The organism is Streptomyces sp. NPDC036984 (genome assembly GCF_055607665.1).
Genome location: NZ_JBVJRL010000030.1, coordinates 50,469 through 93,456, shown reverse-complemented (window position 1 = coordinate 93,456; position 42,988 = coordinate 50,469). Strand labels below are relative to the sequence as shown.

Annotated in this window: 65 protein-coding genes (1 of these 65 running past the window's edge); 24 read left to right on the top strand and 41 right to left on the bottom strand. The window is 68.6% G+C overall.

Features of this window, described 5'->3' with window-relative positions; genetic code table 11:
- Positions 1-76 precede the first annotated feature (76 nt).
- The 9 genes from ACZ7DL_RS35400 to ACZ7DL_RS35360 form a co-directional block, all read right to left on the bottom strand.
- On the bottom strand, positions 77-391 hold the full coding sequence (locus tag ACZ7DL_RS35400) for a hypothetical protein (RefSeq protein WP_470780651.1): 315 nt from the start codon (positions 389-391) through the stop codon (positions 77-79).
- A gap of 5 nt (positions 392-396) precedes the next feature.
- A complete protein-coding gene (locus ACZ7DL_RS35395; RefSeq protein ID WP_470780649.1) occupies positions 397-1,446 on the bottom strand; it encodes a major capsid protein in 1,050 nt (349 codons plus the stop codon).
- Positions 1,447-1,461: 15 nt separating this feature from the next.
- Entirely contained in the window at positions 1,462-2,211 is a 750-nt protein-coding gene (locus tag ACZ7DL_RS35390) for a hypothetical protein (RefSeq protein WP_470780647.1), read from the bottom strand.
- 110 nt (positions 2,212-2,321) lie between these two features.
- Positions 2,322-3,086, bottom strand: a complete 765-nt coding sequence (locus ACZ7DL_RS35385) for a hypothetical protein (RefSeq protein ID WP_470780645.1) — start codon at positions 3,084-3,086, stop codon at positions 2,322-2,324.
- A 62-nt stretch (positions 3,087-3,148) separates the two neighbouring features.
- On the bottom strand, positions 3,149-5,056 hold the full coding sequence (locus ACZ7DL_RS35380) for a hypothetical protein (protein WP_470780643.1): 1,908 nt from the start codon (positions 5,054-5,056) through the stop codon (positions 3,149-3,151).
- 37 nt (positions 5,057-5,093) lie between these two features.
- On the bottom strand, positions 5,094-5,474 hold the full coding sequence (locus tag ACZ7DL_RS35375; protein WP_470780642.1) for a thermonuclease family protein: 381 nt from the start codon (positions 5,472-5,474) through the stop codon (positions 5,094-5,096).
- A 10-nt stretch (positions 5,475-5,484) separates the two neighbouring features.
- On the bottom strand, positions 5,485-7,047 hold the full coding sequence (locus ACZ7DL_RS35370) for a terminase large subunit domain-containing protein (RefSeq protein ID WP_470780641.1): 1,563 nt from the start codon (positions 7,045-7,047) through the stop codon (positions 5,485-5,487).
- Positions 7,031-7,510: a hypothetical protein gene (locus ACZ7DL_RS35365; RefSeq protein WP_470780639.1), complete on the bottom strand. Its 480-nt coding sequence runs from the start codon at positions 7,508-7,510 to the stop codon at positions 7,031-7,033. The genes ACZ7DL_RS35370 and ACZ7DL_RS35365 overlap by 17 nt, the downstream gene beginning before the upstream one ends.
- Positions 7,511-7,554: 44 nt before the next feature.
- Complete coding sequence (locus ACZ7DL_RS35360) at positions 7,555-8,841, bottom strand: DNA methyltransferase (protein WP_470780638.1); 1,287 nt, start codon at positions 8,839-8,841, stop codon at positions 7,555-7,557.
- 113 nt (positions 8,842-8,954) lie between these two features.
- On the opposite strand from ACZ7DL_RS35360, the gene ACZ7DL_RS35355 reads away from it, so the two are divergent.
- The gene (locus tag ACZ7DL_RS35355; protein ID WP_470780636.1) at positions 8,955-9,659 is read left to right on the top strand and encodes a hypothetical protein; all 705 of its coding nucleotides are present in this window, start codon (positions 8,955-8,957) and stop codon (positions 9,657-9,659) included.
- Between the two features lie 230 nt (positions 9,660-9,889).
- Here the strand turns inward: ACZ7DL_RS35355 and ACZ7DL_RS35350 are convergent, their stop codons facing one another.
- The 14 genes from ACZ7DL_RS35350 to ACZ7DL_RS35285 all read right to left on the bottom strand — a co-directional run bounded on the left by ACZ7DL_RS35350 (position 9,890) and on the right by ACZ7DL_RS35285 (position 20,140).
- Complete coding sequence (locus ACZ7DL_RS35350) at positions 9,890-12,163, bottom strand: type IV secretory system conjugative DNA transfer family protein (RefSeq protein ID WP_470780634.1); 2,274 nt, start codon at positions 12,161-12,163, stop codon at positions 9,890-9,892.
- Positions 12,164-12,238: 75 nt separating this feature from the next.
- Positions 12,239-12,622 carry a hypothetical protein gene (locus tag ACZ7DL_RS35345; RefSeq protein WP_470780632.1) on the bottom strand — a complete coding sequence of 128 codons (384 nt, stop codon included), beginning with the start codon at positions 12,620-12,622 and terminating at the stop codon, positions 12,239-12,241.
- Positions 12,615-14,579 carry a hypothetical protein gene (locus ACZ7DL_RS35340; RefSeq protein WP_470780630.1) on the bottom strand — a complete coding sequence of 655 codons (1,965 nt, stop codon included), beginning with the start codon at positions 14,577-14,579 and terminating at the stop codon, positions 12,615-12,617. The genes ACZ7DL_RS35345 and ACZ7DL_RS35340 overlap by 8 nt, the downstream gene beginning before the upstream one ends.
- A gap of 133 nt (positions 14,580-14,712) precedes the next feature.
- Positions 14,713-15,330, bottom strand: coding sequence for a hypothetical protein (locus tag ACZ7DL_RS35335; RefSeq protein ID WP_470780628.1), 618 nt, complete (start codon positions 15,328-15,330; stop codon positions 14,713-14,715).
- 2 nt (positions 15,331-15,332) lie between these two features.
- On the bottom strand, positions 15,333-15,857 hold the full coding sequence (locus ACZ7DL_RS35330; RefSeq protein ID WP_470780627.1) for a DUF6197 family protein: 525 nt from the start codon (positions 15,855-15,857) through the stop codon (positions 15,333-15,335).
- A 35-nt stretch (positions 15,858-15,892) separates the two neighbouring features.
- Entirely contained in the window at positions 15,893-17,086 is a 1,194-nt protein-coding gene (locus ACZ7DL_RS35325; RefSeq protein WP_470780625.1) for a hypothetical protein, read from the bottom strand.
- A 32-nt stretch (positions 17,087-17,118) separates the two neighbouring features.
- Positions 17,119-17,388 carry a hypothetical protein gene (locus ACZ7DL_RS35320; protein WP_470780624.1) on the bottom strand — a complete coding sequence of 90 codons (270 nt, stop codon included), beginning with the start codon at positions 17,386-17,388 and terminating at the stop codon, positions 17,119-17,121.
- A gap of 11 nt (positions 17,389-17,399) precedes the next feature.
- On the bottom strand, positions 17,400-17,612 hold the full coding sequence (locus ACZ7DL_RS35315; protein ID WP_470780622.1) for a hypothetical protein: 213 nt from the start codon (positions 17,610-17,612) through the stop codon (positions 17,400-17,402).
- A gap of 125 nt (positions 17,613-17,737) precedes the next feature.
- A complete protein-coding gene (locus ACZ7DL_RS35310; protein WP_470780620.1) occupies positions 17,738-18,013 on the bottom strand; it encodes a hypothetical protein in 276 nt (91 codons plus the stop codon).
- A 155-nt stretch (positions 18,014-18,168) separates the two neighbouring features.
- Positions 18,169-18,561, bottom strand: coding sequence for a hypothetical protein (locus ACZ7DL_RS35305; RefSeq protein WP_470780618.1), 393 nt, complete (start codon positions 18,559-18,561; stop codon positions 18,169-18,171).
- A gap of 16 nt (positions 18,562-18,577) precedes the next feature.
- Positions 18,578-18,973: a hypothetical protein gene (locus tag ACZ7DL_RS35300; RefSeq protein ID WP_470780617.1), complete on the bottom strand. Its 396-nt coding sequence runs from the start codon at positions 18,971-18,973 to the stop codon at positions 18,578-18,580.
- Positions 18,973-19,569, bottom strand: coding sequence for a hypothetical protein (locus ACZ7DL_RS35295; protein WP_470780615.1), 597 nt, complete (start codon positions 19,567-19,569; stop codon positions 18,973-18,975). Before ACZ7DL_RS35295 ends, ACZ7DL_RS35300 begins: the two co-directional genes overlap by 1 nt.
- Complete coding sequence (locus ACZ7DL_RS35290) at positions 19,569-19,853, bottom strand: hypothetical protein (RefSeq protein WP_470780613.1); 285 nt, start codon at positions 19,851-19,853, stop codon at positions 19,569-19,571. The genes ACZ7DL_RS35295 and ACZ7DL_RS35290 overlap by 1 nt, the downstream gene beginning before the upstream one ends.
- Entirely contained in the window at positions 19,850-20,140 is a 291-nt protein-coding gene (locus ACZ7DL_RS35285) for a hypothetical protein (protein ID WP_470780611.1), read from the bottom strand. Before ACZ7DL_RS35285 ends, ACZ7DL_RS35290 begins: the two co-directional genes overlap by 4 nt.
- Positions 20,141-20,377: 237 nt before the next feature.
- On the opposite strand from ACZ7DL_RS35285, the gene ACZ7DL_RS35280 reads away from it, so the two are divergent.
- The 5 genes from ACZ7DL_RS35280 to ACZ7DL_RS35260 all read left to right on the top strand — a co-directional run bounded on the left by ACZ7DL_RS35280 (position 20,378) and on the right by ACZ7DL_RS35260 (position 25,261).
- Positions 20,378-20,617, top strand: coding sequence for a hypothetical protein (locus ACZ7DL_RS35280; protein ID WP_470780609.1), 240 nt, complete (start codon positions 20,378-20,380; stop codon positions 20,615-20,617).
- A 192-nt stretch (positions 20,618-20,809) separates the two neighbouring features.
- A complete protein-coding gene (locus ACZ7DL_RS35275; RefSeq protein WP_470780608.1) occupies positions 20,810-22,015 on the top strand; it encodes a helix-turn-helix domain-containing protein in 1,206 nt (401 codons plus the stop codon).
- Between the two features lie 194 nt (positions 22,016-22,209).
- The gene (locus ACZ7DL_RS35270; RefSeq protein ID WP_470780606.1) at positions 22,210-22,464 is read left to right on the top strand and encodes a hypothetical protein; all 255 of its coding nucleotides are present in this window, start codon (positions 22,210-22,212) and stop codon (positions 22,462-22,464) included.
- 239 nt (positions 22,465-22,703) lie between these two features.
- Complete coding sequence (locus tag ACZ7DL_RS35265) at positions 22,704-23,795, top strand: hypothetical protein (protein WP_470780604.1); 1,092 nt, start codon at positions 22,704-22,706, stop codon at positions 23,793-23,795.
- A gap of 80 nt (positions 23,796-23,875) precedes the next feature.
- Positions 23,876-25,261, top strand: coding sequence for a replicative DNA helicase (locus tag ACZ7DL_RS35260; RefSeq protein ID WP_470780602.1), 1,386 nt, complete (start codon positions 23,876-23,878; stop codon positions 25,259-25,261).
- A 166-nt stretch (positions 25,262-25,427) separates the two neighbouring features.
- Here ACZ7DL_RS35260 and ACZ7DL_RS35255 read toward each other — a convergent pair whose 3' ends face one another.
- Positions 25,428-25,595 carry a hypothetical protein gene (locus tag ACZ7DL_RS35255; RefSeq protein WP_470780600.1) on the bottom strand — a complete coding sequence of 56 codons (168 nt, stop codon included), beginning with the start codon at positions 25,593-25,595 and terminating at the stop codon, positions 25,428-25,430.
- A 163-nt stretch (positions 25,596-25,758) separates the two neighbouring features.
- Between ACZ7DL_RS35255 and ACZ7DL_RS35250 the strand changes: the two genes are divergently transcribed.
- From ACZ7DL_RS35250 to ACZ7DL_RS35235, 4 genes are all read left to right on the top strand, one after another.
- Positions 25,759-25,896, top strand: a complete 138-nt coding sequence (locus ACZ7DL_RS35250) for a hypothetical protein (RefSeq protein ID WP_470780598.1) — start codon at positions 25,759-25,761, stop codon at positions 25,894-25,896.
- 27 nt (positions 25,897-25,923) lie between these two features.
- The gene (locus ACZ7DL_RS35245) at positions 25,924-26,247 is read left to right on the top strand and encodes a hypothetical protein (protein ID WP_470780597.1); all 324 of its coding nucleotides are present in this window, start codon (positions 25,924-25,926) and stop codon (positions 26,245-26,247) included.
- A gap of 473 nt (positions 26,248-26,720) precedes the next feature.
- Positions 26,721-27,077 carry a hypothetical protein gene (locus tag ACZ7DL_RS35240; protein WP_470780595.1) on the top strand — a complete coding sequence of 119 codons (357 nt, stop codon included), beginning with the start codon at positions 26,721-26,723 and terminating at the stop codon, positions 27,075-27,077.
- A 46-nt stretch (positions 27,078-27,123) separates the two neighbouring features.
- A complete protein-coding gene (locus ACZ7DL_RS35235) occupies positions 27,124-27,360 on the top strand; it encodes a hypothetical protein (protein ID WP_470780593.1) in 237 nt (78 codons plus the stop codon).
- Between the two features lie 172 nt (positions 27,361-27,532).
- On the opposite strand, the gene ACZ7DL_RS35230 is transcribed toward ACZ7DL_RS35235, so the two are convergent.
- Together ACZ7DL_RS35230 and ACZ7DL_RS35225 are read right to left on the bottom strand one after the other, a co-directional pair.
- Complete coding sequence (locus ACZ7DL_RS35230; protein ID WP_470780591.1) at positions 27,533-27,763, bottom strand: hypothetical protein; 231 nt, start codon at positions 27,761-27,763, stop codon at positions 27,533-27,535.
- 127 nt (positions 27,764-27,890) lie between these two features.
- Positions 27,891-28,469, bottom strand: coding sequence for a hypothetical protein (locus ACZ7DL_RS35225; RefSeq protein ID WP_470780590.1), 579 nt, complete (start codon positions 28,467-28,469; stop codon positions 27,891-27,893).
- Positions 28,470-28,659: 190 nt separating this feature from the next.
- Between ACZ7DL_RS35225 and ACZ7DL_RS35220 the strand changes: the two genes are divergently transcribed.
- From ACZ7DL_RS35220 to ACZ7DL_RS35180, 9 genes are read left to right on the top strand one after another with little or no spacing between them, the layout of a single operon-like run.
- Entirely contained in the window at positions 28,660-29,181 is a 522-nt protein-coding gene (locus ACZ7DL_RS35220) for a hypothetical protein (protein ID WP_470780589.1), read from the top strand.
- Positions 29,181-29,339 carry a hypothetical protein gene (locus tag ACZ7DL_RS35215; RefSeq protein WP_470780588.1) on the top strand — a complete coding sequence of 53 codons (159 nt, stop codon included), beginning with the start codon at positions 29,181-29,183 and terminating at the stop codon, positions 29,337-29,339. The genes ACZ7DL_RS35220 and ACZ7DL_RS35215 overlap by 1 nt, the downstream gene beginning before the upstream one ends.
- Positions 29,336-29,755: a hypothetical protein gene (locus ACZ7DL_RS35210; RefSeq protein WP_470780587.1), complete on the top strand. Its 420-nt coding sequence runs from the start codon at positions 29,336-29,338 to the stop codon at positions 29,753-29,755. The genes ACZ7DL_RS35215 and ACZ7DL_RS35210 overlap by 4 nt, the downstream gene beginning before the upstream one ends.
- On the top strand, positions 29,755-30,156 hold the full coding sequence (locus ACZ7DL_RS35205) for a DUF4326 domain-containing protein (protein ID WP_470780585.1): 402 nt from the start codon (positions 29,755-29,757) through the stop codon (positions 30,154-30,156). The genes ACZ7DL_RS35210 and ACZ7DL_RS35205 overlap by 1 nt, the downstream gene beginning before the upstream one ends.
- Positions 30,153-30,749: a hypothetical protein gene (locus ACZ7DL_RS35200; RefSeq protein ID WP_470780583.1), complete on the top strand. Its 597-nt coding sequence runs from the start codon at positions 30,153-30,155 to the stop codon at positions 30,747-30,749. The genes ACZ7DL_RS35205 and ACZ7DL_RS35200 overlap by 4 nt, the downstream gene beginning before the upstream one ends.
- The gene (locus ACZ7DL_RS35195; protein WP_470780582.1) at positions 30,746-30,979 is read left to right on the top strand and encodes a hypothetical protein; all 234 of its coding nucleotides are present in this window, start codon (positions 30,746-30,748) and stop codon (positions 30,977-30,979) included. The genes ACZ7DL_RS35200 and ACZ7DL_RS35195 overlap by 4 nt, the downstream gene beginning before the upstream one ends.
- A gap of 44 nt (positions 30,980-31,023) precedes the next feature.
- Positions 31,024-31,203 carry a hypothetical protein gene (locus ACZ7DL_RS35190; RefSeq protein ID WP_470780580.1) on the top strand — a complete coding sequence of 60 codons (180 nt, stop codon included), beginning with the start codon at positions 31,024-31,026 and terminating at the stop codon, positions 31,201-31,203.
- The gene (locus ACZ7DL_RS35185) at positions 31,200-31,334 is read left to right on the top strand and encodes a hypothetical protein (RefSeq protein WP_470780578.1); all 135 of its coding nucleotides are present in this window, start codon (positions 31,200-31,202) and stop codon (positions 31,332-31,334) included. Before ACZ7DL_RS35190 ends, ACZ7DL_RS35185 begins: the two co-directional genes overlap by 4 nt.
- A 17-nt stretch (positions 31,335-31,351) precedes the next feature.
- Positions 31,352-31,864, top strand: coding sequence for a hypothetical protein (locus ACZ7DL_RS35180; protein WP_470780576.1), 513 nt, complete (start codon positions 31,352-31,354; stop codon positions 31,862-31,864).
- Between the two features lie 3 nt (positions 31,865-31,867).
- Here ACZ7DL_RS35180 and ACZ7DL_RS35175 read toward each other — a convergent pair whose 3' ends face one another.
- The gene (locus tag ACZ7DL_RS35175) at positions 31,868-32,938 is read right to left on the bottom strand and encodes a hypothetical protein (protein WP_470780574.1); all 1,071 of its coding nucleotides are present in this window, start codon (positions 32,936-32,938) and stop codon (positions 31,868-31,870) included.
- 285 nt (positions 32,939-33,223) lie between these two features.
- Between ACZ7DL_RS35175 and ACZ7DL_RS35170 the strand changes: the two genes are divergently transcribed.
- The 5 genes from ACZ7DL_RS35170 to ACZ7DL_RS35150 all read left to right on the top strand — a co-directional run bounded on the left by ACZ7DL_RS35170 (position 33,224) and on the right by ACZ7DL_RS35150 (position 35,415).
- Positions 33,224-33,433: a hypothetical protein gene (locus ACZ7DL_RS35170; protein ID WP_470780572.1), complete on the top strand. Its 210-nt coding sequence runs from the start codon at positions 33,224-33,226 to the stop codon at positions 33,431-33,433.
- A 107-nt stretch (positions 33,434-33,540) separates the two neighbouring features.
- Positions 33,541-33,960 (top strand): hypothetical protein, encoded by a 420-nt coding sequence (locus ACZ7DL_RS35165; RefSeq protein ID WP_470780570.1) that lies wholly within the window; start codon positions 33,541-33,543, stop codon positions 33,958-33,960.
- Positions 33,960-34,370: a hypothetical protein gene (locus ACZ7DL_RS35160; RefSeq protein WP_470780568.1), complete on the top strand. Its 411-nt coding sequence runs from the start codon at positions 33,960-33,962 to the stop codon at positions 34,368-34,370. The genes ACZ7DL_RS35165 and ACZ7DL_RS35160 overlap by 1 nt, the downstream gene beginning before the upstream one ends.
- Before the next feature lie 47 nt (positions 34,371-34,417).
- Positions 34,418-34,597, top strand: coding sequence for a hypothetical protein (locus ACZ7DL_RS35155; protein WP_470780566.1), 180 nt, complete (start codon positions 34,418-34,420; stop codon positions 34,595-34,597).
- Positions 34,598-34,656: 59 nt separating this feature from the next.
- On the top strand, positions 34,657-35,415 hold the full coding sequence (locus ACZ7DL_RS35150) for a hypothetical protein (protein WP_470780565.1): 759 nt from the start codon (positions 34,657-34,659) through the stop codon (positions 35,413-35,415).
- Between the two features lie 167 nt (positions 35,416-35,582).
- Here the strand turns inward: ACZ7DL_RS35150 and ACZ7DL_RS35145 are convergent, their stop codons facing one another.
- The 14 genes from ACZ7DL_RS35145 to ACZ7DL_RS35080 form a co-directional block, all read right to left on the bottom strand.
- Complete coding sequence (locus ACZ7DL_RS35145) at positions 35,583-36,584, bottom strand: hypothetical protein (RefSeq protein WP_470780563.1); 1,002 nt, start codon at positions 36,582-36,584, stop codon at positions 35,583-35,585.
- On the bottom strand, positions 36,581-37,147 hold the full coding sequence (locus ACZ7DL_RS35140; RefSeq protein ID WP_470780561.1) for a hypothetical protein: 567 nt from the start codon (positions 37,145-37,147) through the stop codon (positions 36,581-36,583). The genes ACZ7DL_RS35145 and ACZ7DL_RS35140 overlap by 4 nt, the downstream gene beginning before the upstream one ends.
- A gap of 42 nt (positions 37,148-37,189) precedes the next feature.
- Positions 37,190-37,720: a helix-turn-helix domain-containing protein gene (locus tag ACZ7DL_RS35135; RefSeq protein ID WP_470780560.1), complete on the bottom strand. Its 531-nt coding sequence runs from the start codon at positions 37,718-37,720 to the stop codon at positions 37,190-37,192.
- Between the two features lie 104 nt (positions 37,721-37,824).
- Positions 37,825-38,163, bottom strand: a complete 339-nt coding sequence (locus ACZ7DL_RS35130; RefSeq protein ID WP_470780558.1) for a DUF6233 domain-containing protein — start codon at positions 38,161-38,163, stop codon at positions 37,825-37,827.
- Between the two features lie 85 nt (positions 38,164-38,248).
- The gene (locus tag ACZ7DL_RS35125; RefSeq protein ID WP_470780557.1) at positions 38,249-38,554 is read right to left on the bottom strand and encodes a hypothetical protein; all 306 of its coding nucleotides are present in this window, start codon (positions 38,552-38,554) and stop codon (positions 38,249-38,251) included.
- Positions 38,555-38,599: 45 nt separating this feature from the next.
- The gene (locus tag ACZ7DL_RS35120) at positions 38,600-39,175 is read right to left on the bottom strand and encodes a nuclease-related domain-containing protein (RefSeq protein ID WP_470780555.1); all 576 of its coding nucleotides are present in this window, start codon (positions 39,173-39,175) and stop codon (positions 38,600-38,602) included.
- On the bottom strand, positions 39,172-39,624 hold the full coding sequence (locus ACZ7DL_RS35115) for a hypothetical protein (protein ID WP_470780553.1): 453 nt from the start codon (positions 39,622-39,624) through the stop codon (positions 39,172-39,174). Before ACZ7DL_RS35115 ends, ACZ7DL_RS35120 begins: the two co-directional genes overlap by 4 nt.
- Positions 39,621-39,827 (bottom strand): hypothetical protein, encoded by a 207-nt coding sequence (locus ACZ7DL_RS35110; protein WP_470780552.1) that lies wholly within the window; start codon positions 39,825-39,827, stop codon positions 39,621-39,623. The genes ACZ7DL_RS35115 and ACZ7DL_RS35110 overlap by 4 nt, the downstream gene beginning before the upstream one ends.
- Positions 39,824-40,060, bottom strand: coding sequence for a hypothetical protein (locus ACZ7DL_RS35105; protein WP_470780551.1), 237 nt, complete (start codon positions 40,058-40,060; stop codon positions 39,824-39,826). Before ACZ7DL_RS35105 ends, ACZ7DL_RS35110 begins: the two co-directional genes overlap by 4 nt.
- Positions 40,061-40,106: 46 nt before the next feature.
- Positions 40,107-40,901: a LuxR C-terminal-related transcriptional regulator gene (locus ACZ7DL_RS35100; protein WP_470780549.1), complete on the bottom strand. Its 795-nt coding sequence runs from the start codon at positions 40,899-40,901 to the stop codon at positions 40,107-40,109.
- Entirely contained in the window at positions 40,898-41,359 is a 462-nt protein-coding gene (locus tag ACZ7DL_RS35095; RefSeq protein WP_470780547.1) for a hypothetical protein, read from the bottom strand. Before ACZ7DL_RS35095 ends, ACZ7DL_RS35100 begins: the two co-directional genes overlap by 4 nt.
- Positions 41,360-41,424: 65 nt before the next feature.
- Positions 41,425-42,357: a hypothetical protein gene (locus ACZ7DL_RS35090; protein ID WP_470780546.1), complete on the bottom strand. Its 933-nt coding sequence runs from the start codon at positions 42,355-42,357 to the stop codon at positions 41,425-41,427.
- Between the two features lie 104 nt (positions 42,358-42,461).
- Positions 42,462-42,716, bottom strand: coding sequence for a hypothetical protein (locus ACZ7DL_RS35085; RefSeq protein WP_470780544.1), 255 nt, complete (start codon positions 42,714-42,716; stop codon positions 42,462-42,464).
- Positions 42,717-42,761: 45 nt separating this feature from the next.
- On the bottom strand, positions 42,762-42,988 hold the end of the coding sequence (locus tag ACZ7DL_RS35080; protein ID WP_470780542.1) for a hypothetical protein. The gene runs 295 nt beyond the window's last position; only the last 227 of its 522 coding nucleotides appear in the window; its start codon lies off the right edge, out of view — the gene reads right to left on this strand; the stop codon is at positions 42,762-42,764.

Genomic DNA, 42,988 nt, shown 5'->3' with positions numbered 1-42,988 from the left:
GGGGTGGGCGGGAAGGGGGTCGCGGGTGCGGGCCCGCCGGTTGGCGCCCCCACCAGAGGGGCGGGCCCGCACGCCGCTAGTCGCCGCTGGTGCCCTCGTCAGCGGCGTCCCGGCCCCGAGACCGGCTGGTGGTCGCCTTCTTGGCGGCCGTCTTCTTGGCCGCAGGCGCGGCCTTCTCCTCGTTGCCGTCGCTGCTGCTGTCCTGGCCCGCCTCGTCGGCATCCTTGGTGGAGACGTCCGAAGCGGAGTCGGGCAGCTTGCCGTCCTCCCAGGCGTCCGGGTTGGTGACCAGGGCTGCCAGGCGCGGCTCGGGCTCCTCACCGGGGCGCAGCAGGACGGTGCGGTGGCGGTCGGGGTCTTGCACGAACACGGCCCTACGCAGTACGGCCACGGCGATCAGCTCCCGAGGACGGTGGCGGAGATGTGGATGTCCGGCACGTACAGCACCGGCATGCCGATCGCGGCGCCGCGGGTGTAGATCTGGACCGGGTCGTCCTCGACCTTGGTGACGACGACGATGCCGGGGGCCTCTTCGCGGGTGAGGGCCGGGTTGGTGCCGGAGGTGAACTTGGCGGCCTCACGGGTGACGCCGTACTGGGTCTCCGCCCACTCGGAGGCCGGAACGTCGGGGATGAGGATCCACTTGTTGTCCGGGATGACCCGCTGGTAGGAGTCGTCGTTCCAGACCTGGACGTCGTAGATGACGATCGGCGGGAGGCCGAAGCGGGCGCGGACGGCGTCGACCTCGACCGGCGACAGGGTGGTGCCCGGGTTGTTCGCCGCGTTCTGCCCGTAGTACGCCATCTGGTACTCGGCGTTGGAGGCGAGCAGGGCGCGGGCCCGGCGGGAGGTGAGGACCATCTTCGGGGCGGGGGCGCCGGAGTCGATGAGGTAGTCGATCCAGGCCCGCTCGTCGGACAGCGGGGTGGCGCTGGGCTGGTCCCACAGGGTGCCGGCGGTCGGCATGTTCTCGGCGGGAACGTTCCAGTTGACGTCGAGGCCGAGGCCGGGCAGGGTGACCGATCCGGTGGCCAGGAGCTGGCCCGCGGCGAGTTCCTGCGCCGTCTTGATGGACTCCACGTGCCGCTCGACATCGCTGTAGAGCAGGTCGAGGTAGCGCTGGGTGTCGGAGCCGTGGCCGACGTCCAGGAGGATCTGGTCCATCTCGCTGATGGGGAGGGTCTGGCCGAGAGCGGGGAGCATGCCCTCGTTGACGACTCGCTCGGCCTGCCGCTTGGCGAGCGCGGTCGGCGCGTCGTAGGCGCGGAACTTCGCCGCGTTCACCCGGCGCTTCGCGGACGTGGTGCGGAAGCGGACACCCTGGATCTGCCGCTCGGGCAGGATCTCCCGGGTCAGGCGGTAGTTCGCGGGGGTGTCCATCTGGCGGGCGAACACCGTCAGGTCGGTGTCGTTTGTGTCCCGCAGGAGGAGTTCGAGAGCCTCCATGGTGATCTCCTCCTTCTACCGGTAGTGGATGTTGACGCCGGGCGCTGTGCTGGCGACGTCGGTCGGGTCGAACGGGACGGGGCACTGATCGGCGAAGACCTCGCCGTGCCAGAGCAGGGCACCGGCGGCCTTGGTGCTGGTCGGGTTGAAGCTGAAGCTGTCCACGAGGAAGCCGGCGAGGACCTCGGTGCCGTCGCTGGCGGAGGCGCCGCCGCCTGCGGTGGTGGTGGCCACAGCGATGGCGGGGCTGGTGCCGCCGGTGAAGGAGCCGGACGCGGTCATCTGGGCGACGTCGTCGGACAGGTACTGTCCGCCGAAGGTGACGACGACTGCGGTGGCCGGGTGGGGGCCGCCGGAGACGGCGACGTCACCAACGTTGACGTTGGACAGGGCCTCCAGCGCGGACTTCACCTGCGCGGCGGTCGCGTTGTAGGGGATGGCCGCGGTGGTCTGCCCGGAGAACGTGAGCGTGTAGGTGCCGCCGGTCGGTCCACCGGTGATGGTGATGGTCTGCACCTCGGAGCGGGGGCCCGAGTACGGGGCGTACAGGCCGGAGGCGGTCACCTTGCCCAGCGGGATGCCGGACTTCATGACGTTGCGGCCCTGCAGCGCGGGGTTCGCGGACTTCACGTAGTGGGTGCCCTCGGTGAACTTGGTCAGGTCGAGGGTGATGGTGTTGGTGTCCTGGACTCCTACCAGGGACGCGAGCCAGGGCCGGTCGGCCGTGACGCTGTCCGTGTAGGAGTAGGGCTGGAAGTCGTTCACGACTGCCTCTCCTCATGTACGGCGTGCGGTGACAGCTGCGCCGCATGGCGCGCGTCCACGTGGAGAGGGCGTGGTCCCGTTGTCCCCGGCCCGGGTGGGCTGGGGTGGTCTTAGGCGGCGTTGTCGCGGATGTGGCCGCGTAGGCGGGCCATTTCGCGGCCGCGGTCGCCGGGCTTGCCGGTGGGAGTCTGGCGGGGCGGGGGTCCTCCGGCGGGGGCTCCGCCGGGGGCGGGCGGCATCTGGGAGGTCTGCTGCGGCGCCACGATGCCGAACAGGGCGGCGCGGCGTTCCTTCAGGGCTTCGGCGGCGGCCTGGACGGTCTGCTCGTCGGCGTCCGGGGTGTCGCGAAGATCCCGCTCCAGCAGGGCGAGGGCGTCTTCGAGGTCGGTGCCGGTGGCCCCGAGCTGTACGAGAGCGGCCTTACGGATTGCTGCCCGCTCACGGGTCACGGCTGCCTCGAGCTTGGCGGTCGCTTCCTTCTCGAGACGGTCGAGTTCCTGCCGGCGCTTCTCTTCCTCGGACAGGGCGTCCTGCTGCGCCTTGCGGGCGGTGGCCACGAACGTTTTGACGTCGTCGGGGTCGGTGAAGCCGAGTTCCTTGGCGAGGTCCTCGAGGGCTTGGCGGGCGCCGGCCCGCTGTCCTTGGGCCTTCTCGCGGGCGGCGATCCGTTCGAGTTCTTCCTGGGTGAACTGCTTCACCGGGTCCGCGGATGGGACGGTGGGGGGCTTGATGTCCGCAGGGGTCGGCGCCGGGGCGGGCGGGGTGCCGCTGCCGTCGTTGTAGAACACGCCGAGCGCGTCTATGCCGGTGTAGGGGTGGGCCCAGCCGGGGGCAGGCAGGGGTCCGAGTCGATGCTTCTGCGTGGGGCGACGCATGAGCGACAGTCCTCCCAAGGACAGTTCAGGCCCCGCGCCTAGATCCAAGTTGAGCACAGAAGTCAAGAGGTGTTCCCCCCGCTTCCCTTTGCGGCGGCTGCCGGGTCCTCGCCGGTGGGGGTCTGATCGCCGACTGTGGGCGGGAGCTGGGGGGTGGGGGCCGGGTCGGGTTCGGTGACGTTCACGCCGAGGAAGTCGCCGACTAGCTGAGTGTCGCCGGTGGCGTCCGCGAGGAGGCGGGCCTTGTCGAACTGACGGGACTGGATCCGTTCGATTTCGTCGGCGGCGTCATCAATGGGGAAGCCCGCCTCGATGAGCATCTTCAGCCCCGTCTCCAGCGACAGGACACCCTTCTCCACGCCCTGGGCGACGAGGGTGAGCTGGCCTTGCTTGTCGGTGGGCTTGTAGGAGCCGAACGCCAGCTTCGCTGGCATCGGCGTGATCCCTACCCAGTCCGGGTGCTGACCCGCGATGAACAATCTCTGTACGAACTTCAGCAGCAGCGCGTACTTGTGGTCGCGGGCCAGACGCATGGATGCGATGAGGGCGTCCAGCGGGCCGAGGGAGACGTCCATGGCGTACCCGGAGGGTGCCTTGGACGGGTCGAGGGTACCGAGGGCGACCGCGGGCAGGCGTGCAATCTTCGCGGCGCGGTCCTCGAGGTCGTGGATGTGGGAACGGAGTTCGGCGAGGTTCCTGCTGGTGTCCAGGGCGGTCATGCCTCCGCCCTCACCGAGCTTGACCATGAGGCCAGGGGTGACTTCGTGGACGTCCATGCTGGAGCCGGCGGCCTTCCCCCACAGGGCGATGAGCGGGGAGCCGGTGGTGGCGGAGGCTTTCGCGCTGTCGGTGTCGCTGGAGGCGAGTTCGTCGAAGACCTGCAGTACCTTCGCCAGGCTGCTCTGTCCCCAGTGCTCCTCGGCCGGGGGGACGGTGTTGGGGACGTGGACGACTGGCACGAAGTCGATGAGGAGGTCGAGGTTGTCGAGGACCTCTCCGTCGCCGCGGGTCGCGAACGTCGCCGTCTCGAGCGGGAGGGAGTCGACGTCGGGGGTGCCCTTGATGTCCTCGAGGACCCAGGTGGCGTCGGTGAGGTAGCAGGTGACGTAGGACGGGCCGTCGTTCCATGGGTACTGGCGGGCTATCGCACCGGTGGTCGGGTAGTACACGTCCCCTGGGGTCAGCGGAGGCGGGATCTCTGCGTCGGGCTGCTCCGGGTCCGGCTCGCTGGCAGGGAGCGGCGCGCGGACAGCGCGGCCCTTGGAGTCGACACCGGATGCTGTGGCGGGGCGGATCCAGTCCAATTCGTAGGTGATGCGGCGGATGCGGGCCTTGGTGCCGCGGCGGGGGTCGGCGGGTAGCTCCCACGCGAAGTGGACGCGGGTGGGGTAGTCGCCGGCGTCGCCGTCTTCGGGCAAGCATGGGAAGTAGAAACCGGGGTCGTGGACGCGGATGGTGGGCCGCATGCGGCCGGGGTCCCAAGCGAGCCTGTACACGCCGTCCCCCAACGACACGGACTTGCGTTCGCACTGCTGGATCCGCATGGGCAGCTGCTCGTCCTCAGCCCAGTCCCGCAGCTGTTCCTGGATCCGGGCGGCCATCTGTTCTTCGGCGGTGGGCTGCTCGGCGTCTGTCTCGGCGCCCTGGACGGTGATGGTCTGCTCACGTCCGAGGACGTGGGACATCACGGTGTCGATGAACATCGACGGGTCACCGAACTCGCGCTTCTCGCGGGCGTGGAGGTCGCCGGCGGCCTCGGCGAGTTCGAAGGCCTGGTTCTGGTCGTAGGCGGCGAGCAGCTTGTACGCGGCCAGGCGCTTCTGGTCCTCTTCGGGAACCCACATCGCGTTGGCCTCGGGGAACGCCCTGCGGTTGGGCATGCCTGGCCCGTCGGCGTGGTGGGTGCCGGAGTAGACGGGCTTGTAGTTCAGCCACGACCAGGCGTGTATGACGACCTCGCGTAGGCCCACCGCTACTCCCTCTGCTCGCAGGCCCCGCGCCTAGTGATCAGCGTACGGTCTCCACGTCGACGGGTTCCCCTTGCTGGCCGGGCAGGGTTCGGTGGCCGCCGTCGTACCGCACAGCGTGGCCGGCTGCCACTAGGTCGTCGTTGAGGGTGTGAGCACCGGCGATCAGCGTGCCGAGTGTCCGGCCGAACTTCTCGTGGCGGTCCGTCTCGGTGCGCAGGATGAACGTGGGACCGTGTTCGGCGATCCAGGCACGGGTGTAGGCGGTGGCGGCGTCGCCTTCGGGAGTGCCGTGCTCCGGGCAGTTGACACCGAGGAGCCGGATCCGCTGGAACAGGTGGATCCCAAAGCCGAGGTCGACGGTCGTGTCTAGGGTGTCGCCGTCGACTACGCGGTCGACGCGGGCGCCGTATACATACACGAGTGGTCTCCTATCGGCGGCCGCGGAGCCGCTGGTCGCTGTAGTTGGTGGTGCCGAGGCCCTGCTGTGAGGGGTCGGCGAGTTCGGTCAACGCGTGGACGGCGGCGTCCATGCGGTCTGGGGAGTCCATGCCGGGGATCCAGGTGACCATCTGGCCTTCGAGTTCGGTGAACTCGCCGACGTGGTGGACCTTGCCCTGCTTGTACAGCTGGGCGATGGGTTCGGCGCGGAGGCGTTTGCCTTGCTTGGCGTGGACTTCGATGATCGATGGCATGAGCAGGCCTTTGGTGCCGCCCTCTCGGGACAGTTCGGACCAGGCCTGGGCGACGATCTGGCGGGCCATGTCGCCGCCGAAGTTGTTTTCGACCAGGATCGCGTCGGCTTGCCGTTCGATGGCGAGTTTGCAGACCTCGGTGCCCCAGGTGTCGGCGCCCATGGTGCGCGATCGGTCGTCCAGGACGTACATGTCGCCGTCCGCGTCGCGGGCTGCGCAGACGAGGCCGACTTCGTCGTTGCGGAGGGAGTCGCCGCCGGCGTGGTCGACGGCGACAACGACACGGGTGGGGGTAATGCCGGGCCAGGCCGCAAGGGGGGTGCGGTTGCCGGTGATCCATGCCCACTTCCATACGCCGCCCTCGAGGGGGCGGGGTTTTTGCTGGTAGAGGGCGTACCAGACGCGTTCGCCGACGGATTCGCGGGTGTCGGCGAGTTCGGCTGCGTCGTATTGGGCGGGCCAGAGGGGTTCGCCGATAGCGCGGCCGAGGGCGTCGTCGGGGCTGTCGGCGAGGGCGGGCAGGTCGATCTGGAGCCAGCGGTGGGGTTCGTGGGCGAGGAGCCGGCCGGAGAGGTCGTCTTCGTGCCAGCGGGTGTTGATGAGGATGATGCTGGCGCCGGGGGCACGGCGGGTGAAGAACACCGACCGGTACCACTCCCAGACGCGGTCGCGTTGGGCGGGGCTGGAGGCGTCGTCGTGGCCTTTGAAGGGGTCGTCGATGATGCCGAGGTTGAAGCCTTTGCCGGTGAGTCCGCCTCCGACGCCGGCTGTGACCATGCCGCCGCGGACACTGGATCCGCGTTTTTGTTCGAGGTCGAAGCGGTTTGCTGCGTGGGAGGCAGGGTGCAGCCTCACTCCGAGGATGGGTGCGTATTCGCTGAGCTGGTCTCGCACCCACCGTCCGTGGTCGTCGGCGAGGTCGGCGCCGTAGGAGGCGAGCATGACGCGGTGCTCGGGATGTCGACGCAGGTACCAGAGGGGCCCCCACCGAGAGGCACGCTGCGATTTTCCGTGCCGTGGGGGCATCGTCAGCATGACCTGGAGGCGCTCCCCCGCAGCGATCCGCGCGAATGCCTGGTCGATCAGGGCGAGGTGTGGAGCCTGCTTCTCCCGGCCGTCGGTGAGGACGGCTGCCATGGCGCCCGGGGACCGGTCCAGGGCTATCTGCTGCTCCACCGCAGCCAAGGCGGTGCGTAGCTCGGGGGACGCCTGCCGGGCGAGGGTACGGCGCTGCTCCCGGCCGAGGGTCCGGTAGCGGGCCAGGAGAGCGGCCTGGCGGGGTTCAGTCGCCGTCGTCACCAGCGTCCTCCGTGTCCCGGGTATCGGTGGGGACGTCGCCAGCGGTGAGGAGTGCCTCGAATTCGTCCAGCTGCACAGTGGTGAACGCGATCGGGCCGCCGCCTGGGCCGGTGTGTTCGGCGCGGATCGGCATCTCGGTGCCGGTGAGTTTGTTCCGGCCTGCGATGCATTTGAGGACGACTTCGGCGGCCTTGGGGTCTTTCTCGCCGATGGCCTTGGGCCAGAACGCTGCCTGGAGGCGGTCGTAGCGGGCGATCTCTACGGCGCGGAGTTCTTCGACGGCTTCGTTCTGCTCGCGAAGGTTGACCTTGAGGGCTTCCGTGACGGCGGTGCATGCGGCGCCTGGGGAGGCGTAGCCGGCTTGGTCGGCGACCGACTGCCAGTCCATGCCGGCCAGGCGCAGGGCGACGGCCTTTTTACGCTTGTCGGCTGCTGCGGCGCTTTGGGCTTTGGATGCGGGCACGGGCGTCTCGTTTCCGGGGTGTTATGGGTTCCAGCGTGGGGCGGTCACTGGGTGTCGTCTGCCGGTTCGGTGGTGAAGTCGTGGGCTTCACCGGTGGAGGCGAGGACTGGCTGAGTGCCGGTGTGTTGCTGGTAGCGGCGGCAGATGACGTCGACGTAGCGGGGGTCGAGTTCGACGACGCGTGCGATGCGACCGAGGGTGTGGGCGGCGATGAGGGTGGAGCCGCTGCCGCCGAAGGGTTCGTAGACGATGCCGCCGGGTGGGCAGGAGTTCGACAGGCATCGGGTGATGAGTTCGACGGGCTTCATCGTCGGGTGATCTTTACTGCGCGGTGGCTTGGGGACCTCGAGGACGCTGGTCTGGGCGTTGTCGCCGAACCAGCGGTCTCCGCCGCGTCCGAGCCGTCCGGAGTCGGCTGTGGGGTCGGTGAAGCCGTACAGGATGGGTTCGTGCCGGTAGTGGTAGTCGGAGCGTCCCAGTACGAGGGAGTCCTTGACCCATATCAGGTTCTGTCTGAGGAGCCAGCCTGCGTTGAGGAAGGCGTTGGCGAAGTCGAGGGATAGCGGCCCGGGCGGGTGGGCGATGTAGACGGGGGCTCCGGGTTTGAGGGCTGCGGTGGCGGTGGCGAAGGCTCCCGCAAGGAGTTCGGGGACATCTGTCGCGCCATCGTTTTGGATGGTGAGGGCGTCTTTGGTCTTGCCGACGTAGTCGACGCCATATGGGGGGTCGGTCCACATGCAGTCCGCTCGGTCGCCATTGAGCATGGTTTCCACGGCGGAGACATCGGTGGAGTCTCCGCAGAGGACGCGGTGGGGGCCCAGGTGCCAGATGTCGCCGGGCTTGGAGATCGGCTCGGCGGGTGGTTCGGGGGTGTCGTCGGGGTCGGTAAGGGCTTCTGGGTCTTCGGGGTAGGCAAGGAGGGCGTCGACGTCGTCTTGGGTGTAGCCGGTGCCGTCGAGGTCGCCGTCCATATACGACAGGAGTTCGGCTAGGGCGTCGTTGTCGTAGCCGCCCAACTCGGCTGCCTTGTTGTCGACGAGGTTGATGCGGCGGGCGGTGGCGTCGTCGCAGAGGATGACTTCACAGCGGGCGGTGGCGGCACCCTCTGCCTGCAACGCCTGCATGGTGTGGTTGCCGGCGAGGACGATGAGGGGGCCGTCGGGGATTTCACGGACGACGAGGCTGCGGTATTGGCCGTTGCGGCGGAGGCTGCTGCGGATGGTGTCGACGTCTCCGCGTTTGGCGTTGCCGGGGAAGGGGGTGAGTTCGTCGAGGGGGATGTTGGCGGTGCGGACGTAGGTGACGCCGGTGTCTTCGGCTTCCGTGGCCATGGCGGTGGGGCTCCCGCTTGTGTGGTTGTCAGGCCCCGCGCCTTGTCTCGGATGATCGCCGATTTTTGCGGTTCTGTTCCCACCGGTTCGGGTGTGGGTGGACTATGCGTGGCATGAGTGAGATGCGCAGGGGGTGGGCCTCGGCTGCTGTTGTGGCGGCCGCGGTGGTGGTGCTGGGGGGCTGCGGAGGCAGCTCGGATCAGGTGGATGCGAAGCCGAGTAAGGCGCCGGCCACGACGGCTTCGGTTGAGGATGCGGTGACGGAGGAGCCGGCGGAGACGGAGCCCGTGTATCCGCCGGGTCCGGAGGGGGAGATCGACGAGAAGGCGGACACTGAGGGCTGGGTGTACGACGGGCTGTACGACTCGGCGTCGGCGTACGTGCAGGACATCTGCGATTCGCTGCCGACGCAGGATGAGGACGGATCGGGTGCGCAGTGGCTGGCTGAGAGCGGCAACATGGAGAGGGACGGGAAGAAGATCCTGAGGTTCGGGGTGCCGAAGCTGTGTCCGAAGTGGACGAAGACGGTCAAGCAGGCGGCGTCCGGGGATTACGTCCGGTACATCTCGTCGGGCGAGTACGAGGTGAAGAACAACCCGGCGCCCTACGATCCGGACTCTGACTCGGACGTGCAGGAGATCAAGCCGGGGACCTATGTGGCGACGGGCCGGGTTGAGGACTGCTATTGGGAGCGGACGGCGGCGAACGGCGACATCATCGCGAATCAGTTCGTGACGCAGGCGACCCGGCTGACGGTGGCGCTGCGGGCTGGGGAGTTGTTCAAGAACGAGTGCGGGACGTTCAAGCCGGTGGGCTGAGCGTGGATGTGGGTCGGCCCCGACCGGGAGCCAGGGGATGGTTGTCCGGTCGGGGCCGACGTCTGCTCGGGAGCCGGGGGGGGTGGGCTGCCCGAGCTGGTCTGTGCACGGCCCGGACACACTGCATGACTTGGGCGCGGGGACACCTGAGTCTGGAGACGCTGTCCGGGCCGTGCAGTTCTGATCGTGGCGCATGGGGCGCGGTTTGTCAGAGACGCTTCCCCCTGGGGCTACTCGGCCGGCTCCTCACCGTCGGCCGTGATGGGGATGCCGTACGTGCCGCGGTCCGGTCCGCGGAGGATCTGGCCGGTCTTGGTGAGCTTGGTGAGGGCGTTGTTCAGGGTGGAGCCTTCGACGCCGATGAGTCGGCTGATGTCGTCTTTGTGGACGTAGTTGATGTCGAGGCGGAGGGGGTCGGCTGCTTCCTCGAGGATCCGCAGGATCTTGTCTTCGGCGGTGTCGGGCCGCTTAGTGGATTCGAAACCGGGAGTGAACAGCGTGGAGCCGCCCATGTCGTCGTTGTCGCCGTCTTCGAGGATGGATGTGGCGGCGATTTCGTGGCGGTTGTCCCAGTCGGGCCAGTCGGCGGGGTAGGCGATGGCGTTGGGGTCGATGTAGGGGGCGGCAGACTCGAGGATGAAGGTGCGCATCATCTCTGCGGCGCCGCCTGGTCCGAGGGTGTAGCCGAGTCCGAAGGTAGACTTGGGGTCCTTGAGGGCCACCTTGTCGTCGTAGACGAGGGGGCGTTCGACGTCCCATGCTGCGGGGATGTCGCCTGGGTCGACGCCTTCGAAGCCGGTGGTGACGAGGTGCTGCTGCCCGGAGTCGGAGCGGAGCATGACCAGTGAGCCGCCCTGGATGACGTTCATGCGCAGGGCGGTGGAGCCTCCGAGCTTGTCGGCGTTTACGGCCTGGCTGACGATTTCCAGGATGATGCCGAGGGAGCGGGCCTTCGCGGCGAGCGCCTCCAGCATGATCCCGGCTTCCTTCTTGTACTGGACCAGTTCGGAGAGCGGGACGTGGGCTTCGTCGAGGATGAAGCGGACCCAGGGGCGTTCGGGGGTGGCGACGAAGTTCTTCATGCCGAGACGGGCGGACTCCTTGATGCGCCACTGCATGAGGGCGTAGACGACGCGCATGGCGCCGATGCAGCCGTCTTCACCGAGGCCGCTGTAGCAGGCCATGGTGGCGACGTCGGGGTTGGAGGAGCCCTTTGGGTCGGCGTAGATGATGGCGTGGCCGTTGACGTGGTCGGCGAGGGCGGTGATCTGGATGAGTCCGCCCTTGCCGGATCCGGTGACGCCTGCGATGAAGAGGTGGCGGGCGCCGAGGATGGGGTCGGTGAACTGGACGCGGGCGGGGAAGCCGGAGACGTGCCGGCCGATCTGGACGTACCCACCTTTGCTGATCTTGAGGACGTCGGTGCCGGGGAAGGGGACGCCTTCCTGGAGGGGGTTGTGTTTCATCACGCGGATGGTGCCGCGGCGGGGGTCTCCGGGGACGGGGGCGTACGAGCAGAGCAGGGTGTTTTTGCGGAGTGCTCCGGCGAGGGCGGCCCGGTCGGGTACGGGGAGCTTGTCGAGGTTCTCGCCGGCGACGACGAAGGCGACTTCTCCGCCGGTGTTGGGGTCGGTCTGAGGGTCTTCGAGGTAGGTGTCGGCCATGATGCCGCCCTTGCGTGCTGCCCACTTGCGCCAGGCTCCCTGGAGGGTGCTGGTGTCCAGGGCGGGCGGGGCTACGAGGTCGACGGTGATGTGCCGTTGGCCGGCGTGGGCGCCGGGGGTGATGGTGATCCAGTCGGTGGGGACGCCTTCAAGGCTGGAGATGCTGTCGGCGGTGACGGTGACTGACTTGCCGGTGGGGGCGTCGATGATGCCGGTCCACTGCTGTCCGGGGGTGAGGTGGGTGATGGTGAGGATCTGGTTGGGGTGGGAGCCGGTGGAGGGGTCGGAGATGTACTGGGCCCACCGGTAGGCGATCTGTTCGGCGGCGGTGGCGGGGATGGGCGGCATGTTCGGCGGGGCGGGGATGCCGTCGCCGGTGTGGGGGCTGGCACGTCGGCGGCCGAGGCCGAGGACCTGGCGGAGCTGATAGGGGACGAGGAGGGTGGCGGCCCACCAGCCGAGGGAGACGATGCCGGGGATGGGGGCGGTGGCGACCTGGAGGGCGCCGCCGAGGAGGGCGTCGGAGCCGGCGGGGCCGGCGAGGGTGCCCATTCCGAGGGCGATTCCGGTGGTGAGGTGGGAGATGAACAGGGGCAGGCGGTGGGCTCGGTAGATGTCGCTGGCGGGCAGGTTGTTGTAGAGCCTGGTGGGGATGACGTCCATGACGTTGGCGGTGGCGAGGCCGGCGGAGGCGAGAGCGGCAAGGTCGACGGCTGTCGCGGCGTCCGTGTTCAGGATGGGGGCGAGCACGCTTGCTGCGAGGGGGGCGAGGCTGGTGGTGGCGGCGATGGCGCGTTCGGTGGTGTCGTTGCCGTGGCTGGTGGTGGCGTTCGTCGTCATGGGTGGCTCTCCTTGGGTGTGGGAGGGGCCGGGTCGCGTGGTGCGGTCCCGGCCCCGGCGGTGTGCGGGGCGGGGTTATTCCTGGGTGAGCCAGCCGCGGTCGACGTCGTAGATCTCCCGGCCGACGGATGAGCGGTGCATGGCTTCGTTGATGCCGTCGTGGGTGGTGCGGTTCGCGGCGTGAGCGGCCTGCGCGGCCCGGGAGGTCGTGTCGGCGGCCACGGCGTAGGTGAGGATCGTGTTCGCGAGACCGTCCATGATTTTGGAGACTTGCTGGGTCTCGGCGACGGTGGACTTGTCGACGCGGATAGCGCCGATCTGGTCGGCGATCCGTCCGGTGGCGCGGGCTTCCTCGCTCAGGCGCTGGGCTTCGGCGTTGATGGCTTCGGCGTTGCGTGCGCTGTCCTTTGCGAGGTCAGCGACGGCCTTGGCGAGCTGCCGGTAGGTGATCTCAGGCATTGACCGATTCCCGGTAGTAGGCGAGGACGGCGGGCTTGGTGAGGGGGGAGTCGACGACGGCCTTGTAGATGGAGCCGTAGCGGGTTTCCACGTTGGTGAGGAGGACCTTGCAGGCTTCAGCGGCACGCAGGGCCTGGGTGAGGATGGTGTTGGCAAGGTTGCTTTGGGTCTGGGCGGCTTCCTGGAGTTTGAGGAGGTCGCTGAGGAGTTGGTCGCCGCCGTCGACGGTGCGGGCCTGTTCGGTGAGCCAGGTGACGTACTTCAGCTGGCGTTCGGCGTGGGCCTTGAGGCCGCGGGATCCGTCGGCGACGCGGGTCATGGTGTCGGTTTTGGCCGTGAATTTTCGTTCGAAGCCTTTGAGGGTGCGGACTTCGCCCTGGCTGATGGTGGGGCGGTCGGCGCCGGCGCCGAGGGTGACGGTGTCGGCGGTGACGCCGGTGACCTCAATCGGCTGGGGCGGGGTGCGGGGGGCGTGGGTCGGCATCGGGGGCACCTTCTGCGGCTGCGGTGTCTGGGGATGCTGCTGCTTCTTGCGGTCGGTGTGGGCCTTGTCGAGTTGCTGGGATTCGTGGCGTCCGGTGTCGCGCTGGTCTTTCCAGCCGTCGCGGAAGCCGTCGCCGTAGGCCTTGACGTGGTTGTAGGCGGCGCCGGCTCGGGCTCCGTCGCGGTAGCCGGTCTCGCGGGACGGCTGGGTTTTCAGCGGCTGCTTGCGGGAGGTGTTGTTGCCGCTGCTGTTGGCTGTGGAGTTCGTGGGGGGATGGATCTTGCCGGGCAGTCCCTTCCCGAGGACGCCGGGGGGCGCCGGGGGGCCGGGCTTGGGTGGTGTCTGGCCGGCCGGGCCGGGGGCGGGGGTCTTCGGAGTCTTCTGTGTCGGCTTCTTCAGGTCGGCGGGCGTGTTGGTCGGTGTGTTGCCGGTTTTCGTGGAGTCGTTCGACGGTCCCGTGCCGTTGCTGTTGGTTCGCCAGGGGCGGCCGCTGTTGTTGCCGGGGCTGTGTACGCGGGACGGCTGGGTGCCGCTGCCCCCTGGCTTCGGCGCCGGGCCAGTGCCGGGGTTCGACTTGCTGCTGGGCTGGGTGCCGGAGCTGTTGGTGCCTGTCGACCCGGATCCGCCGGAACCGGACGACCCGGCCGGTCCCTTGCTGCCGGCCGGGCCCTTGGAGCCCTGGCCGTGGCCCTTGTTCGACTGGTGTTGGCCCCCGCCAGCGCCCGAGGACCCGCTGGAACCGCTGCCGCTGTTCCCGGACCGGTTGCCCTGACCGCGGTTGGACCCTGACCCGGTGGAGCCGTTGCCGGTACCGCCGCCAGAGCCGCGGCCGCCGGATCCGCTGTTCTGCTTGCCGACGCCTCCCTTGCCGGTACCTCCCTTGTCGGCGCGCCCGGATCCGCTGTTGGGACGTCCGGAACCGTTTCCGTTCCCGCTGTTTCGGTTGCTCGTCTTGCTGTCGAGAGATTTCCCGGAATTGCTGTTGGTGTTGCTGCCAGTATTGGTGGAGCCGCCGACGAATTTCTCGGACCGGTTGACGGTACGGGATTCCTTGACCTGCAAGGCTTGCGCCTTGGCCTTTTTGATATCGAGGGCTTTGTTGCGGGCGTCGGCGCCCTTCTTCCAGCGTTCGGCTCCGGCGAGAAGCCACGCCCGGATGATGCCCTGCTGCTTTCCCCCGCTGCTGGTGCTGTTGGTTTGCGGGGTGTTCTGCTGGTTTTGGCTGGTGTGGTAGGCGGCGCTGGATACTCCTGTGGTTCCGGCGGGGGCGTTGCTGGTGCCGGGCTGGGCCTGGTTGGTGGGGTGGATGTTGAAGGTGGCCGGGTTCGGGCGGGCGGGCTGGACGGGGGCGAGCAGCCCGGCGGGCCCGGCCGGCTGTGCCTGCGGGCTGGTTCCGCTCGGGGTGGTGCTGGGCGTGCCGGTCTGGGGGGTGTTGGGTCCGGGAGCAGCTGCGGGGGCCGGGGGGCTCGCCATCAGAATCCTCACTGTGTGTAGTGTTCTTACTTCCTTCTTCTACGCCGGGTGAGTGTGGATCTCTGCCGGTGTTACGTGCCCGGATACGGACTCTCGGCCGGGCGGGAAGAAGGAAGTAAGAAGGGCCGGATGGTTACGGAGCGTTGCTGCTGGTGGGGCGCCTGCGGGCCACGAGGAGGATGCCGCCGGCGAGGACAGCACCCCCGATCAGAAGGCCCCCGTTGACCTCGCTGCCGCTGCCGTTGGCGTCGCTGGAGGAGGCGGTGGTCTGCATGTCTGCGGTGTCGGTGGAGGCCGGGAACCGGTCCTGGCAGTCCTTCAGAACGCTGCTGTAGGTGACGCCCATCTGCTTGCCCACCAAGCCCTTGTCGGCGTTGACGCAGGCGGTGATCTGCTTTTGCCGTTCGGCGTCCGACGCCGTCTTGGATTTGCTGGTGGCAACGCTGGCTCGGTTGATTTCCCGCATCATTTCCAGGTCGAGCTTCTTGTTTTCCAGCTGAATTTCCTGCTGCTTGGCCTGGCTGGCGGCTTCTACAGCGTTGGAGTGCTGCCAGAAAAGCAGTCCGCCGGTAGCGAGAACGGCCGTGCCAATGGCGATGGCGACTTTTCCGCGCTTGGTAAGGCCGGGCTTCATGGGGATGGAATTAGCGGGAATTCCGTAGGGGTTCGGGTCGACGTGTCCGGGCTGGTAGGGGGTGCCGTCCAGGCCCTTGATGACGTTGTTGAAGGCGTCGTCGTTGTAGTGGTTCATGGTCATTCTCCGTTGGTTCGGGCCAGGTGGATGGCCCTGTTCAGGCGTCGTTCCACGTCGGCGAAGCGGGTGGTGGGGAGGTCGTTCCAGGCGAAGAACGGCATGCCGACGCCGATCTCGCGGAGGGAGAGCTGGATGTAGTGGACGGCTCGGGCACGAGTGTCTTCAGTGACGTGGCCAGCCATCTGGAGTGCGGTCTGAGCACCGCGGATGCACATCCGGCCGGTGGGTGAGAAGTCCAGCGACTTCCCCCAGCCGTAGACGCGGAGGGTCTCGAGGGCCTGGGCCAGGTGCCGTGAGGTGGTCTGCGGCGTCGGGTTGTTCCACCAGCCGAGGGCTTCCATGGCGTTGCGGATGCCGCGTGGGAGGAGGCGGTGGGACCACGGGGGCGGGTCGAGGAGTCCGGGTGGGGCCTGGACCGGGGTGGTTGGCAGGGCAGCGGGCGCCGGCGCCGAGCGGGGGGCGCGGGCCGGTGCCGCGGGCGGGGTGGCTGTCCGCGGCTTCCGGGCGTCTCGGGTCTGGGTCACTGGTCCTCCTTCCGACTGCTTGACGGGGGCGACGGTCACGGGTTGTTACCGGTGACCTTGGTGTGGATGTCCTTGTAGAGGGCGCGGATGTCGTCGGTCTTCAGCCCGTATCCGGCCTTCCGCCAGGCCTGCTCGAAGGCGTTCTGGGAGGGGGCGGGGCCGTTGCCGCGGAGGTCGAAGTAGAGGTCGAAGGCGAGCCTGCGACGGTCGGTGTCGCCTGTCTCGGGCCTCTTGTTCGCCTGCGCCTCGCCGGGGTTCGCCTCGGGCGCGCCCGTGTCGTGCCCTGAGGTGTGCCCCGGTGCGCCCTCGCTGGTCAGAGCGCTTATGTCGTCGGGCGCGGCGGTCGGTGCGCCCTGAGGGTCGATGCTGGGGCGAAGGGAGCGCAGGGCGTAGGTCTCGGACCGGTCGGGGAGGGACTTGAAGGCGCCCATGCGGTCAATGCGGGTGGTGATCCGCATCTCGGTGCCGAGTTCGTCGAGGGTGTCGTCCAAGCCGTGGAAGGAGGCGTCGCCGGCCCGCATGAGGGCTTTCTCGTAGGCGCGCTGCGGCAGGTACCAAGGCTTACCGAGCGTAGCGAGGGTGATGAGCTTGTCCTGGGCGTTGCGGCGGCTGATGGCCTGTGCGTCGGCGCCGCGGGATCCGATGCCGAGACGGCTCTCCAGGCGCTTGAGGCGGTCGCGCCACCAGCGGGCAATGAGACTGTCGGACTTGATCTCGATCTTGCCGAGCTTGGCTTCGAGGCCGAGGAGCTTGTGGAGGCCGTAGGCGAGCATGACGGGGCCGACGATGCGGACGGCCGCGGTGCCGAGGTCCTCGCCTTCGAACCGGGTGACTTCGATGGCGCCGATTGCCTGGGCGGCGACGAGGACGTAGGCGGTGCGGGTGGCGCCCTTGTCGTTGAAGGCCCAGGCGTACAGGGACAGGCCGATGACGATGGCTTCGAGGACGAGGCCGACCGTTGTGTTGAGGGGCGTCTCCATGTGGAGTCGCACAAGGGCGAATCGGGCTGAGGTGTTGGTGGAGAGCGCGAGGCCGGCGACGACGACGAGGCCCATGCCGAGGAAGCCGGTGAGGGTGCGGCGCTTCTGCTTGTCGACGGGCTTTCGGGGGTAGCGGTTGGGGTTTTTGGCTGCGATTCGGTAGCCGAACGTGAGGGTGGTCAGGGCGAGAAGAGCAGCCCATGCGTACACGGGCACCCGTTCGACCGCGTTGAGCGCTTCGGCGAGCATGGGCGTGAATTCCTTTCGCTGGGCGGGGCGGGTTAGTGGTCGAGGGGCCAGGCGTGGCCGAAGGTCGGAGTGAGGTCGGGTGCGGGCTGGCCGGTCGCGGCGGCGTGGGTGGCGGCGCGGCGGCGGGCGTCTTGGATGTACTGGCGGCAGTGGCGGTCGGTGTGGCCGGTGACGCGCCATCCGGAGCGGGTGCCGCAGGTGGTGCAGGTCGGCTGGTTGCGGCGGTGGAGGGTTTGGGTGCCGCGGACGAGTGCGATGGTGATGATCGCGGTGGCCGCAGCGGTGGCGAGGAGGAGACGCATCGGAGTGGCTCCTAGGCGGCGAGGTGGAAGGCGCGGCGGAAGCGGCGGATGATGCGCTGCCGGCGGGTGGGGGTCCAGTGGGCGGCGGTGGCGCGGAGGGTCTGGTGCCAGTCGCCGGTCCAGGTGTGGTCGATGTCGCTGCCGAGGATCTGTTCGGCGAGGAGACGGGCTTGGGTGTCGGTGAGGGGCTGCTGGGGTCCGGGGGTGGGGATGGTGGTGGCCACGGTGGGCTCCTTCCGGGTGTGAGCGGGGCTGGTTGGGGGTGCTGGTCTGGCTGGGGGCTGCGCCCGCGGCGGGGGGATGGGTGCGGACGCGGCCTCCGGCCGGGCCAGGGGCCCGGGGTTGGTGGTCAGCTGCTGACGGGGGTGAGATTGAACTTGACGACGGTGACGATCTCCGGGTCCACGTCCTCGCAGACCTGGCGGACGAAGTGGTCCCGGATGAGGTTGCGGCCGACGTGTTCGGTGAGGTCGAACTGGCCCGCGGCGTACCGGGTGCGGGTCGTCTCGTAGGAATCGGCGAGCCGGAACGCGGGCGGCGTGTGCTCGGGGATGTAGACGCTGGGGAACTTGACGGTGAGGTCGTAGTCGTAGCGGCCGGGCTCGATGATCGGCTGGGTGTCCATCGGCTGTTCTCCTTCACGACTGGTTGGGGGTGCTGGCCTTGCTTGGGGCCGTCCCGCCTGGCGGGGGATGGATGGGGCGAGGCGGCCTCAGGCCGGGCCAGAAGCCCGGGGTGGGGGCCGGCCGGTGACCGGCCCCGGGGCCCGGTCTGGGGTGGTCAGGCGGTGTGGTCGGACATGGCGCGGCACTTCTCCGCGTGGGACTGGGCCCAGGAGCGGGCGTGGGGCAGGACCTTGTCGACGCGGGCCTGCTCCTCTTCCGGCGTGTCGTAGATGCAGGCCCCGGGGTCGGTGCGTTCGCCGTCGCCACACCCCGCGCAGGTGGAGGTGATCCATCCAGTGCTGCTGGTGTAGACGATGTCCACGGCCAGGTCCTCACGACTCAAGGACGACCCGGCGACGGTGAGGTAGCGAGCGAGGACGCGGGGTGCCTTGCGGTCGACCTCGACTTCGGCGACCTTCTTCGCGGCTTGCTCCCGCCGCTGGTGGGCTTCCACTTGATCGCAGATGGTCATGAGGTTGTCCCACAGGCTGTTGCTGGCGTCGGTCATGGGGCTAGGTGTCCTTTCAGTGGTCGAGTGCGGCGCAGGCGCGGGCTGCGCTGGCGCGGAGGTCTGGGTCGTTGAGGTTGTGGGCGGTGAGCCAGCCCTGGTGGGCGGCGGTCTTCTGCGCGTCCAGGGGCAGCTGGCGGACGGCCGGGTTGGTGTCCGGGTTGGTGAGGCGCTCGACTGCCAGACCGGGCACGGCCGTAAGGTCGCTGGCGTCCGGGGAGCCGGCGAGTACGGCGACCAGGACTTGCGTCATGTTCAGGTCGTGCCGGTCGTGGGCGATGAGCCGGTATCCGTCGAGGATCAGGTCGATTCCGGGGTGGATCCCGCGGAGGTCTTCGAGTAGGTCGCCGAGGTCGGTACCGTCCACGCTCGGAACGGCGTTGCCGTCGGTGCTGGGGAACGGGCCGGACATCAGGCGTCGTCCTCGTCCGCGTACGGGTCGGCGATCTGACCGAACATGTCATCCATGGCGCGGGTGATGCTGAGGGCGTCCGTCAGGGGCTCGTCCAGGACGTCCTTGGTGATGGCTCGCAGGTCCATGTCGAGGAACGCGTCGGTGACTTGGGCGTACAGCTCGGTGTCGTTCTGCGCGACCGCTGCTGCCGACCACTCCCCCGAGGCGATGGCCTCACCGGACTTGGCTTCCATCCACGCGGCCAGCTCGGCCTTGCGACGGTCCAGGCTCACCTGGTCGACATCCTGCTGCCGCTCGCTGCCGGCGTAGGCGTTCACCGAGTCGATCGCGTCAGAGAGGACCTCGCCCAGCTTCGCGGTGAGGTCGATGCTGTGGCAGCGGCCGGTGTCGTCGGCGGTGAGGTCGATCGGGGCGATGTTGAGCCGCAGCGTGGGCCGGTCGCCTTCGGGGGCGAGGTTGCCGAGGAGGTGGAGGGCCTCGGACAGGTGCTCGATGGCCTGGTTCCGGGCGGCCTTGAGGTGGTCGCAGAGGGGGCAGCCGTCGACGAGGTACGGGGCGGGGCCGTGGGAGTGGCCAGCGAAGAAGTCCTCCATCACACACCGTCCTTCCGGCCCAGCCGGTCACGGAGCTGCGCGAGCCGCTTCTCGCCGCCGCCGGTCCACCAGGTGAAGGCGTTCATCGCGGTCAGGCCCGCGCCCAGCGCGGCCCACTCGAACTCGCCGGTGGCGGTGTTGTTCACGCCGGCGATGAATCCGCCGACGGCGAGCCAGCCGCAGGCCATCCACCGCTCCATACGGCCGGTCAGGATGCCGACGGCACCGTAGGCGAGGAGGACGCCGGCGATGGCGTTGATGATTCGGGTGGGGTCGAGGTTCATGCCGCCACCGCCTTCAGGACGCGGTCCGAGCCGGTCCAGGTGGCGCCGGTGTAGTGGCGGCCGGCGGTGTGGAGGTCCTCCACGAGGACCGCGAACCGGGCGGCTTTGCGGCGGAGGATGCGGCGGGCTTCGGACGGGTCGGTGACGACCGCGATCACCCGGAACATCCCGGACGCGTTGTCGTACACCGTGCCCGGCGTACGCGGGCCGATCTGGCTGGCCGTGACGCGCCTCAGGGCTTCGTCGGCCTGGACGGAGTCGGGGGTGGTGGCTGTGCGAGTAGCCATATGGCGGTTACGATCCATGGTGGATCGGCCTCCCTGATATGCGCAGGTGGGCGGGTTCACGTCCGTTGCGGTGTTGGTAGCGCCGCGCGGGACACGCGGCCTCGGTCCGGCTTTCGCTGGTTCGGGGCCGTTGTGCTGTGCCAGGAAAGACACTACGCCCTGGGTTGCCATTTGGCAACCCAATGAGGGAGACTGGAGGAAGTCGTCATAGCCGAGAGCGAAGGAGGACCCGAGTTGGTGACCTTCCGAGAAGCTGCGCGCCGCGTGGTGGAGGAAGGCATCCTGCCGTCGATGAGCCACCAACGGATCTCGCAGCTTCACCTCAAAGACCCCGAGAACTTCCCCGAGGTCCAGCAGATCGGCCGCTCGAAGGTCGTCGACTGGAAGAAGGCGAGACCGTACTTCGTGGCCCACGCCAAGAAGGCGGCTGCACGCGACCGCCGACGCCGCGTGGAGCCGGAGGGCGAGTCGGAGTGATGCCATTACAGCCGTCCCTGGAGTCGCTGATCAGTGCTGACTCCATGCCAGCACCCGCACGAGGCCCAGGAGTTCAGGCTGCTGTTGGCAACTCACGACCCACCGAACTGCCAACACCCCGGGATCGGGCATCCACGGCATAAGCCGCACGACGCTCTCCCCCGACGTGACGAGAGGAGGAACACTCAGCGCATGACGACCTTCCCGGAACTGCTCCGCACGCTGCGCCTGCAAGCCGGCCTGTCACTGGCCGGGCTAGCGGCGCACGTCCACTACGACCGCACGTCGCTGCACCACTACGAGACCGGCCGGCGCCCGGCTCCCCTCGATGTGGCGGAAGCCGCCGACGAGGTACTGCGCGCGGACGGCCAGCTGGTCGAGGCGTGGCAGCGGGAAGACCGAGCGCGGCGTGAGGCTGCGGCAACGCACCGGGTGCGCGCGGCCGCGTTGGCTATGTCCCGGGACCTGACCGCTTTGGCGGACCTGGACATCAGCGAGTTGCAGGACGGGGTGTCGGCGACCGCGGTCGACTATCTGGCCTCTCCCCCTGGGCCGATGATGGACCGGGCGCACGTGCTGCGCGGGGAGGCGTTCGAGCGGCTCAGGTCGGGGCACCACCGGCCGCAGGACCGTTCGGACCTGTACGTCGCCGCGGGCAGGCTGTCCGGGGTGCTCTCCTATGCGCTGCTGGACATGGGTGATGCGGAGGAGGCGCTGGAGCACGCCACTGCGGCGGGCCGGTGCGCCGAGTTCGCAGGTGACGCAGAGTTGGCCGCTTGGGTGGCCGGCACGAAGTCACTGATCGCCAGGTTCCAGGGCGACTACGGGCGCGCGCTGGAATACGTACGGGACGGATACCAGTGGGTTGGCCACGGTCAGGGCACGGGTGAGGCCCGGCTCCGCTGTGGTGAGGCCCAGTGCCTGGCGAATCTCGGGGACTCGAGGGCGGCGAACGCCGCGCTGGATGCTGCCGAGGAGGCCCGGGACCGTATCCGCCGGCCCGACTCTCTCGAGGGGTTGTTTGGGTTCTCGCGTGCCAAGCAGTCGTACTACGCCGGGTCGAGCCTGATCTGGCTGGAGGGCGGGCACGACGCCGAGCGTGCGGCCCGGGAGGCGACCGCAGCAATCGACCTATGGCGGTCGGGGCCGGTGGAGGAGCGGTCACTGGACGATGAGCGGCTGGCCCACATCTACCTGGCCACGGCCCACGTACAGCTCGATGACGTGGAGGGCGCAGCCGACGCCATCCGACCGGTGCTGTCGTTGCCTGTGGAGGAGCAGATTTCGTGGATCGTGAAGCGCGCTGAGCGGCTGGCGGGGATGCTCAGTGCTCCCCGGTATGCCGGGAATCGCACGGCTGTGGAGACCGTCGAGGCGATCAACGCTCTCGCGGCGTGATGGAAGGAGTACGAGGAGTGCGTAGCCCGCCGTAGAAGGCGGGAGGCCGACTGGGCACCATCCCAGCCGACCCCCCTGTTGGCCGCTGTCCTGCGAAGACGTGTGCGGCCGTGTGAGCCACCCAGCAATGAGTAGTCACGAAAGAGGAGCCTACTAGTGAGACTCACTAGTTCCTACCCGATCGAGGGCGCCCGGTGACAAAGGACCCGGACCTGCCCCCAGCAGTGACCTTCCGCAGCGGCGCAGACCTGCTGATCGAACTGAAGATCGTGGACAGCATCACGCACCAGGGAATCCGCTACATCGCGGAACACCACCCCGACTGGCCGTTCGGCCCCGGCAAGAAGCACCGGTACTGGACCATCGCCAACGCCACTGTCATGGCGACGGGTCCCTTCCTGGACTTCTTCCGCAAGTACCCGATTGCCCGCAGCCGCTCGAAGCAGTAACGGTCGCGTCTCCGACCAGCCGTGTTCGCAGCCACGGCCCGGAAACGCAAAACGGCCGGCCCCCTGAGCCGCAGCAGCTCAGAGACCCGGCCGAAGCACACCCAGCGGATTGCCGTCCGCTGGCTCGGAAGCTCCACCCAGCGAAGAAGTGAGGTCCTCCTAATGAGGAGCCTACCGGGTACACCTGCGGTGTCGACAAGTACCCGCTGCATGATCCTCCGCACGGCGGAGGGTGTCGCGTGATCGAGCGGCCGGCTATCAGCGAGTCCGGACAGATCGTCCGGGCTCAGGCGCCCGCCAGCGGCGTCTCCGTGCCCGCGCACCTCGGCGTCGGCACCGACCTGGTGCACTCCCTGGACTACGTGGTCATGCTCCAGGTGTTGTTCAACCTGGCTTCCGGGGTGCAGTCGACGCCGTTGACGGTGTGGGGGCAGCTCCAGGCCCGCGGCATCAGGTCGGCGAAGAACGCGAAGGAGCTGGTCGGGAAGAACGCGGTGTACGAGTCGTTCGCTCGGCTCGTGGACGCCGGGTATCTGCGCCGGACTCAGCTGCCGCACCCAGAGCTCCCGGGCCGGATGGGTCCGGTGGTGTACGAGACGTTCGACAACCCGGCGTGGAATCCGGAGTGGCAGGCGCGTCAGGCCGGCACGGATCCACTGACCGAGGCAGATGAGAAACAGCAGGTGGAAACGCTTCCCGGAACGCCGGATCCGGGGTTCGGGGAAGCTGGGAAAACCGCAGGTGGGAACGCTTCCCGGAACGCCGGATGCGGTAACGACGGATCCGGCGTTCCGGGAAGCGTCAGCCGGGCTGTTCCCGCAGGCCAGAACGCTTCCGGCGTTCCGGGAAGCGGAATGGCTCACCCCCCACACCCCCCGGAGGAGGAGGATTCCTCCTCCCCCTACCCCCTCACCGACCCCGCGAGGACGCTGCCGTCACAGAGGGCGGAGGAGCCGGAATTCTCCGATGAAGAGATCAGCCTCGCTGAGCACTTCTTGCAGCAGATGAAGCGCTGGCAGGCAGGGGCTGCGACCGCCCGGAAGTGTGCGCCGCGGCTGCTGCGGGCGATGCAGGCGCAGGGATGGCCGGCGATGGCAGACATGACCGATGAGCACGCGGCGCTGCTGGAGGAAGAGATCTTCAAGAACACCCGTGGCGCGAAGTCCTGGACCAAGTGCCTGCCCGGCTGGGTCGATGATCTGAGGCTCTACGACCGCGTCCGGCTCCGGCTGGGCTCAGCGGGAGGTTCCGGGGGCCGTGAGCGATGCCAGGACCACCCAGGCCGCTACCGAGTGGGCTGCATCGACTGCGCCATGGCCGTGCCCTCCTGACACGCCAGTGCGGGCCGCTCCCATGCCGGGGAACGGCCCGCAGATCCCCTGAACGCTTTGACCCAGACAGGAGACCGTCAGTGTCCCGCAACATCCCCTCCCAGCACCACAACGCCCCGCTCGATGACCTCGAACACGGCGGTCCAGTCGCCTTCACCCGTGTGCCGCCGCAGGATCTCGATGCCGAGCAGTCCGTCCTCGGATCGCTGATGCTCTCCGGCGCCCGGAACAGTTCCGCGTACCGGTTCTTCGCCGAGATCCTGGACACGGGCATCACCGATGAGGACTACTACCGGCCGGCGCACCAGACGATCCACCGTGCCATCTGCCAGGTCCACGAAGCCGGGGACCAGGTCGACCCGATCACGGTCGCCGCCAAGCTTGCCGAGCGCGGGGAACTCGCCCGCGTGGGTGACCGGGCTTACCTGCACGCCTGCGTCCAGGCCGTGCCGACGCCGTCAAACGGCCAGCACTACGCCGGTATCGTCCGGGCCAAGGCGTACCGGCGGGCGGTCATCGAGGCGGCGCAGCGCATCCTGGAGTACGCCTACAGCGACGCCGGCGACGAGGACGAGGTCCGCGACCTGGTCGAGCAGCAGCTCACCGAGATCATCGCCGGCACCCCGGGCCTCCATCTGGCGCCGCCCACGGTCGGGGACCTGTACCTCGACTTCGTTGCAGAGACCGAGGACATCCAGAACGGCAAGAAGCTTGGTCTGACGTACGGGTTCGAAGACCTCGACACGCTCACCTCGGGGATGCAGCCGGGCAACGTGACCGTGGTGGCCGCCCAATCCGGCGTGGGCAAGTCCACGTTCGCGCTCAACGCCGCTGTCTCCGCCGCCAAGACCGGCGCCAGGGTGATGTTTTCCTCGCTGGAGATGAGCAGTACCGAACTCATGCAGAAGATCGCCGCCGCCGAGGGGAAGATCGCCCTGCATCACCTGACGCATCAGGGCGGCCTCACCACCGAGGGGTGGGAGACCGTCCAGCGCCTGGGCCCGGAGCTGTTCCAGACGCTGCCGCTGAGGGTCTACCGGCCCGACGGCGCTTCGCTGGGTGACATCTCCTCAGCTGCGCGGGCCTGCGCCCGCGACGACGGCCTGGACCTCCTCGTCGTGGACTACCTGCAACTGGTCGAGGTCGCGCAGTCCCGCACCATCACCCGAGAACAGGCCGTCGCGTCGGTGTCCCGGGGGCTGAAGAACCTGTCCGTCCAACTGAGCTGCCACGTCATCGCCCTGTCACAGCTCAACGACGACGGCCTCATGCGCGAGTCCCGGGCCATCAAGAACGATGCGTCCATTGTGATCAAGGTAGAACGGCCGGACCTGGACGAGCCGGAATCTGCGCGGGCCGGCGAGGTCGACCTCGTCGTGGAGAAGAACCGGTTCGGGCCCACTGCCTGCGTGACCGTGGCAGCGCAACTCCACTACTCGCGCTTCGTGGACATGGCGCAGACCTGACCGTCCGTGCGGCGCCTCTGGGCTTCGGCTCCGGGGCGCCGCGGTGTGAGCCGGGGCAGCGGGAACTGAGGTGATACTGGAGGTAGCCCCGGCTGGGAACTACGCCCGTTCATGGCCTCCGCATGTTACGGAATGGCAAAATCACCAGGTCGGCGGGTGTGGGCGCCTAGTCAGCTGGCGTCCAGGGCGGGTCGGCGGTCCAGTTGTCCCCGCCGCAGTTCCAGCATTCGAACTCGTCCGGCAGCTCGTACTTGTCTGTCCACCATGAGGCGACGGGCCGGCCATACAGGACGCACTCGGTGCCGCACCAGCCGCACACGAAGAGGAAGTTCACGCTACCTCCCACCGCCCCAGGCATTGCCTTGCCATGCTTAGCCCGGTAGTGTGGAACGCATCGGGGGCACCGCCCAATCCTGCGAAGAACGACCGGTGCCCCCTACGCCCCAGACCAGTGGCCGGGCCGGCCCATCATCCCCGACCCGAACGGAGCCCAACAGATGCCGCCCGGCCACGATCTGACCCGTTTCTACGCCTTGCTGCCCCTGCTCGCCGTCCTCGCCGCGATCGACCCGAACGCCTTCCGTGCGGCCGCCGACGCCGTGGGGATGCTCGCAGCCATCCGGCAGCTTCACTAGACCCACCCCAGCCAGAGGAGTCACCGCATGGCCACCACCCAGTCCATCGCCCCCCTTGAGGTCGACCAGGAAGTCGAGTTCGACGACGGCCGCGGCAACACCCTCACCGGCGTCATCACCCGCGTCTGGACCAAGCCGGCGACCGACCCCTACGTCAGCATCGCCACCTCCTTCGAGGACCGTCCCCGCAAGTTCGTCCGCAGCTCCAGCAAGGTCCAGCGCACCGCCGGAGCATCGCCGTCCGGCGCGTCCTTCGCCGACTGCCCCCAGTGCGGGGAGCCCCTCAGCAGCACGATGTGGATCGCCAGCGAACACCGCCCGGACTGCCCCCGGCACGACCCGCACTTCTAGACCACCCGCGCCCGGCCCGGCTACGCCCCCACGGCGGCCGGGCCTTCGTCATGCCGCGGTGCCTGGTCCGGCTTCCCGCGGGTCCCCGTGCGGCCGGGTCAGCCCGTCATCCGTCACCAGCCGGCGTTCCGGCGCCGTAGCGTCCAACTCCCAGTAGTACAAGCACTCCTCGCAGCGGACCCCGTCCACGAGTACTTCGTCCTCCCCGTTCGGGCAGTCTGTGCCGTCACCGCGGCCCGGGCATGTTTCCCTGGTAGCCCCCATACGCTCGACCGTGAGCGACACCCGGGCTGGCGTGGAGAGGGCGAGCGGGGCGCACAGGCGTACACCGGCGACACGGCGCCCCAGCACCCGCCAGAAGCCCCACAAGCCGCCTCCTACGGCAGCCAGGGCCACGCCGTTTGGTGAGAACGCGAATCGGGGGCATCCTGCCGCCCAGCACGCTCCACAGCCGACACGAGCCTGGAGAGCCGATGAGCCACGAACAGCCGCAACCGACCAGCACCCCTACCCTGCCCGGCTTCATCCAAGACCACGACAGCGGCCAGCAGACCATCCGCGTCTGGTGCCGCTGGTGCTGCCGCTTCCACGAACACGGCTACACCGGCACGAAGGTCGGCGACACCACCCTCCTCCTGGGCGCACACTGCATCGCCCCCGACAGCCCCTACAAGGCGACGGACTACTACATCCGAATCAGCGGTACCCCGTTCTCCGCGGTCCGTAAGACGGTGCGCACCGCGACGGCCGCACAAGAGAGGGCGATCCGGGAGGGCCGGATCACCACGAGCGTGCAACTGCTCCGCGACCAGGAGCCACCTGTCGGCTGACGGCGTTCCAGCCCGTTCTGCCGGACCCGGCTGGGAGACTGGCCAGATGACCACCCCAACAGAGCGGGCCGCGCAGCCCGGTGAACTGTGCACCTGCGGCCGGCAAGCCGTCACCGTCATCCCCACCGAGCGGTTCGGGGACGTCGGGTACTGCGGTATCGAGGGCGCCGCGCGAAGGCCCGTCCTGCCGTGCCCGTGGTGTGGTGCAAGCGAGCCGCACAAGGAGTCGTGGGGAGACCCGGCCCGCTGTCCCGACTACCAGCTCCGGCCGCCCGGGAACTGAGGATCAGGCAGGGCAGCAAGCCGGGGGAACGGGTCCGCGGTTTCGGGTGATGCTGTGAGTGGGTTCCCCTTCGGGGGAGTCTCCGATCAAGCGCCCCCATGACCCGCCCACTGGCGGTGAGGGGAAGAGCTGGGAAGCCCCGGGCCAGAGTGCACCGGGGCTTACTCGCGTCTCACTGGTTGTTCATAACCTCGAGTACGGCTTCTTCTACCCACTCCTGCGCCCACCCCTCGCCCTTCACCCACGCGGCCCGCACAGCGTTGTAGAACGCGCGCTGTTGCCCTTCAGGGTCATCAGGGAGCGCAGCCGTCAACTGCTGTACCAACGCCATCACCTTCCGAGCGGTCGGCATGGTGCTACCCATCTCATACGCCAGGTTCTCGGTAAGCCTCTCTTCGTCCACGCCCTAGTCAACGACCATCACAATGCTCGGAAGAGTGAAGTTGGCGCGGGCCGGGCCTGGAGATGGGGTAGGCCCGGCCCGCGGTGCACGAGACGCAGTCTGGTCAACGAACGGACGGGCAAGCCGGTTACTCCTCCTCCAGGCCCTCACGCTCCCCCTCAGGACTGGGCGGCTCCCGCAACGTACGGATCGCCGCAGCATGGAAAGCCTTGCGCGCCTCAACAGCTGCCCATGACAACGGATCCCACTGTGCCCAGTTCGGACCCGCCGCACGAGCCGTCGACTGATCCTCAATCACTTTCCACAGCCGTCGAAAAGCTTCCTTCATCGCTACAAGTGCCTGGTCAACCCGATCCGGGCCGACAAGTTCCACCTGCTCGAAAGCAACGCGTACCGGCCGCCATGCTGTAAGCACCTTCTGGTGAGACTCGTCTGCCGGGTGCTGGTCGACCAGGTTCTGCTCGTAGGCACTGACTCTTTCCGCCCATGCCGCCTGGAAAGACCGTAAGTCGTCCATGGACGAGTCCCAGGCATCCATGAACGTCAGATATGCCTGCCGCCGCTGGTCGCGAAGCCACTGACCGTGTTCAACCGTGGCCTGGTCCGCGGTCTGCCGACGGCCGACCAGGATGCCGGCGAGGATCCCGACGATGCCGAACACGCCGGCGGCGATGGCCGCGACGACGGCCCCCCATGCTTCGTTCATGCCGGTCATCCTGCCGTGACCGTGTCGGGGCCGGGGCGGGTTGCCTCACGCAACCCCTCTAGGCATTGCAATGCCATGCCTGTGCCGGTAGAGTGAACCCTCAAGGTCCCCCGCCCTCCACGCCGAGGGAACACCCCCGCCGTTCAGCGGGACGCTGGACCACCACGCCCCCAACACCCGGGAGCCTCCCATGACCCAGCCCAACCCCAACCTCCGCGACCTGATCGCCACCGCGCTCTACCCGACGTACGGGCAGGAGGACCGCCACCGCAGCCTCGCCATCGCCGACGCGGTGCTGGCCGTGCTGCCCACGCCCGACAACAGGGCGGCCGCCCTCAGTCGAGCCGTGGAGGCTCAGGCAGCCGACGACGCGCTCACAGAGTTCGCCGAAATGCTCTCCGCCCGCATCCCCGACGGATCCCCCACCGAGGACCACGAGGACGTCATCGGGGTGATCCTGGAGCTTCGCGAGGCAGCGAACCAGAAGAAGATCGAAGCCACCTTCCTGCGTAGAACGGCTGACGAGACGCCCAAGGACTCGGCACCGGACACCCTGCCCGCCTGGCTGCAGCAGCGGTTCGACCCCCGCGGCCCCAACTGGGAAGCCCTCGATGACGACGACCGCGCCTACTGGGAGCACCAGGCCCGCGCCGTCCGCCGCGCCGTCGCCCGCAACGGCTTCAAGACCAGCCAGCCCGAGACGGACTCCTGATGCTGCTGGTCCGCCTGTTCCACGCCGTCGACACCACCATCAGCCACCTCCCCACCCCACTCGCCCACGCCGCCGCCGGCCTCCTCATCACCCTCTTCACCGTCGCCTACACCACCCTCGCCACCATCGACCGCACCCACCACAAGGAGAACCCGTGAGCTACCCGCAACTCCTCACCCCCGAAGAGAAGCTCGCCGACGCCAAAGACCGCCTCAACATCCCAACCATCACCGTGCTCTGCGGCTCCACACGCTTCATGAACGACATGGTCGACCTCGACCGGCGCCTCACCTGGGCCGGGCAGATCGTCATCAAGCCCGGCTGCGACATGAAGACCCCCGACCCCCTGTGGGCCGACCCCGTAGAGGCCGAGGCCGGCAAACAGCGTCTGGACGACCTGCACCGCGCGAAGATCCGCCTGGCCAACGTAGTCCTGGTCGTCGGGGACTACATCGGCGACTCCACCCGCGCCGAGATCGCCTACGCCCGCAGCCTGGGCAAGCCGGTCCGCTTTACCCACCCCGAAGTCGACCCCGGCGAGCGTGACGGCGACCCCGCCGCCCAGGAGGCGTGATGCCGCAGCGAGTCCAGCGCACCCGCATCAAAGGCCAGCCGGCCATTCCCGAAGGCGCCATCTACGTCGGACGTGGCCCCGGCAACTACGGCCGCTGGGGCAACCCCTTCACAGTCGCCGACTGCCTTGAGTCTGGCTTCGCCGAGACCGAGGACGGAGCCCGCCGGGTCGTCACCGACACGTACCGCGACTGGCTGACCGGCGACCTCCCCATTACTACCGAGGCCAAGGACACTTCCTGGTCCCGTGAGCGCCGCGACTGGATCCGTGCCCACATCGGCGAACTGGCCGGCAAGGACCTCGCCTGCTGGTGCAAGCCTCCCGCTCCCGGCGAGCCCGACCACTGCCACGCAGCAGTTCTGCTGGAGTTCGCTGCCCACCCGAAGAGGTTCCTCGAATGACCGACCAGCCGAACCGCCACCTCGAGGCGGCAGAGGCCGCCAACGCCAAAGCCGCCGCAATGCCCAAAGACGAGCGCCTCGTGTCCGAGGCCGCCAACGCCCCATACCTCCGCATCCAGCTCGCCTACGCCCTGAAGCGCGCCGAAGCGGCTGAGGCCAATACCGGCCCCACCGACGCCCTCGAACAGCGCCTCGCCGCGATGGAGAAGCTCGCCGCGGCCTGGCAGAAGGAAGCCGAACGAACTCACCGACGGCTGGACGTTCCAGCCAGTACGGCTGACGACGCTGAGATCCGTATCTGGTCCGCCCTGGACCGCACGCTCACCGAGGAGGAAGTGAGCGAGCACCTCCACATACTCCGAGGCCTCCGATACCTGGCCGCTCACGCTATCGACGTCTCGTCCGAGACCTACAAGGACGCCAAAAAGCGCATCACGGACCTCCACGCGCCCGCTCAACACATGGGGCAGACCTGGTGTGGTGAGTGCTCCGTACGCCGCTCCACGGGCCCCAAGACCGAGGAGTGGGTGGCGTTCATCCCGCACCCGTGCCCGACCCTCGACGCCCTCGATAACAAGGAGTGCGAACGGTGAGACCTCGTAAGACGGCACAGGAGATAGCCGAGCTGGAGGCCGCGTTCGAGCGGCCGGCCTACTGGCGGTGTGCTCACTGCAACGAGCCCATCACCGGCGACGGATGGACGTGGTCCGGGCCGCTCCGGAAGCCCGGCGAATCCATCTGGGACCAGAAGCGCTACCACCTGGACAACCCCGAGTGCCAGCAGGCCCTCGAAGACCTGAGCAAGGAAGGCGGGGACGTGTGAGGCGTTGGGTGTCGCGGCGGGAAATCGTCCGGCGTCTGGAGGCCGTGGAAGCGCAGCTGGCGCAGCGGACTCCGGCGCCGCTCGCCGGCCAGCAGACCATCAACGTCGGCAACATCTGGGACCACGCCTATCAGGGGCCAGGTTCCTGCCAAGTGGACACGTTCGGCCAGCAGTGCGGGGCGCACCGCGACGAGCATCAACTACACGAGGAGATCACCACATGAGCGATGGATACGCCGGCATCAGCCTGGCCGGCCGCTGGGAGTGCGGCGAGTGCGGGGCGTCCGGAGAAGGATGGTGGGACGAAGACCAGGGTCTGACGCTGGATGTGGGAGAGCACAGCTGCGACGACTGAAAAGAAGATCAGGCACCGTGAACGACGAACCCATGCGAGACGAGCGCCTGGCTGCTCTCGCCGACCAGCTTTCCCGCCAGTACGACTACCGCGGCCTCACCGAACTGGAGCAGGAAGACCCCGAACGCGCTCAGGAACACTGGGACGCTGCCGCAGCGCTCCTGCCATGGATCGAGGACCGTCCCCGCGAGGAACGCCGTGAAGCCTTCGGACGCGGCTACGACAAGGGGAGTGAACGGCAGAAGGTACGCACCGCAGCCGACATGAGGCGTCTGCAAGCGGAGGTCGCCGAGCTGCAGAAGGACCGCGACCCCGAAGGCCTGCGCGCCCGCATCCGCGACCTGGAGTACGCCCTGGAAGGCTGGGACCGGTTCATGACCGGACGGGTTCGGGCAGAGACCGCTCGGGAGGCCCCGAACTGGAAGGAGCAGGCCGCCGTGTACCTGGCCAAACTGGTCAAGGTTCAACGGGAGCTGGCCGTACTGAAAGGCGTGCAGCCGGACGACGCGACCCGCAAGCGGACTACCTGACGTCTAGGCAGCCGACTCCGAGTCAGCCGCGCTGTCGTCGACCATCCGGTCCGGGGACAGCGCGTACTGGTAGATCATCTCTGCCAGAGTCGACGCCCCCCACAACGCCTTCAACGCGGCGATCTCCTGCTCCAGTTTCCGCTTCGACACGCCGATCCTGCGGGCAATCGACGGCTGAGACACCCCATCCGCGATGTAGCGGAGGATCTGCCGCTGCCTCGCCGAGGTCCGTACCCCGTCCGGGCCCGACACCGTGTCCACCTCGCACTGCCCCCGCCTGGAGCGCAGCACTCCCGTCCACGGATCGCCGTACAGCCACATCTGATCGAACATCTCGGCCAGTACGGCAACCACTGCGCGGTCGGTGACGTGCCACGCCGCGTGCTCGGGCCCGCCGGTGATGTGGTCGGAGACGAAGGCCTGCTCCCGATCCACGATGATCATCCGTTCGAACTTGCCGGGCAGCGTCCGGTACTGCACCGAGCCAGCGGCTTCCCGGGTCACCATGCGCCGCGCATACTCGGACGTCACCGGGTGATCCCGCACCGTGTCCCGGTACACCGTCCGCATCGTCACGCCCCGGTCCAGGGCGGCGGCGTCACGGGAGACCGCCTGATCCAGGATCGCTTTGTCACGGGGTCCGCCCGGCTGGGCGGCGAGGATCTCCGTCTTCGCGCCGGCCACCACGTCCCGGATCCGGGCGTTCGCCGCGGCCTGGTCGTCGAGGTACTGGGAGCTGCGGCCGGGCCGTGCAGCGGTGGCCGCGTACTGTCCGGCCAGTTGGTTTGTCAGGTCCGGCAGGGCGGACATGAACGCGACGCGCTGTTTGGCCTCCTCAAGCTGGGCGAACAGGACGGCTTCGAGGGCGCGCTTCGGATTCCGCACGACCGGCCGGCCGGGCCTGTCCGGGTCCTCCTGAATCAGCCTGAACGCGACGAGTTCGCCGTGCGCGCCCGGATACTCACCGGTAATCATTTCAGCCTGCACCCAGTCCTGCCGGGCATACACCCCGTACAAGCGGATAGCACCCGCCGACAAGAACTCATTGTCACTGTGCGCGCTACCTATGGCCAAGGATCTAATCCTCCGTCAAACAACACAGATCAACTGCGACTTCCCGCACTGCGCGCACCCGCACCAGCACAAGGTTGAGAACGCAAGAAGCCTACGGCACCGTAAGAGCGGGGCGTCCCCCGGCGCTCGTACTCCGCATCCTCCCCAAAAACCGCACGCGTCTACTTCTGCCAGGGAACACCCGTACGGCCAAGGGGAATTCGCAGCAGGATCGGAACACGAGCACAAACCGGGACGACGCCCCGCTATCGTGTCCGCCACCCTTTACAGAAAGGAGGTACGTGCGTGAAAAAGCCACTCAAGCAACTCATCGCTGGCCTCACCCTCGCCACCGCAGTCGCCGCCGGCACCCTCGCCGCAACGGAAACCGCAACCGCGCAGTCCGACACGGCATGGGGAGCATCGGCCACCGCCAGCGACACCGGCTGGGGCACCCCGCCCGGCGACATCCTTCCCATCAACCTGCCCATCCCGCTCGACACCGGCTGGGGCTGACCCTCACCGCGTGCCCCCTGGTGCCGGCTCAAGGGGAAGCAGCCGGCACCAGGGGCCACGCCCCGAGCCGAGGGAACACCGCGCCAGAACCGCGCCACGGTAGAGGCATGAGCCCTTCCCGAGAGTTCCCCTACCAGGACGGCGACGTGACCGTCCTCGGTCCCGAGATCTTCGCCAGCAGCGACGGAGATGTCCTGTCCTGGCGCGGCGTGAACTACGTCCCTCAGAAGCGTCTCAAACTCGCTCACCAAGCGCGCCGAGCAAAGGAAGCCCAGCTCGACGGCATCCGCCGCGCCCTCTGCGACATCGGCGTCATCGAAGACGACGACCCCTACGGGCACGCCGACCTGGAAGACGCCATCCGCCAGGCACTCGCCGGCTGGTCGGACGTATCCGACGTCCCACAGAAGTCCTGCGCCCTCCAGCAGATCAACCTCTGCATGGGGTCGGTGGACGCCGAGACCACCGCGGCCATCACCAGCACGCTCCGCAAGGTCCGCCGGCAGAAGCCCGGAGGCGACGTCTGATGGCCAAACACCCTGCAGACGACCGCCGCCAGGCCCTGTGCGCCTGGCTGAGCGCCAACGGCATCGACCCCCGAGACGTTCCCCTGGACGCCGACATGACCATCGACAAGGGGCCCACCGGCCGGTTCCTACACTGCGAGATATTCGACCGCGATCGTGACGGCTGCATCCTCATTGACGAGCGCGGGGAAGGCGCCGCAAAGCTGATCATCAACGTGCCGCTGAAGGTGGAGCCGCCCGAGTGGTGGCAGCCGTACCAGAAGCCGACCCGCGACCAGCTCCTCGCTGTCCTCGGAAGCATCCGGGACCTGGCCAACGAGCAGGGCGAGCTGAACACGTACATCGAGCGGGCCCGGCTGCGCGCCGTGCTGGACCTCGCCTGCGAACGGGAAGGGATAACGGACTTGTGATCGTCTGCGTCACGTACGTCCTGATCGGCGCTGTCATCTTGGCCATCATGCGGATCACCCCCGGAAGCATCCAGCGTCACTACGAGCACGTCGCGGTCACGGACGCCGAGACCGACGAACTGATCCGGCAGCACCCGTACCTGTGCGCAGCGTCCTGGGCGTTCATGTACCTGTTCGGCCTGGCGTTGTGGCCGGTGGTGGCGGCGTCCAGCACGCGACGGCAGTAGTCGGCGGCCACAGCTGAGCGGAGGGAACACGCGGCCGGTTCGTGCTCAGACTGAAGGGCATGCCCACGCCCAATCCCGCACGAACCTGCCGCATCCTCCTCGCCACCGCCGCCAGCATCATCACCGTCCTCGCCCTGCTCCTTGCCGGCGCAACGTCGGCCCGAGCCGCGACCACGCCCGTGTACAAGGGCACAGGCTGGAAGGCGGCCACCGGCAACGGCATCTACAGCCTCTCCCCCAAGCCGTACACGATCGTGTTCGCCAACGACACGGCCCGCACCAAGCTCAGCAAGTACTTCACGACACCAGCCAGCCAGGTCACCACCAGCGTCGGCGTCCCCATCACCGTATCCACCACCATCGACACCACCCCCACCAGCTCCTGCCCCGCCCGGCACCGCATCATCGTCCACTACACCTACCGGCCCACCGGCACCCAAGGCATGAGCCGCGCCCTGCCCTGCCACTCCATAGCCGACGGCTCCGCGTGGGGCGGCCACATCCTCATGGACAGCGAGTACTGGACCTCCAGCACCTGGTTCTCCACCAACGCGACGCTGAACGAGGCGTACCGGGAGAACGCGGTCACCCACGAACTCGGGCACATCCTGGGCTTGGACCATCCCAACTATGACCGTGACGGCGACGGCCTGATCGAGAACTACGAGTGCGTGAAGAACAGCGCCGGCTGGACCCCGGTCATGTGCTCACCAAACGGCGGCGACCGCTCCAGCACCGGCGCCGGCAAGTTCGTCACCGACTACGACCTCGCCGGACTCAAGCAACTCGCAGCCAACTACTACCTGCGGCAGACCTGACTGCGCCCCTGCCTCGTTGTCGGCACTGCGTGTCACACTGGTCATGCCGCCCGCCTTGCAACGTCCCCCGTCGAGGCGGGCGGCTGTGTCTTACCGCTCTGCCAGCTCCCATCGCCGATAAGCTCGCATCAGCGTCCGCCCCTGCCAGTCTCGGGGCGGGCGCTTCTTCATCGATGCAGAACGTTGACCAGCTTGTTCGGGTCCAGGATCGGCGCCCCATCCGGGCCCTTTACGTGCGAGTCGATCCAGATCGGCCGGTGCGCCTGCCGCGACGGATACCAGTGGTTACGCCAGTGCCCGCGGACGATCCACCTATGACGGTAGGCACGCCCGTCACCCTTGCCCCGGTCCTGAGAAGGAACGCCGGCGTGCCGTAGCTGCACGTACCGCACACTCGTCAGCAACCCGGGATCAATGCGCCGCAGATACTTCGCCGAGGCCTTCGACGGCGCCGTCTCCTCTTCACGCACCAGCGTCTGTCCCATCAGCAACCAGGTCACCACCAGCGCCCGCTCCGCCTGCTCCTGCCGCCCCGCCGACTTCGAGTAGCCCTCCAACTCGGACAAGGTCATACCGCTGGTGTCCTCCGGCAGAGACGACAGCCAGCCCGGCACCTTCCCGAACGGCAGGAACCCGCGGGTCATACACACGATCTGCTGCGGATTCACCGTGCGCAGCCGGCGCACCTCCTCCGCCGTCAGGTCCCGCAACCCCGCCTTCTTGTCACCCTTGGACTGGAAGGAGATCCAGTCTTCCCGCAGGCACCAGGTACGGAACTGCACCCCGGTGCCCTGCTGCGCCCAGGACACCCCGATGATCGGGCAGCCGGTGTACTCACCGCCCTCGTAGGCGTCGGTGGCGTACTCTTCCCACAACAGCAGCCCGTGCGTGGCCGGGAGGTCCTCCGGGTGAAGCCGGTAAGCCGGAAGCGCGAGCCCGGCCGAGACAGCCATGCGGGTCATGTCCTTGGAAACGAAGAACAGCTCGGCAGCCTGAAGGGCCACAGACCAGTTCGCGGCCGCGCGACGCTCGGTCGCCGCCGAATGCGGGTCCAGGCCCTGCGCCCAACGCGTCTGTCCCCCTTCCGGGCCGGAGTCGGCCAGCCACTGCACCAGCTCGGCGCGGATCTCCGGAAGAATCCGCGCCGAGAGAACCTGTCGGCCGCTCACGCGTCGGCCAGGTCGGTGCGCTTGCCCTGCCCAGGCCGAGCCGCCAGCGCCTTCCGCACGTCACCCGCCCGGTACAGGGCCTGGGGGCGCTTCGTCTTCGGATGCGGGTAGTAGGCGAACGGCTTCACCCCGAGCCGGGACATGGCCGCCGCGGCCACCTTCGCCGGCTGCTTCGCCTGCGACTGCAACTCCCACCGGCCGATCGCCTCCAGCGTCAGCGGGTCGTTGCGCTCCACGATCGGCTCCAGGTCGATCTCCTCAACGATCGCCTTAAAGTCGAGGAACCCGTCCTCGTCCGTGGGGTAGTCGGCGAACTCGTCGTCGTCGGGGTCGGCCGGCCCGATGAACTCGTCTACGCACAGGCTGACGCTCGGCGGGAGCGCGGCCTCGATAGCGGCCCGGTACTCGCGCTTGATCTCGTCCAGCGCGCCGGACTCCTCCAGCATCTCCTGCCAGTCGTTGTCACCGCCGTTGATGTAGTCCATGACGTCGTAGTCCGGACTGAGGGAGTAGGTGCTGACGCGGTTGCACCAGGTGCCGTAGCTGGTGGTGGTGTAGCTCATCGGTGGTCTCCTTGCGCAGGCTCGGTGAGTGAACTAGGGGTTTCAGAGGGCAGTGACGGCGGCCTTGATGCCGACAAACGTGGCGTCGACCAGGTCGAAGGTCTGCCGCACCCCGTCGTAGAAGCGGATCTCGTAGGAGCGGGCGCCGTCGTAGTAGCGGGCGTGGAGCTGGCCGTCCGCGGCGTCGAACCACACCTTGTCGATCGCGCCGGCGATCCCTCCGACACGGCCGTTGGCGATGGTGCGGCCCTGGAAGCTGGCGCCGCAGACGCTGCCGGACTTGTAGTGGCTGGTCTCCAGGCCGGCGAACTCGGCCCAGTCGTTGATGTAGACGCGGTCCATGCCGTTCTTCTGCCAGCGACGGCCGCCGATCGCGACGAGGGCCTCGGCGGTGAGAGTGACGTGCTTGGCGGGGCGCTTCATCTTGCCGATGGCGATGCGGGCGGCGAGGGAGGCGGTGTCGATGATCCAGCGGCCGGCCTGCTTGGTGGCGGCGATGACGCCGGCGCGGCACCAGGTGCGGATGGTGGCGACGGTGACCTGGGCTTCTGCGGCTGCTGCGGTGGTGTTCATCGGGTTCCCCTCCCTTTCGACACCACCAACTATGCTGTACGTACAGCGAAGTTGCAAGGGGGTTCACCCAATCAGATGACTGGACAGACAAAGACGCAGGTCAGCTAGTCGAGAATGCCCAACTCGGTGTCCGGCCGACAGAACCCACACGCCGGCACCCCACCCGCGATCGCCCGCCGCACTGTGTCGGAGTCCGTCGGCTTCGACCGCTTCCCCGCCATCCGGCAGCCGCCGACGTGCACGGCGTTCGGCACCGCGTCCCGGTTCAGCCCGTACTCGATCAGCCAGTCCGGGACCGGCGGCCGCGCCTGCTCGCCACGCCGCCGCTCCGCTTCCCGCCGCTCCACCGCCGTGATCTGCTTCCGCACCCGGTCCAGGGTCAGGGCCAGCCATGTCTCCAGCATGCGGAGCCTTGGCAGGTCGGGCGGCAGATCATCGAACACACTTGCGATTCTATGGGTAGAAGAAAAGAGCCCGCCACCCGGTGCAATCCCAGGTGACGGGCCCTTCCCCTTCGCGGGTCACCGATCAGCTTCCCCGAGCCATCCGATCCAGACCGGCATCCACCACCACGAGATCCGGATGGGCTCGCAGCTGCTGCTCCAACCGCCACTCCGCCAGGTCCGCCTCGTGCGCGGCCCACACCTCGCCCTCCGCAGCCCCAGCCAGGCAGGCGATCAAAGCGACGTCATCCTCGGTGAGCCCGTCGAAACGGTTGTGCGGAGCCCACATGCCAGCGAACTCCACCGGCTCGCCCACACCCGCATCCGGGACCCGATCGGACAGCCAGCGACGGAACGGAGTGTCGTAGTCGTCCCGGTCAAGATCGATCATCAGCTGTTTCCTTCCAGATAGGACGGGAGCACCCGTGCAGCATGCTCAGCCAGGGCCACAGCGTTCGGAGTGCGCGGCCAGTCGTTCCCCCGCAGCACCTCCACCAGCCGAAACGCGGGCACCACGGGCACGCACGAAGAACCCGTCACCGGCCACGGCCGCGTTGTGCACGGCGATCACCGGCTGAACCGGCACCCCCACCGCCCGCGCCACCAGATCCGTCTCGTACAGGACACTGCGCACCGACTTGCCGCGGTCCACCTGGCCGTGGAAGAGGCTGCCGGCCACCGTGTGGACGGGATACCGGGCCGACCACAGCTTGCTGTCCACCAGGAACACCCGGGCGCCGGGCGAGACGAGGACGTGGTCGGCGTTCGCCCGCCGGGCACCCGGTACCGCCCGGTCGTGTAACACCGTCCATCCCGCCGTCTCGAGCAGCTGTAACAGTGCGGCGGTGCGCTGCTCCCCGACCGCGCCAGCGTCACAGTCGGCCGCTCGAGCGTCCGCACGACGCGCGGCCGGGCTGAGCCCGAGGGCAGCCAGGAGACGCCGCCACAAGCCCCTGCGGACGGCTGCACGCTGCTCCTGACCCCACCGGGCCGCCGACCCACCCGCGGTCACGTCCGGCCCTCCTTCGCCCTGTCCATGGCCGCAATGAGCCGGTCCGCGTAGTCAGTGGCGACCCCATGCGGGGAGCAGAAGTCCCGCATCTGCGCAGCGAACTTCCGGGCCGCCGCCACCTCCCGCTCAGCAACCTCGGCGCGGCGCCGCAGTACGTCGACGTCGTCGTCCTCCGACTGGTAACCCGGCGCGAGCATCCGCTCGTACTTCGGCTTCCAGGCCAGGCACTGCTCGCACGTCACCACCGTGCCTTCCGGCAACGCTCCCTGCCGGGTGGAGAAGCCGCAGAGCGCGATCCCGGTCGCCCACGCCTCGAACTGCGGCAGCCACTCGTACACGGCCAGGTGTACGACGTCCGGATGGTCGGGTAGCGGAAGCCGGGCAACGGGGCGCAGGTAGCGGCAGGACGGGTCCAGCTCGGTCACTTCAGTCGCTGGCTGCTCGGTCATGCTGCTCCATCAAGGGTGGTGGGGTTCCAGGTGTCAGGGCCGGGCACGGTCTGCACCCGGCGGCCCCAGTAGTAGGCCGGCCACAGCTGGCCCAACGGCTTACCGGAGCGGGAGCACGGCGGTTTGCCGTGCCGAGACAGGCGGCCGCGTGCGGACAGGGCTGCCCTGCGGCCGCAGTGGGGGCAGGTGATGCGGATCGTCATCGTGCGACCGGCTTCTTGTGCCGCGGCGTGCCCACACGGTGCCGGCGGCGACGTATCGCGTGTGCCGCGTGCTCCAGCAGGAGAGCCGCTCCCACGGATATGAGCGCGGCCATGATGTCGAGGGGGACGGGGATGTGGTCGTCACCGGTGATAGCGATCCAGGTGCAGGCGAGGGTCAGGGCTATGAGGCCGGTGAGGAGGCAGCCGGTGAGGAGGGCGTAATGCTGGCGCATGGGACCTCTAGGGGTGGGTGGGGCGGTCTCCCGCCGGTGGCGGTGTCTAAGATGTCCGTTTCTTGGGGTCGAATAGGCCGTTCTGCATCGCCACCCGAACCGCAGCCGCACGCCGCTCACCCACCGGCAGACCAGCAACCCCAAGCCGCTGATACACGCGTGAGATATGCGAACTGACCGCCCGACTGTGCATCCCCAACCGGGCCCCTACCTGCGCCAGCGAGTCACCCGACGCCGCCTCCCGCAGCACTTCAACCTGCCGCGGCGACAACTTCAGCGCCCGCGCCGGCATCTGCCACTCCGCGGACAGAAGGTGCCCCAAGGGAATCTCGAACGCCGCACACACCTGCATGAACGCGCGAAGGGAACCCTCGCCGTCCTGCAAACGCTGCACGGTGGCCCTGCTCAGGCCGGACCGCTCACATAGATCGGCCACCGCCCAACCCCGAGCCTGGCGCTCTGCACGAACACGGTCACCGAGATCAGCGAGCTGGTCCTTGAGTGCCTCATCGACCGGTTTACTGTCCACGTGCTTCACCGGTCGTTCCACACGCTCAGGTCGAGGCGGAACGGCGACGGAGTCCAGATTGACCAGCCCAATCCGGATGCCTACAGCGACCGCCTGAGCACGGTCTTCGGCCTTCAGACGCTTGAGGATGGCAGCTATCTGCGACTTCACGGTGTCCTCAGTCGTGCCAAGCCTCCTACCGATCTCCCTGTTGGAGCAGCCCTTCGCAGCCAGCTGCAGAACCTGGGTGAGGCGTGGCGTCAGGTAGCGGACGGAAACCTGGGCGGGCCCGCTGTGCTGAGACGACGGGCCCACTTGAACGGGTGCGGTCATGCTCGGCTGGTCTCCTTGTTGCGTCGGGTGGTGGGGAGTCGGTCACCGAGTCCGCGGAGTGCGGCCCGGACAGCACTGGCAGGCGTCGCCTGAACAGCAGCGGGAGCTGGAACGGGCTGTTCGGGCTCAGGAGCGGCCCGGACGGTGTTCGGGTGCCACAGCTCCACCCACACCCCGTCACGCCGCCACACGAGCACCGTGCGATCCATGACCTCGATGTCGAACAGTGGGCGCATGTCCCCGGGGTGAGACAGGCTCAAGTCGGATTCGGAAGCGAACCGGGCCAGCGCGTGCGCCGCGCCCGGGCCGGCGACCTCCGCGGAGATGACGGGACTGCCATCCGGGGCGGTGCCGGTCGTCCAGGTGCTCAGGGTTGCGGCCAGGCCGCGGGTTGCCATGGAGATGGACCAGGAGTGGGTGGCGTGCTCCTGGGCGGCTTGCAGGGCGGGGTCGGGCATGGGGCCTTCTTCGGGGCGAGGGCGTACGGGATGGGGTGGGGTCGCGTAGCGGGGCCCCGGCAGGCTCAGTCCGTCTCGGGCTGCCCGGACCGCGCCACGTCGGCTTCCGCGTCGATGCCGAGGATGTGCACCGGGTCCATCGGCGGGAGCTTCGCGGGCAGCGCCTTCGGGGTGTCTGGCTCAAGGAACTCGCAGTCCCCAGCGACGCGGCCCTCGCAGACGTGCTCGGCGAGCGGGGTGCCGGTGTCGGCGTGCAGCCGGTACAGGTCGAGGAGTCCGTCGGTCACTTGATACGCCTCGGGGTAGTTGGCGGCTGCGTCCCGCTGCGTCTTCAGCCACTGCTCGAACTGGTCGCCTCGCCGGGGATGGGCCTCGCCGTCCTGTGTCGGGTCCTGCTGCGCCACGCGGGCGGGGTTCATGAGGCACGTCCCCGGGTCGACGCCCTCGCAGTTGCCGCACGCGTGCTCGTCCTGCTGCGCCTCGCCAGCCAGACGACGCAGCACGGAGCGGGCACGCCCCAGGCCCTCGACGTACCCCGCGTCCCACTCCCGCTCTCCGCGGTCTTGGGCCTGACGCGCCATCTTCAACAGCAACGCGTCGGCCTCGGCCAGCACGGCGGCCTGCTGGTCGGGCGCGGGCAGCACGGCCAGGACCGCGTCGGCGATGGCGAGGCTGCGGGTGCGGTCCTCCTGCCCGTAGGTCGGGTACAGGGCCTCGGCGATCCGCTGGCGCAGCGTGTTGCGGTCGGTGGCGGGCGCCGGGTCGGCAGGAGCGGCGGCGCGGACGTCATTCGGCGGCTCGGTGGCCCACCGGTCGGGGCGGACGGGCTCCCAGTCGCTGTAGGAGACGCGCCGCCGGAGCACGATGCCGCGCTGACGCTGGCCGGGAACCATGTCGCCGCCCCCGTCCGGGTGCGGGAACCAGGTGTGGAACTCCCACTCGGGCGACGGGATGGACGGCAGGTCGCTGCGGCGGATCGGATCGGTCGGGTCGGTCATGGTCACTCCAGATGTCTGGTGCGGGCGGGCGGTCGTGGTGTGGGAGGCTGGGGCCGGCCCGCCCGTGGTTGCTGCACGGGCGGGCCGCCTTGCGTGCGGGGTGGTCACGGGGACGGGTCGAACGGACGGCGCAGCCGCCACTGGTACTGGCAGTCGCTGTTCGAGCAGCAGGCGCGGGCGCGTCCAGCGGAGTCGGCGTTGTCGGCCGAGAGGACGGGCGGTACCTGGTTCGGGTCGGCGGGGCGGACGGTGCCGGTGTTGTCGATGACGGCGTAGCCCCAGTCGAGGTGGCCGGTCACGTCCTCCACGACGGTGGCCGGGTATCGGCAGCGGGGGCAGGCGAGGATCTGTTCGGTCACGTTGCTGCTCCTGGTGGTTGGTGTGAGTGTGGTCACGGCCGGGTGTCAGCGGCAGCAGCCGTCCTCGCAGTGCGGGGACCAGATCTCGTGTGCCGGCGTGCCGTCGTCGGCGACGACGTGCGCCACCACGGCGGCGCGCTCGTTGCGGTACGCGGCCAGTGCACGGACGGGGCTGAGGAGTTCGTGGCCGGGGACGTACTTCCGGCAGTCCTTCTCGTGCAGTCCCTGGCTGCGGGCGCAGGTGCAGGGCAGCTTGCCGCGGAGCTGGAGCA

Coding starts and splice junctions, on each gene's coding strand:
- ACZ7DL_RS35395 (WP_470780649.1), bottom strand. CDS start 1,446: ATGGAGGCTCTCGAACTCCTCCTGCGGGACACAAACGACACCGACCTG.
- ACZ7DL_RS35385 (WP_470780645.1), bottom strand. CDS start 3,086: ATGCGTCGCCCCACGCAGAAGCATCGACTCGGACCCCTGCCTGCCCCC.
- ACZ7DL_RS35360 (WP_470780638.1), bottom strand. CDS start 8,841: ATGGCCACGGAAGCCGAAGACACCGGCGTCACCTACGTCCGCACCGCC.
- ACZ7DL_RS35355 (WP_470780636.1), top strand. CDS start 8,955: ATGAGTGAGATGCGCAGGGGGTGGGCCTCGGCTGCTGTTGTGGCGGCC.
- ACZ7DL_RS35350 (WP_470780634.1), bottom strand. CDS start 12,163: ATGACGACGAACGCCACCACCAGCCACGGCAACGACACCACCGAACGC.
- ACZ7DL_RS35345 (WP_470780632.1), bottom strand. CDS start 12,622: ATGCCTGAGATCACCTACCGGCAGCTCGCCAAGGCCGTCGCTGACCTC.
- ACZ7DL_RS35340 (WP_470780630.1), bottom strand. CDS start 14,579: ATGGCGAGCCCCCCGGCCCCCGCAGCTGCTCCCGGACCCAACACCCCC.
- ACZ7DL_RS35335 (WP_470780628.1), bottom strand. CDS start 15,330: ATGAACCACTACAACGACGACGCCTTCAACAACGTCATCAAGGGCCTG.
- ACZ7DL_RS35325 (WP_470780625.1), bottom strand. CDS start 17,086: ATGCTCGCCGAAGCGCTCAACGCGGTCGAACGGGTGCCCGTGTACGCA.
- ACZ7DL_RS35320 (WP_470780624.1), bottom strand. CDS start 17,388: ATGCGTCTCCTCCTCGCCACCGCTGCGGCCACCGCGATCATCACCATC.
- ACZ7DL_RS35310 (WP_470780620.1), bottom strand. CDS start 18,013: ATGGACACCCAGCCGATCATCGAGCCCGGCCGCTACGACTACGACCTC.
- ACZ7DL_RS35305 (WP_470780618.1), bottom strand. CDS start 18,561: ATGACCGACGCCAGCAACAGCCTGTGGGACAACCTCATGACCATCTGC.
- ACZ7DL_RS35300 (WP_470780617.1), bottom strand. CDS start 18,973: ATGTCCGGCCCGTTCCCCAGCACCGACGGCAACGCCGTTCCGAGCGTG.
- ACZ7DL_RS35295 (WP_470780615.1), bottom strand. CDS start 19,569: ATGGAGGACTTCTTCGCTGGCCACTCCCACGGCCCCGCCCCGTACCTC.
- ACZ7DL_RS35290 (WP_470780613.1), bottom strand. CDS start 19,853: ATGAACCTCGACCCCACCCGAATCATCAACGCCATCGCCGGCGTCCTC.
- ACZ7DL_RS35285 (WP_470780611.1), bottom strand. CDS start 20,140: ATGGCTACTCGCACAGCCACCACCCCCGACTCCGTCCAGGCCGACGAA.
- ACZ7DL_RS35275 (WP_470780608.1), top strand. CDS start 20,810: ATGACGACCTTCCCGGAACTGCTCCGCACGCTGCGCCTGCAAGCCGGC.
- ACZ7DL_RS35250 (WP_470780598.1), top strand. CDS start 25,759: ATGCCGCCCGGCCACGATCTGACCCGTTTCTACGCCTTGCTGCCCCTG.
- ACZ7DL_RS35245 (WP_470780597.1), top strand. CDS start 25,924: ATGGCCACCACCCAGTCCATCGCCCCCCTTGAGGTCGACCAGGAAGTC.
- ACZ7DL_RS35240 (WP_470780595.1), top strand. CDS start 26,721: ATGAGCCACGAACAGCCGCAACCGACCAGCACCCCTACCCTGCCCGGC.
- ACZ7DL_RS35235 (WP_470780593.1), top strand. CDS start 27,124: ATGACCACCCCAACAGAGCGGGCCGCGCAGCCCGGTGAACTGTGCACC.
- ACZ7DL_RS35225 (WP_470780590.1), bottom strand. CDS start 28,469: ATGAACGAAGCATGGGGGGCCGTCGTCGCGGCCATCGCCGCCGGCGTG.
- ACZ7DL_RS35220 (WP_470780589.1), top strand. CDS start 28,660: ATGACCCAGCCCAACCCCAACCTCCGCGACCTGATCGCCACCGCGCTC.
- ACZ7DL_RS35215 (WP_470780588.1), top strand. CDS start 29,181: ATGCTGCTGGTCCGCCTGTTCCACGCCGTCGACACCACCATCAGCCAC.
- ACZ7DL_RS35205 (WP_470780585.1), top strand. CDS start 29,755: ATGCCGCAGCGAGTCCAGCGCACCCGCATCAAAGGCCAGCCGGCCATT.
- ACZ7DL_RS35200 (WP_470780583.1), top strand. CDS start 30,153: ATGACCGACCAGCCGAACCGCCACCTCGAGGCGGCAGAGGCCGCCAAC.
- ACZ7DL_RS35185 (WP_470780578.1), top strand. CDS start 31,200: ATGAGCGATGGATACGCCGGCATCAGCCTGGCCGGCCGCTGGGAGTGC.
- ACZ7DL_RS35165 (WP_470780570.1), top strand. CDS start 33,541: ATGAGCCCTTCCCGAGAGTTCCCCTACCAGGACGGCGACGTGACCGTC.
- ACZ7DL_RS35160 (WP_470780568.1), top strand. CDS start 33,960: ATGGCCAAACACCCTGCAGACGACCGCCGCCAGGCCCTGTGCGCCTGG.
- ACZ7DL_RS35155 (WP_470780566.1), top strand. CDS start 34,418: ATGCGGATCACCCCCGGAAGCATCCAGCGTCACTACGAGCACGTCGCG.
- ACZ7DL_RS35150 (WP_470780565.1), top strand. CDS start 34,657: ATGCCCACGCCCAATCCCGCACGAACCTGCCGCATCCTCCTCGCCACC.
- ACZ7DL_RS35140 (WP_470780561.1), bottom strand. CDS start 37,147: ATGAGCTACACCACCACCAGCTACGGCACCTGGTGCAACCGCGTCAGC.
- ACZ7DL_RS35135 (WP_470780560.1), bottom strand. CDS start 37,720: ATGAACACCACCGCAGCAGCCGCAGAAGCCCAGGTCACCGTCGCCACC.
- ACZ7DL_RS35125 (WP_470780557.1), bottom strand. CDS start 38,554: ATGATCGATCTTGACCGGGACGACTACGACACTCCGTTCCGTCGCTGG.
- ACZ7DL_RS35115 (WP_470780553.1), bottom strand. CDS start 39,624: ATGACCGAGCAGCCAGCGACTGAAGTGACCGAGCTGGACCCGTCCTGC.
- ACZ7DL_RS35110 (WP_470780552.1), bottom strand. CDS start 39,827: ATGACGATCCGCATCACCTGCCCCCACTGCGGCCGCAGGGCAGCCCTG.
- ACZ7DL_RS35105 (WP_470780551.1), bottom strand. CDS start 40,060: ATGCGCCAGCATTACGCCCTCCTCACCGGCTGCCTCCTCACCGGCCTC.
- ACZ7DL_RS35100 (WP_470780549.1), bottom strand. CDS start 40,901: ATGACCGCACCCGTTCAAGTGGGCCCGTCGTCTCAGCACAGCGGGCCC.
- ACZ7DL_RS35095 (WP_470780547.1), bottom strand. CDS start 41,359: ATGCCCGACCCCGCCCTGCAAGCCGCCCAGGAGCACGCCACCCACTCC.
- ACZ7DL_RS35090 (WP_470780546.1), bottom strand. CDS start 42,357: ATGACCGACCCGACCGATCCGATCCGCCGCAGCGACCTGCCGTCCATC.